Source organism: Flavobacterium praedii, assembly GCF_026810365.1.
GTDB lineage: Bacteria > Bacteroidota > Bacteroidia > Flavobacteriales > Flavobacteriaceae > Flavobacterium > Flavobacterium praedii.
The window spans coordinates 3,973,529-4,031,199 of the sequence record NZ_CP113948.1; the positions used below are offsets into that span (position 1 = coordinate 3,973,529).

At 32.4% G+C, this 57,671-nt stretch carries 58 protein-coding genes (2 of these 58 running past the window's edge); 51 read left to right on the plus strand and 7 right to left on the minus strand.

From position 1 onward, the window contains the following. The 45 genes from OYT91_RS16850 to OYT91_RS17070 all read left to right on the plus strand — a co-directional run. Positions 1-12, plus strand: the 3' end of a protein-coding gene (locus OYT91_RS16850) for a glycosyltransferase family protein (RefSeq protein WP_281238850.1). The gene continues 1,278 nt to the left of window position 1, outside the view; only the last 12 of its 1,290 coding nucleotides appear in the window; the start codon falls outside the window, past its left edge; its stop codon occupies positions 10-12. 262 nt (positions 13-274) lie between these two features. After that, complete coding sequence (locus tag OYT91_RS16855) at positions 275-1,066, plus strand: glycosyltransferase family 4 protein (protein ID WP_281238851.1); 792 nt, start codon at positions 275-277, stop codon at positions 1,064-1,066. Beyond that, positions 1,066-2,181, plus strand: a complete 1,116-nt coding sequence (locus tag OYT91_RS16860) for an EpsG family protein (RefSeq protein ID WP_281238852.1) — start codon at positions 1,066-1,068, stop codon at positions 2,179-2,181. The genes OYT91_RS16855 and OYT91_RS16860 overlap by 1 nt, the downstream gene beginning before the upstream one ends. A gap of 11 nt (positions 2,182-2,192) precedes the next feature. After that, positions 2,193-3,293: a glycosyltransferase family 4 protein gene (locus OYT91_RS16865; RefSeq protein ID WP_281238853.1), complete on the plus strand. Its 1,101-nt coding sequence runs from the start codon at positions 2,193-2,195 to the stop codon at positions 3,291-3,293. 2 nt (positions 3,294-3,295) lie between these two features. Continuing rightward, the gene (locus tag OYT91_RS16870) at positions 3,296-4,300 is read left to right on the plus strand and encodes an NAD-dependent epimerase/dehydratase family protein (RefSeq protein WP_281238854.1); all 1,005 of its coding nucleotides are present in this window, start codon (positions 3,296-3,298) and stop codon (positions 4,298-4,300) included. Positions 4,301-4,422: 122 nt separating this feature from the next. Further along, a complete protein-coding gene (locus OYT91_RS16875) occupies positions 4,423-5,646 on the plus strand; it encodes a glycosyltransferase family 4 protein (protein WP_281238855.1) in 1,224 nt (407 codons plus the stop codon). Positions 5,647-5,665: 19 nt separating this feature from the next. Beyond that, a complete protein-coding gene (locus OYT91_RS16880; RefSeq protein WP_281238856.1) occupies positions 5,666-6,559 on the plus strand; it encodes an NAD-dependent epimerase/dehydratase family protein in 894 nt (297 codons plus the stop codon). A gap of 20 nt (positions 6,560-6,579) precedes the next feature. Beyond that, positions 6,580-7,668, plus strand: a complete 1,089-nt coding sequence (locus OYT91_RS16885) for a mannose-1-phosphate guanylyltransferase (protein WP_281238857.1) — start codon at positions 6,580-6,582, stop codon at positions 7,666-7,668. 702 nt (positions 7,669-8,370) lie between these two features. Further along, entirely contained in the window at positions 8,371-8,820 is a 450-nt protein-coding gene (locus OYT91_RS16890) for a cupin domain-containing protein (protein WP_281238858.1), read from the plus strand. 67 nt (positions 8,821-8,887) lie between these two features. Further along, entirely contained in the window at positions 8,888-9,436 is a 549-nt protein-coding gene (rfbC, locus tag OYT91_RS16895) for a dTDP-4-dehydrorhamnose 3,5-epimerase (RefSeq protein WP_281238859.1), read from the plus strand. Between the two features lie 231 nt (positions 9,437-9,667). Then, positions 9,668-10,531, plus strand: coding sequence for a dTDP-4-dehydrorhamnose reductase (rfbD, locus tag OYT91_RS16900; RefSeq protein ID WP_281238860.1), 864 nt, complete (start codon positions 9,668-9,670; stop codon positions 10,529-10,531). A 24-nt stretch (positions 10,532-10,555) separates the two neighbouring features. Next, positions 10,556-10,945: a GxxExxY protein gene (locus OYT91_RS16905; RefSeq protein WP_281238861.1), complete on the plus strand. Its 390-nt coding sequence runs from the start codon at positions 10,556-10,558 to the stop codon at positions 10,943-10,945. Positions 10,946-10,965: 20 nt separating this feature from the next. Then, positions 10,966-11,835, plus strand: coding sequence for a glucose-1-phosphate thymidylyltransferase RfbA (gene rfbA, locus OYT91_RS16910; protein WP_281238862.1), 870 nt, complete (start codon positions 10,966-10,968; stop codon positions 11,833-11,835). 288 nt (positions 11,836-12,123) lie between these two features. Beyond that, entirely contained in the window at positions 12,124-13,071 is a 948-nt protein-coding gene (locus tag OYT91_RS16915) for an MraY family glycosyltransferase (RefSeq protein WP_281238863.1), read from the plus strand. Positions 13,072-13,130: 59 nt separating this feature from the next. After that, positions 13,131-13,715 (plus strand): sugar transferase, encoded by a 585-nt coding sequence (locus OYT91_RS16920; RefSeq protein WP_281238864.1) that lies wholly within the window; start codon positions 13,131-13,133, stop codon positions 13,713-13,715. Positions 13,716-13,935: 220 nt separating this feature from the next. After that, positions 13,936-15,885: a nucleoside-diphosphate sugar epimerase/dehydratase gene (locus OYT91_RS16925; protein ID WP_269223764.1), complete on the plus strand. Its 1,950-nt coding sequence runs from the start codon at positions 13,936-13,938 to the stop codon at positions 15,883-15,885. Between the two features lie 243 nt (positions 15,886-16,128). Beyond that, on the plus strand, positions 16,129-16,998 hold the full coding sequence (locus OYT91_RS16930; protein WP_281238865.1) for an ABC transporter permease: 870 nt from the start codon (positions 16,129-16,131) through the stop codon (positions 16,996-16,998). A 427-nt stretch (positions 16,999-17,425) separates the two neighbouring features. Further along, the gene (locus tag OYT91_RS16935; RefSeq protein ID WP_281238866.1) at positions 17,426-17,773 is read left to right on the plus strand and encodes a four helix bundle protein; all 348 of its coding nucleotides are present in this window, start codon (positions 17,426-17,428) and stop codon (positions 17,771-17,773) included. Between the two features lie 343 nt (positions 17,774-18,116). Then, positions 18,117-19,373, plus strand: coding sequence for an ABC transporter ATP-binding protein (locus OYT91_RS16940; RefSeq protein ID WP_281238867.1), 1,257 nt, complete (start codon positions 18,117-18,119; stop codon positions 19,371-19,373). A gap of 23 nt (positions 19,374-19,396) precedes the next feature. Continuing rightward, positions 19,397-20,107: a methyltransferase domain-containing protein gene (locus OYT91_RS16945; RefSeq protein ID WP_281238868.1), complete on the plus strand. Its 711-nt coding sequence runs from the start codon at positions 19,397-19,399 to the stop codon at positions 20,105-20,107. An 18-nt stretch (positions 20,108-20,125) separates the two neighbouring features. Further along, on the plus strand, positions 20,126-20,950 hold the full coding sequence (locus OYT91_RS16950) for a glycosyltransferase family 2 protein (protein WP_281238869.1): 825 nt from the start codon (positions 20,126-20,128) through the stop codon (positions 20,948-20,950). A gap of 219 nt (positions 20,951-21,169) precedes the next feature. Continuing rightward, the gene (locus OYT91_RS16955) at positions 21,170-22,045 is read left to right on the plus strand and encodes a glycosyltransferase family 2 protein (RefSeq protein ID WP_281238870.1); all 876 of its coding nucleotides are present in this window, start codon (positions 21,170-21,172) and stop codon (positions 22,043-22,045) included. Further along, the gene (locus OYT91_RS16960) at positions 22,042-22,953 is read left to right on the plus strand and encodes a glycosyltransferase family 2 protein (protein WP_281238871.1); all 912 of its coding nucleotides are present in this window, start codon (positions 22,042-22,044) and stop codon (positions 22,951-22,953) included. The genes OYT91_RS16955 and OYT91_RS16960 overlap by 4 nt, the downstream gene beginning before the upstream one ends. Before the next feature lie 27 nt (positions 22,954-22,980). After that, a complete protein-coding gene (locus tag OYT91_RS16965; RefSeq protein ID WP_281238872.1) occupies positions 22,981-24,054 on the plus strand; it encodes a glycosyltransferase family 2 protein in 1,074 nt (357 codons plus the stop codon). 6 nt (positions 24,055-24,060) lie between these two features. Continuing rightward, positions 24,061-24,885 carry a polysaccharide pyruvyl transferase family protein gene (locus OYT91_RS16970; RefSeq protein ID WP_281238873.1) on the plus strand — a complete coding sequence of 275 codons (825 nt, stop codon included), beginning with the start codon at positions 24,061-24,063 and terminating at the stop codon, positions 24,883-24,885. 6 nt (positions 24,886-24,891) lie between these two features. Then, positions 24,892-25,986 (plus strand): glycosyltransferase family 4 protein, encoded by a 1,095-nt coding sequence (locus tag OYT91_RS16975; RefSeq protein ID WP_281238874.1) that lies wholly within the window; start codon positions 24,892-24,894, stop codon positions 25,984-25,986. A 7-nt stretch (positions 25,987-25,993) separates the two neighbouring features. Continuing rightward, entirely contained in the window at positions 25,994-26,590 is a 597-nt protein-coding gene (locus OYT91_RS16980) for a hypothetical protein (protein ID WP_281238875.1), read from the plus strand. A 59-nt stretch (positions 26,591-26,649) separates the two neighbouring features. Then, the gene (locus tag OYT91_RS16985) at positions 26,650-27,300 is read left to right on the plus strand and encodes a hypothetical protein (protein ID WP_281238876.1); all 651 of its coding nucleotides are present in this window, start codon (positions 26,650-26,652) and stop codon (positions 27,298-27,300) included. Between the two features lie 206 nt (positions 27,301-27,506). Next, positions 27,507-28,199, plus strand: coding sequence for an acylneuraminate cytidylyltransferase family protein (locus tag OYT91_RS16990; protein WP_281238877.1), 693 nt, complete (start codon positions 27,507-27,509; stop codon positions 28,197-28,199). A gap of 127 nt (positions 28,200-28,326) precedes the next feature. After that, positions 28,327-29,367 carry an N-acetylneuraminate synthase family protein gene (locus tag OYT91_RS16995; protein WP_281238878.1) on the plus strand — a complete coding sequence of 347 codons (1,041 nt, stop codon included), beginning with the start codon at positions 28,327-28,329 and terminating at the stop codon, positions 29,365-29,367. 66 nt (positions 29,368-29,433) lie between these two features. Then, on the plus strand, positions 29,434-30,555 hold the full coding sequence (gene neuC, locus OYT91_RS17000) for a UDP-N-acetylglucosamine 2-epimerase (RefSeq protein WP_281238879.1): 1,122 nt from the start codon (positions 29,434-29,436) through the stop codon (positions 30,553-30,555). A gap of 89 nt (positions 30,556-30,644) precedes the next feature. Beyond that, complete coding sequence (locus OYT91_RS17005) at positions 30,645-31,274, plus strand: hypothetical protein (RefSeq protein ID WP_281238880.1); 630 nt, start codon at positions 30,645-30,647, stop codon at positions 31,272-31,274. Between the two features lie 93 nt (positions 31,275-31,367). Then, complete coding sequence (locus tag OYT91_RS17010; RefSeq protein WP_349293175.1) at positions 31,368-32,771, plus strand: glycosyltransferase family protein; 1,404 nt, start codon at positions 31,368-31,370, stop codon at positions 32,769-32,771. 47 nt (positions 32,772-32,818) lie between these two features. Beyond that, positions 32,819-34,252, plus strand: a complete 1,434-nt coding sequence (locus tag OYT91_RS17015; protein WP_281238881.1) for an MBOAT family O-acyltransferase — start codon at positions 32,819-32,821, stop codon at positions 34,250-34,252. Beyond that, the gene (locus OYT91_RS17020; protein WP_281238882.1) at positions 34,252-35,127 is read left to right on the plus strand and encodes a hypothetical protein; all 876 of its coding nucleotides are present in this window, start codon (positions 34,252-34,254) and stop codon (positions 35,125-35,127) included. The genes OYT91_RS17015 and OYT91_RS17020 overlap by 1 nt, the downstream gene beginning before the upstream one ends. 79 nt (positions 35,128-35,206) lie before the next feature. After that, the gene (locus OYT91_RS17025; protein ID WP_281238883.1) at positions 35,207-36,352 is read left to right on the plus strand and encodes a glycosyltransferase family 4 protein; all 1,146 of its coding nucleotides are present in this window, start codon (positions 35,207-35,209) and stop codon (positions 36,350-36,352) included. A 2-nt stretch (positions 36,353-36,354) separates the two neighbouring features. After that, on the plus strand, positions 36,355-37,896 hold the full coding sequence (locus tag OYT91_RS17030; RefSeq protein WP_281238884.1) for a glycosyltransferase family 2 protein: 1,542 nt from the start codon (positions 36,355-36,357) through the stop codon (positions 37,894-37,896). After that, a complete protein-coding gene (locus OYT91_RS17035; protein ID WP_281238885.1) occupies positions 37,893-38,903 on the plus strand; it encodes a glycosyltransferase family 2 protein in 1,011 nt (336 codons plus the stop codon). Before OYT91_RS17030 ends, OYT91_RS17035 begins: the two co-directional genes overlap by 4 nt. Further along, on the plus strand, positions 38,890-39,696 hold the full coding sequence (locus OYT91_RS17040) for a class I SAM-dependent methyltransferase (protein WP_281238886.1): 807 nt from the start codon (positions 38,890-38,892) through the stop codon (positions 39,694-39,696). Before OYT91_RS17035 ends, OYT91_RS17040 begins: the two co-directional genes overlap by 14 nt. A gap of 57 nt (positions 39,697-39,753) precedes the next feature. Next, positions 39,754-40,869, plus strand: a complete 1,116-nt coding sequence (locus OYT91_RS17045; protein ID WP_281238887.1) for a glycosyltransferase — start codon at positions 39,754-39,756, stop codon at positions 40,867-40,869. Between the two features lie 5 nt (positions 40,870-40,874). After that, a complete protein-coding gene (locus tag OYT91_RS17050) occupies positions 40,875-41,867 on the plus strand; it encodes a glucosamine inositolphosphorylceramide transferase family protein (protein ID WP_281238888.1) in 993 nt (330 codons plus the stop codon). Beyond that, positions 41,864-42,937, plus strand: coding sequence for a glycosyltransferase family 4 protein (locus OYT91_RS17055; protein WP_281238889.1), 1,074 nt, complete (start codon positions 41,864-41,866; stop codon positions 42,935-42,937). Before OYT91_RS17050 ends, OYT91_RS17055 begins: the two co-directional genes overlap by 4 nt. Before the next feature lies 1 nt (position 42,938). Further along, positions 42,939-44,282 (plus strand): O-antigen ligase family protein, encoded by a 1,344-nt coding sequence (locus OYT91_RS17060; RefSeq protein ID WP_281238890.1) that lies wholly within the window; start codon positions 42,939-42,941, stop codon positions 44,280-44,282. Then, a complete protein-coding gene (locus OYT91_RS17065; protein WP_281238891.1) occupies positions 44,254-45,261 on the plus strand; it encodes a glycosyltransferase family 4 protein in 1,008 nt (335 codons plus the stop codon). The genes OYT91_RS17060 and OYT91_RS17065 overlap by 29 nt, the downstream gene beginning before the upstream one ends. A 52-nt stretch (positions 45,262-45,313) precedes the next feature. Beyond that, positions 45,314-46,708 carry an exopolysaccharide biosynthesis polyprenyl glycosylphosphotransferase gene (locus tag OYT91_RS17070; protein WP_281238892.1) on the plus strand — a complete coding sequence of 465 codons (1,395 nt, stop codon included), beginning with the start codon at positions 45,314-45,316 and terminating at the stop codon, positions 46,706-46,708. A gap of 277 nt (positions 46,709-46,985) precedes the next feature. Here the strand turns inward: OYT91_RS17070 and OYT91_RS17075 are convergent, their stop codons facing one another. Continuing rightward, the gene (locus tag OYT91_RS17075) at positions 46,986-48,125 is read right to left on the minus strand and encodes a lipoprotein N-acyltransferase Lnb domain-containing protein (RefSeq protein WP_281238893.1); all 1,140 of its coding nucleotides are present in this window, start codon (positions 48,123-48,125) and stop codon (positions 46,986-46,988) included. A gap of 53 nt (positions 48,126-48,178) precedes the next feature. Further along, positions 48,179-49,249: a putative type IX sorting system protein PorV2 gene (locus tag OYT91_RS17080; RefSeq protein WP_489886105.1), complete on the minus strand. Its 1,071-nt coding sequence runs from the start codon at positions 49,247-49,249 to the stop codon at positions 48,179-48,181. Positions 49,250-49,438: 189 nt separating this feature from the next. Between OYT91_RS17080 and OYT91_RS17085 the strand changes: the two genes are divergently transcribed. Both OYT91_RS17085 and OYT91_RS17090 read left to right on the plus strand, forming a co-directional pair. Next, a complete protein-coding gene (locus OYT91_RS17085) occupies positions 49,439-50,161 on the plus strand; it encodes a CDP-alcohol phosphatidyltransferase family protein (protein ID WP_281238894.1) in 723 nt (240 codons plus the stop codon). A 9-nt stretch (positions 50,162-50,170) separates the two neighbouring features. Then, the gene (locus OYT91_RS17090; protein ID WP_281238895.1) at positions 50,171-51,016 is read left to right on the plus strand and encodes a glycoside hydrolase family 25 protein; all 846 of its coding nucleotides are present in this window, start codon (positions 50,171-50,173) and stop codon (positions 51,014-51,016) included. A gap of 135 nt (positions 51,017-51,151) precedes the next feature. On the opposite strand, the gene lptB is transcribed toward OYT91_RS17090, so the two are convergent. From lptB to OYT91_RS17110, 4 genes are all read right to left on the minus strand, one after another. Further along, positions 51,152-51,892: an LPS export ABC transporter ATP-binding protein gene (gene lptB / locus OYT91_RS17095; protein ID WP_281238896.1), complete on the minus strand. Its 741-nt coding sequence runs from the start codon at positions 51,890-51,892 to the stop codon at positions 51,152-51,154. Positions 51,893-52,062: 170 nt separating this feature from the next. Next, positions 52,063-52,410, minus strand: coding sequence for a carboxymuconolactone decarboxylase family protein (locus tag OYT91_RS17100; protein WP_116762053.1), 348 nt, complete (start codon positions 52,408-52,410; stop codon positions 52,063-52,065). Then, positions 52,403-53,218 (minus strand): twin-arginine translocase subunit TatC, encoded by an 816-nt coding sequence (gene tatC / locus OYT91_RS17105; protein ID WP_281238897.1) that lies wholly within the window; start codon positions 53,216-53,218, stop codon positions 52,403-52,405. The genes OYT91_RS17100 and tatC overlap by 8 nt, the downstream gene beginning before the upstream one ends. After that, a complete protein-coding gene (locus OYT91_RS17110) occupies positions 53,218-54,183 on the minus strand; it encodes a KpsF/GutQ family sugar-phosphate isomerase (RefSeq protein WP_269223738.1) in 966 nt (321 codons plus the stop codon). Before OYT91_RS17110 ends, tatC begins: the two co-directional genes overlap by 1 nt. Positions 54,184-54,268: 85 nt before the next feature. Between OYT91_RS17110 and recQ the strand changes: the two genes are divergently transcribed. After that, positions 54,269-56,464 (plus strand): DNA helicase RecQ, encoded by a 2,196-nt coding sequence (recQ, locus tag OYT91_RS17115; RefSeq protein WP_281238898.1) that lies wholly within the window; start codon positions 54,269-54,271, stop codon positions 56,462-56,464. A gap of 149 nt (positions 56,465-56,613) precedes the next feature. Here the strand turns inward: recQ and OYT91_RS17120 are convergent, their stop codons facing one another. Then, on the minus strand, positions 56,614-56,850 hold the full coding sequence (locus OYT91_RS17120) for a hypothetical protein (RefSeq protein ID WP_281238899.1): 237 nt from the start codon (positions 56,848-56,850) through the stop codon (positions 56,614-56,616). A 114-nt stretch (positions 56,851-56,964) separates the two neighbouring features. On the opposite strand from OYT91_RS17120, the gene OYT91_RS17125 reads away from it, so the two are divergent. The 3 genes in view from OYT91_RS17125 to OYT91_RS17135 are tightly spaced (at most 17 nt apart) and all read left to right on the plus strand, a layout consistent with a single transcriptional unit that may run on beyond the window. Continuing rightward, the gene (locus OYT91_RS17125) at positions 56,965-57,216 is read left to right on the plus strand and encodes a hypothetical protein (RefSeq protein ID WP_281238900.1); all 252 of its coding nucleotides are present in this window, start codon (positions 56,965-56,967) and stop codon (positions 57,214-57,216) included. After that, the gene (locus OYT91_RS17130; RefSeq protein WP_281238901.1) at positions 57,213-57,479 is read left to right on the plus strand and encodes a type II toxin-antitoxin system RelE family toxin; all 267 of its coding nucleotides are present in this window, start codon (positions 57,213-57,215) and stop codon (positions 57,477-57,479) included. Before OYT91_RS17125 ends, OYT91_RS17130 begins: the two co-directional genes overlap by 4 nt. A gap of 17 nt (positions 57,480-57,496) precedes the next feature. After that, positions 57,497-57,671, plus strand: the 5' end (the start) of a protein-coding gene (locus tag OYT91_RS17135; protein ID WP_281238902.1) for an NAD(P)/FAD-dependent oxidoreductase. The gene runs 1,385 nt beyond the window's last position; only the first 175 of its 1,560 coding nucleotides appear in the window; it begins with the start codon at positions 57,497-57,499; the stop codon falls past the right edge of the window.

A 57,671-nucleotide genomic window follows, 5' to 3' on the forward strand; every position in this document is an offset into this window, starting at 1 on the left:
ATTAGAAGTTAAATTGATTACATTTTTTGGTTACAATAGTATGTTTAAACACAAACGTGGGGTTGAGAATGTGATTCATTTTCAATCACTGGCAAGTCCTTTTCTAATAAATTATTATTTGCATTGGGACACTTGTTCTAGTGTAAGAAGATACAGAAATCTCGTTTGCATAGGTGTTAAGAAAAATTTTTTTTGGGTTATTAATCTAAATTTTCTCTTATTCAAAATTAAAAAAAGAAATAAAAAAATATTCATACACTCCCATAATCCGCTTATGAGTATAATGAGTGTGTATCAGAGCAATTTGTTTACAGTTCATGATGCTTTGTATTATCTCACACGAGTTACGAAACACAAATTGAACAAGATTTTTTGGTTGTTGGAAAAAATTCTTTATCGCCGTTGTGGTTACGTTCATTTTATTTCCAGTTATGCCAAAAAGATGAGTTTGTATAAAAGCAGTAATAACTATATTATAGTTCCTAATACTTCGCATTTTGAAACTTTTGAAATCGATAATCTTTATATAAATGATAATTTAAAAAAGTTTAATTCAGATGTTATAAAGGTTTTTACAGTTAGAAGCATTGAGGAAAGAGCATTAATTAACTTGATTGTTGCCGTAGCAGAAAAACTAAAAGCAAAAAAGATTGAATTTTTGATTGCAGGAAAAGGTCCTTTATTGGATTTTTACAAGATAGAAATAAAAAATTTAGGGTTGGAGAATATTTCGCTTTTGGGGTATGTTTCTGATGATGATTTGATACAATATTATAAAGATTGTGATTTGGTTCTTGTTCCTGCAGCCTATGGTGAAGGCTTTGGATTACCCATAATTGAAGGGTATTTGTTTGATAAACCTGTAATATCATCTAATGTTTGTGCTATTCCCGATGTTATTATTTCTGATGAGTTTCTTTTTGAGAATACTGTTGAGAGTATTATTTCTAAACTTTATTTTGCTAAGGAGCAAAAAAAATGTCAATTTAGGAATTATTATGAAGAACGCTTTTCAAACAAAGTAGTGATATCAAAAATGAATGACTTGTATAAAAATCTGCTTTAATGGAAGTTTACATAATTACGTTACTGTTCATTTTTGTTTTTGGTTTTGTTGATTTAAGGCTAAAATTAACTGACTCGCAAAGAAATTGGTTAGTGTCTTTTTTGTACGTCATAATTGTAATTCAAATAGGATTGCGATGGGAAACAGGGTCGGATTGGGTTCCTTATTTAGAGAATTTTCAAAACACAGATGATTACGGTACTGTTCTTATAAATGCTTTAATTGGTTATGAAATTGGTTATGGTTTTTTTGCTTTTTTGATAAAAAAGCTGTTCGATAATTATAGTTTTTTTTTGTTAATACATGCTCTAATATTTTATTGGGGTATTTTTAGGGCAGCTAAAAAATATAGTCCTTATTTCTTTGTAGCCTTGTTGTTTTTTTATGCAACAAATTTGGGAATGGTTGGCTCTAACCGTCAGTTGTTGGCTATTGTTATTTGTTTATATTCCTTAAGATTTGTTTTTGAACGAAAATTACTAAAATTTATTGGGGTTATTGGTGTTGCTTGTTTGTTTCATACCACTGCATTTTTGTTTGCAGTATATTATTTTTTAGATAGGAATTTCAAAACAGTTACAGTAGTTACGGTATTAATCATATCTTTAATCTTAGGAAAAACAGATTTACCATTTCAAGTATTTTCAAAATTTGGAGGACTATTTGGCGAATTAGCAGCTTCAAAAACTACTGCCTATTCAGAAGGAGCAAAAGATGTTTTGGCTGAGGCGAGTTTAAGTGTTTTTGGTTTGATAAAAAGATTATTTTTTATAGCTATTTTCACCTATAACTATTCTTTTTTATCGAAAAAACTGTCTTATTATAAAGTACTGTATAATGGATATGTTTTTGGAATGGTAATTTATTTTCTTTTTGCCAGTTCTTTATTAATTTTAGTGAATAGGGGTTCGTTGTATTTTAATATTATGGAGAGTCTTTTAATTTCATGCCAGTTTTTGATTTTTAGTAGACGATTAGATAAAGTGTATGTGTATTTTTTATTGCTGTTAATTTCAATTGTGTTTTTATTTCAATCCATTACAGCCTATCCAGAATTGTTTGCCCCCTATAAAGGTGTTTTTTATAACTCTGAATTTCAGAGAACTATGTTTTAAATTGTATAGATATGAATTTGATTATTGATAACATAATTTTTTCGCTACAAAAATCAGGTGGGATTTCGGTGTATTGGTTTGAAATTATGAGCAATATTTTGAAACAATTTTGCACAACTACTTTTTTTGTTGAAGAAAATAAACCATTAGGAAATTTATTTAGGGATCAATTAATAATTGACAATACTCAGATTGTAGAAAATAATAATGAATTACTTCATTATTTTTCAAGATATAGAACTATTAAAATTAAGAATAGGAATGAACAGTTTATTTTTCATTCTTCATACTATAGAACATTAAGTAAATCTGTTAAAAAGAATAATCAAGTTAGAGAAGTCGTTACAGTTCATGATTATACTTATGAACGCTTTAGTTCTGGCCCCAAAAAATGGCTACATTCTTGGCAAAAGAAAAAAGCAATAGCTGCAGCTGATGTAGTAATATGTATTTCTGAAAATACAAAGAAGGACTTATTGTATTTTTCGCCTGAATTTTCTATTAAAGATATTAAGGTTATTTACAATGGGGTATCCTCGGATTATTATAAAATACCAGAAGCGAGTAGTAACAGTAGTAATCCCTTTTTCTTATTTGTTGGTTCTAGAACTTCCTATAAGAATTTTGATTTTGCAGTTAAATCAGTGGCTTCACTTGATAACTATCATCTTAAAATTGTTGGGGGACAGTTATCTCAAAAAGAAATACAATTTTTGGATAACTATTTAAAAGGGAGATGGATCTATTTGGGTATAATAAGTAATACTGAATTGAATACTTCTTATAATGCCGCATTTGCTTTGTTATATCCGTCTTCTTATGAAGGTTTTGGTATTCCACTTGTAGAAGCGATGAAGGCAGGTTGTCCATTTATTGCTTTGCAATGCTCTTCAATTACAGAAGTTGCTGGCAATGCTGGTTTTTTGATGAATACTTTAAGTATAGATCAATTTAAAGAGGGTGTTGTATTTATTCAAACTAAAAGAGACGAAATTATTGAAAAGGGATTACAACAATCTCATTTGTATTCTTGGGATAAATGTTATGCTGAGGTTGTTGCAATCTATAAAGAATTGTATAAAGAATTAATTATTAATAAAGAAAATAAGTAAGCATGAAAAAAGTAATTGTATTAGGAGGCGGCGGTTTCATAGGAGGTCACTTGGCAAAAAGATTAAAGAATGAAGGATGTTATGTTCGAATAGCCGATATTAAGAATCATGAGTATTTTGATCATCAAGAAATTTGTCATGAATTTATTTTGGCAGATTTGCGTGATCCTAAGGCAGTTGAATTGGTAATTGGAGAAGGGTATGACGAGGTATATCAGTTGGCCGCAGATATGGGTGGAGCAGGTTATATTTTTACAGGAGATAACGATGCGAATGTTATGCATAATTCGGCACTTATAAATTTGAATGTGGTTCACGAGTGTGTGAAGAAAAATATTAAAAAAGTTTTTTATTCATCTTCTGCCTGTATGTATCCTGAACACAATCAATTGGATCCAGATAATCCTAATTGTGAAGAATCATCAGCTTATCCAGCAAATCCAGATTCAGAGTATGGATGGGAAAAATTATTTAGCGAGCGTTTGTATTTTGCTTTTAATAGGAATTACAAATTAGATGTAAGAGTAGCTAGATTTCATAATATTTTTGGTCCACAGGGGACTTGGATGGGTGGAAAAGAAAAGGCTCCAGCAGCAATGTCAAGAAAAGCAGCTGAAGCAGCTGTAGGAAGTTCTTTTGAAGTATGGGGTGATGGATTACAAACAAGAAGTTTTCTCTATGTTGATGAATGTGTTGAGGCAGTTCTGAGGATGATGGAAAGTGATTTCTTGGGTCCTGTAAATATTGGGTCAGATGAAATGGTTACGATTAATCAATTAGCTGAAATGGCAATAAAAATTAGCGGTAAAAATATTGCAATTAAAAACATAGCAGGTGAAGAGTTTATTCAGAAATATGGTTTTAAATGCCCTGAGGGTGTTAGAGGAAGAAATTCAGATAATAGACTTTATGAAGAAAAAATACAATGGAGAGTATCAGAACCACTTGAAAAAGGAATGATCAAAACATTTACTTGGATTAATGATCAAGTGAAAAAATCAATTTAATGTATTAGAAAAATGTTACACAGGAAATTACCGCTAATAATACAATGGTAATTTCCTGTTTTTATAAATTTAAAATTATTTAGAGTATTCCTTTTAAATATATTTAGTAATCAAAAAGTATTTTGAAATTATTATTAATTACACAGGTGTTTTATCCAGATACTGTTTCAGTTTCACAACATTTATGGGATTTAGCCGAGCATTTACAAAATAACGGACATGAAATTTCTGTTTTTACTAGTAAATATCCCTATGAAGAAAAAAACACAAAATATTCTGATTTTGAGGTTATAAATGGGATCAAGATATATCGAATTAGTCAGTCTAAACTAGGTAAAGGAAATCCTTTTTTTCGAATAATTGATTTCTTTACTTTTAGTTTTAATATAGGTATCAAATTATTATTTGTTAAGAAAAATAAATATGATGTTATATTGGGGACTACTGTTCCTCCTTTATTGTCTTTTTTAGGGGTTGTAATATCAAAATTTAATAAAATACCATTCTATTATTGGGTTATGGATTTACAGCCTGAATTGTCTATAGCTTCTCATTTGATCAAAAAAGATTCTTTGGCGGCTAAGTTTTTTACAACCATTGGGAATTATAGTATAAAAGAATCTAAAAAGATTATATCTCTCGATAAATTTATGACTGAATATTTGATTGGAAGAGGAGCTGAAAAAAAGGATGTTTTTACTATTCCTGTTTGGCCTGTAATTGATAAAATATATGAAGGAAAGAGAAATGAAAATCCTTTCAGAATTGAAAATGATTTCGGAGATAAAATTGTAATAATGTATTCAGGGAATCATGCTTATGTACATCCTTTAGACACTTTGTTAAATGTTACAAAATTATTAGAGAACGATAATCGTTTTTTGTTTGTTTTTGTAGGGGGAGGCGTTAGGAAAAAAGATGTTTCTGATTTTAAATTTAATAATAAATTAGAAAATATAATTCAACTCCCTTTTCAACCAAGAGAAAATATTCACAATTCATTAGGAGCATCTGATGTACAGGTTGTTATAATGGGAAATAATCAAGTAGGTTTTACTCATCCAAATAAAATTTATGGGGCAATGTTTGTTGGAAAACCTATTTTGTATATAGGTCCAAAGCAATCTCATGTGACTGAAATAATTTCAGATTTAGATGGAAATATAATGGCTGATCATAATGATGAAAACACTATTGTGAATGGTTTGTTAGAGTTTGCAAATTTAAATGACACCCAAAAAGAAGAGATTGGTTTGAATAATCTTAAATACGTTAATGACAACTTTTCTCCAACAATTCTAAAAAATAAAATGTTAGAAGCTATTGTAAATTTATTCAAACTATAAATATTGCATTTAAATTATTATGAAAATTATCATCACAGGAGCTAAAGGATTTGTTGGAACTAATCTTATGACCTATTTACAACATTCATATGTGATGCAATCATTGAGTGTTAGGTACATCCCCAATCAGCAAATTGAGATAAAAGGTGATGTAATTATTCATTTAGCTGGTAAAGCTCACGATTTAAAAAAAGTGTCCAATCCGCAGGATTATTACGAAGCTAATTTTGAGTTAACCAAGCAACTTTTTGATGCTTTTTTAGCTTCGGAGTCGGCTGTTTTTATTTTCATGAGTACAGTAAAAGCAGTGGCAGATGAAGTAAAGGGGATATTGAGCGAAGACGAAATACCAAATCCTAAAACCCATTATGGTATTGCCAAACATCAAGCAGAGCAATACATTTTGAACCAGAAATTACCGGAGGGAAAGCGCGTTTATATACTTAGACCCTGTATGATTCATGGTGCTGGAAACAAAGGGAACCTCAATTTATTGTACCAATTGGTTGTTAAAGGACTGCCTTGGCCTTTGGGAGCTTTTGAAAATCAGCGTTCTTTTTTGAGTATTGAAAATCTTTGTTTTGTGATTAAAGAATTACTAGGGAATACTTCTATTCCTTCGGGAGTGTATCAAGTAGCAGATGATGATGTCTTGTCTACAAACGAATTGATTCAATTAATAGGAAAGGTTTTGGATAAAAAAAGTAGAATACTCAATTTATCAAAAAATGCGATAAGCTTGCTGGCTAAATTAGGGGATTATCTGCATTTACCCTTAAATTCAGAACGTTTACAAAAGTTAACCGAGAATTATGTGGTAAGTAATCAAAAAATAATAAAGACTATTGGGAAAGAGTTGCCTATTTCTTGTGAAGAAGGCTTGATAATGACTTTTAGATCATTTAAGAAATAAAAGACAATAAAAATAAAATAATGACAGAAACTAAAAGTAACACCTATGTCCTCATTATGGCAGGTGGTGTGGGAAGTCGGTTTTGGCCAAAGAGTCGTAATCACTTTCCGAAACAGTTTATAGACATATTGGGAATTGGGAAATCGTTGTTGCAACTCACTTACGAACGATTTGAAAAAATCTGTCTTAAGGAAAATATCTATATACTGAGCAATCAGCAATATTTGGGTTTGATACAGGAACAACTGAGCGGTATAGCAGTAAGCAATATTTTACTGGAACCAAGTCGCAACAACACCGCACCTTGTATTGCCTATGCTTCCTATAAAATCCTAAAACAGAATCCGGATGCAAATATAGTAGTTGCACCATCAGATCATTTGATTTTGAAGGAAACGGAGTTTTTGAGTAAAATTGAGCAAGCCCTTGATTATACCGCAGCAAATGATGCTTTGGTTACTCTAGGGATTAGCCCTACACGACCAGATACCGGTTATGGGTATATTAATTTTCAAAAAGAGGGGATTGATGGGGTGCACCAAGTGGAGAAATTTTTAGAAAAACCTGTTTTAGAAAAAGCTCAAGAATATTTGGTAAGTGGTGATTATTTATGGAATGCAGGGATTTTTATTTGGCGCGCCCAAAGCATCCAAACTGCTTTTCAAAAATATGCCTCGGAAATAGACGTCTTGTTTTCCAAAGGGAATGAAGTTTATAACACTAGTGCCGAAGTTGATTTTATAAACGAGAATTATCCTAAAAGTCCGAATATTTCCATTGATTATGCGATATTGGAAAAAGCGGATAATGTCTTTACCCTTCCCGCCGATATCGGTTGGTCAGATTTGGGCACTTGGGCTTCTTTACATGACGTTGCAGAAAAAGACAATGATAATAATGCTTTGAGTGTAGATCATTTGCATCTAGAAGATACTCAAAATTGCATTATTCATTTGCCTAAAGGAAAAGCGGCCGTAATTAAAGGATTGGAAGATTTTATTGTGGTTGATGATGGTAAAGTATTGTTGATTTATCCAAAAGGGAATGAACAGGAGATAAAGGCAGTCGCAGGGAAGATGGTGGTTGAGTTTGGGGAGGAGTATTTGTAGAAGTGAATAGTGAATAGTGAATAGTGAATAGTGAATAGTGAATGGTGAATGGTGAATGGTGAATGGTGAATGGTGAATGGTGAGTTGTGAATGGTGAGTTGCGTTTTTAAAAGTTTAAAAGGTTGCACTATTTAATGTTGTTAAAAAATAGGTATTTGAGAAGTGGAGGTCTTTCCATGCAAAAGCTGAATTACGGGATTTGAATTAGCTTTTGGTGATGTTCCCTTTGGCAGTATAACAAGATTTTGGCTCTCGACTGTACTTCGACTTCGCTCCGTACAAATTTTTCTGGATCAATACCATTAAGATTAAGGATTTCTTGCTAGAATTATTCTAAATGCAGCTCTCGCAAAGGCGCAGAGACGCAAAGAAAACGGTTTTAGACTTTGCACCTTAATGGCTCTGCCAGAAAAATCAAAGTTTAACTTAATGAGTTTGCGCTCGAGGAGACAGGTGAGTTGTGAGATGAGAGAAGTGAGTTCTCGGTTGTCAGTTTAAAGGTTTAAAACTGTTTAATGGCTTCAGAGTTTAAAGTTGTTTAAGTTCCAGTATGGGATTGAATTATTTATATATTGAAGGTATTTCAATTCAAATGTTGTATTGCGGGATTTGATTATTGGAGCGGAGTTCGTTGTGAGGACGCTTCCTTTTTCAGTAGGACAAGATTCTGGAATGTTATATTTTATTAAATAAAAAACATGTATGTCAGAAAATAATAAGATCCCTAAATTAATCAAAGGCGGAATTCATACCGACCAAAGAGGGCAGATTTCCTATGTTAACGATATGAAATTTGATGCTATTGAGCGGTTTTATATCATTAGTAATTCGGCTGAGAATCCTTTGCGGGCTTGGCAGGGGCATAAAATAGACAATAAATATTTTTATTGCATTCAAGGTACTGTAAGAGTGCATTATGTAAAAATAGACCACTGGGAATCGCCTTCGAAAGATTTGAAAGTTGAAAGTATTGTTCTTAGTGCTGATCAAAGCAATGTTCTTCATATTCCGGAAGGTTATGCCAATGCCATTGAATCGCTGGAAGTGGGGTCTAAATTGATTTCGTTTTCTACTTTACCGCTAGACCGAACTTCGGAAGATGATGTGCGGTTTGATAGTGATATGTGGGAGTTAGTGAATAGTGAGAAGTGAGTGGTGAATAGTGAATAGTGAGTGTGAATAGTTAGAAGTTACTTTTAAAAAGATAAAAAATTATAATATGAACATAGAGCAAACTTATATTAAGGATTTAGTTATACTGACTCCTGATGTATTTGAGGACGAAAGGGGTTATTTTTTTGAGGCCTACAACAAAAATAAATTGAGTGGGTTGGGAATTGATATTGAATTTGTGCAGGACAATCAATCCTTTTCACAAAGGGGAACTTTGCGGGGTTTGCATTACCAGAATCCGCCTTTTGCTCAAACTAAATTAGTTCGAGTATTACAGGGAGAGATAATGGATGTTGCTGTCGATCTAAGGAAAGACTCCCCTACTTACGGGAAACATTTTGGAATCAAATTAACAGCCGAAAACAAAAAACAATTGTTAGTTCCACAAGGTTTTGCCCATGGATTTTCGGTATTGAGTGAAACCGCTGTAGTGCTTTATAAGTGCGATCAGTTTTATAATAAAGCCAGCGAAGGGGGTATCCGTTTTGATGATACAACTTTAAACATCGATTGGGGAATGGATTTAAAAGATGCTATTGTATCCGGAAAGGATTTGGTTTTACCTGATTTTGCAGGGTGTAATAGTGAGTTTTAAGTTGGTAGTGAATAGTTAGTAGTTAGTCGTGAATAGTTAGTCGTGAATAGTTAGTCGTGAATAGTTAGTCGTGAATAGATAGTCGTGAATAGATAGTCGTGAATAGTTAGTGGTGAATAGTTAGTAGTTAGTCGTGAATAGTTAGTAGTTAGTCGTGAATAGTTAGTGGTGAATAATGAAGAGTGAATATTGACTGTCTATTTGCTAAAATAAATTTTCTGTATATAAATTATGAAAAAAATATTAATTACCGGTGCCAATGGGCAATTGGGTTCTGAATTGAATGTTCTGTCAAAAATATATAACCAATTTGAATGGGTTTTTACGGATCGAGAAGAGTTGGATTTGTGTAATTTGGAGAATTTAGCTGCCGAATTAACAAATATAAAACCGGACTATATCGTTAATTGCGCAGCTCACACTGCTGTGGATCGAGCCGAATCAGAATATGAATTGTCTGATGTTTTGAATCATAAATCCGTTGCTGTACTGGCAAATTGGAGTAAAAACAACACTTGTAAATTGATTCATATTTCCACCGATTATGTTTTTGACGGTACTGCGGCAACTGCTCTAAGTGAGTCAGCTCCCACAGGTCCGATTAATGTGTATGGAGTGACCAAATTGGCTGGGGAAAAAGCGTGCATGGAGGAAAATCCATCAGCTATTATCATCAGAACTTCTTGGGTATATTCTAGTTTTGGAGCCAATTTTGTAAAAACAATGTCAAGATTAATGCAAGAAAGAGATTCTTTGAATGTTGTCAATGATCAAATAGGAAGCCCAACTTATGCGGCCGATTTGGCACAAGCTATAATGACAATTATTACGCATCCAAATTGGGAAGCTGGCATTTATCATTTTTCGAATGAGGGAGCAATTAGTTGGTATGAATTTGCTTTGGCCATTCAGGAAATTGGTGGTTTTGATTGTGCTGTCAGCGGTATTCCATCTTCGGCTTATCCAACACCAGCAAAACGCCCTCAATATTCATTATTGGACAAAACCAAAATTAAAGCTACTTTTGGGGTAGTTGTTCCGGGATATAGGGAGAGTTTGGTGAAGTGTATGGAGCAACTAATTAGTACGAATTAAAAACGAATTTAACGAATTCTACTAATGGATAAAATACTTTTTAAGGAAGAGAGTTTTAAAATTATTGGTGCTTGTATGAAAGTACATCGTTCATTAGGAGTAGGATTCTTGGAGGCGGTTTATGAAGAAGCATTAGAGAAAGAATTTTTGATTCAAAATATTCCTTTTAAAAGACAGCTGAAATTGGAATTATATTATGAAAATGTGAAATTGAGTAAGTATTATAGAGCAGATTTTGTTTGCTATGATGGAATTGTTTTAGAAATTAAAGCTGTAGTCCATATTCCAGATATATTCTACGCGCAGTTGAGAAATTATTTAAAATGTACCAATATGGAATTGAGTATGCTAATTAATTTTGGTATGCCATCATTGAATTATAAAAGAATAATTAATTTGAAAAATTCGGATTAATTCGTAAAATTAGAAGAACTATGAAAGGAATAATACTTGCTGGAGGATCGGGTACTCGTTTGCATCCGTTAACGCTTGCGATGAGTAAGCAAATGATGCCTGTTTATGATAAACCAATGATTTATTATCCATTGTCGACATTGATGATGGCTGGTATCAATGAAATATTGATTATTTCGACACCGCATGATTTGCCTAATTTCAAAAAATTATTAGGAGATGGATCGGCAATAGGATGTAAATTCAGTTATGCGGAACAAGCAATTCCAAATGGTTTGGCGCAAGCATTTGTGATTGGAGAAGACTTCATTGGTTCGGATTCTGTTGCTTTGGTATTAGGAGATAATATTTTCTTTGGAGCCAATATGCATGAATTATTGCAATCGAATACCAATCCTGAAGGGGGAGTTGTTTTTGCTTACCATGTTTCGGATCCAGAGCGATATGGTGTTGTAGAATTTGATAAAAATCTGAAAGCGCTATCTATCGAGGAAAAACCTTTAGTCCCAAAATCAAATTATGCGGTTCCAGGGTTGTATTTTTATGACAATTCAGTAGTGGAAATAGCAAAAAATATTCAACCTAGTGCCAGAGGAGAATATGAAATTACCGATGTGAATAAAGTGTATTTGGAACAAGGTAAATTGAAAGTTGGAATTTTGAGCCGTGGTACCGCTTGGTTGGATACCGGAACTTTTAACAGTTTGATGCAAGCAGGACAATTTGTACAGGTTTTGGAAGAACGTCAAGGATTGAAAGTAGGTTGTATTGAAGAAATTGCTTGGAGGCAAGGTTTTATAACTGAGGATCAACTAAGAGAATTGGCCGAGCCTTTGAAAAAGTCGGGGTATGGAGAGTATTTATTGGGGCTTTTGAAATATAAAATTTAGTTCAGGGAATAGCAGCAGACAGAATTTAGATTGCAGTATTTAATTCTATAAATAACAGTATTTGTTAAAATAAATTTTCAAACCATATTAGTCATGTAAGTTTTTAGGCTGAATAATGCTAAGTAAAAACTAAGTCCATTTAAGTAAATACAAAACTTTTTTTACTTTAACTAATATTTGGAAAGCTAGTTTTCTTTTTCTTTTATGACTTATATGTTTCAAAATTAATTGCTTTTTAAAATAGAATTTAGCGGAATGCAGAAAACGGATAACCGATAACCTCCTATAATGAATTACATTACCTTACTTTTTTTATTTATTGGTGTTGAATTGCTTTATTTCAAGATTGCCGATTTTTATAATATTATTGACAAACCCAATAGCCGTTCTTCGCATACATCAATAACATTGCGCGGGGGAGGAGTTATTTTTCCTATAGCGATTTTAACAGCTTGCATCCTGGGATATGTTTCTTGGACATTAACAGTTGCGGTACTTTTGGTGGCAATTGTTAGCTTTATTGACGATATAAAACCTTTATCTCAATTGCCCAGATTTGCTTCTCATGCTATAGCTATTGGCTTGGTTTTTTATGATTTGAATTTGTTTACTCAAGCACTTTGGCTTTTGCCTATTGTTTTTATCTTATTAATCGGATGGGTGAATGCGTTTAATTTTATGGATGGCATCAACGGGATAACTGTAATGTATGCCTTTGTAGTTATTGTTAGTTTTTCTTTTTTAGAAATAAATAAAGAGAGTCTTCCGTTATTATGGACTATGGGATTGTCTTGTTGTGCTTTTGGAATTTTTAATGTTCGGAAAAAAGCCAAAACATTTGCCGGTGATGTTGGAAGTATTAGTATGGCTTTGTTCTTGGGCTTTTTTATGATAAAAACGATTTTGGTTTCGGGTCAAGTTGGTTATCTCCTTTTTTTATCCGTGTATGGAATTGATGCCGTTATTACCATTTTTACACGAATAAAAAAGAAAGAAAATATTTTGGAACCCCACCGTTCTCATTTGTACCAATATTTGGCGAATGAATTAGGCTATTCCCATATTCTAGTTTCTTTTATGTATGCCTTTATCCAGCTACTGATTAATGTACTGTTGATTTTTTTAGATTCAAAAGGCAGTTTGTCTCTACCTATTGTGATTTGCTTATTGTTGTTTCAAATTACAATTTATGTATGGATTAGAAGCCGAGTGGTTCAGAAAATTAATTTGACATAGATTTACTGATTGTGGGACAAAAAGATCATTTTCTTACTTCTAGATTATATTTTAAGTCAATGTTAAAGCGTGTTTTTGATATTGGATTTTCTATTCTAATGCTTTTTGTGTTTTCGTGGTTGCTTTTGACTGCTTGGTTCTTGGCTGTTATCGATACTCAAACAAATGGGATTTTTACACATGATCGTATTGGCCAATTTGGGAGAAAGTTTAAAATTTACAAATTGAGAACAATACAAATTAATTCAGATGGTGAAGGGAAAGGTATAAAAATTTCAAAAATTGGTCAACTACTTCGAAATTACAAATTAGATGAGTTGCCTCAGTTTTTTAATGTTTTGAAAGGAGAAATGAGTGTTGTAGGTCCAAGGCCTGATATTGAGGGCTATTACGATTTATTAGAAGGCGAGAATCGGAAAATTTTGGATTTAAAACCAGGATTAACCAGCTTGGCTTCTTTAAAATATTACAATGAAGACAAACTTTTGGATATTCAAGAAAATCCTTTGCGATATAATGACGAAGTATTATTTCCGGATAAATTAAAACTGAATTTGGCTTATTACCATCACCAGAGTTTGTATGAAGATTTAAAGATTATTGTCGCAACTGGAAGATTTGTAGTTGTAAAAATTATAAGTTAAATCTTAATTTTGTAATTCTTTATTTTTTTATTGTTCAAAATAGGTCTAAAATTGATTTAATTAAGGCGTTGCATTTTTGTTAAATGGTTGTAGATAGTCATTTTATGTGTTTCGTCAGAAATGTAATATTCTATAGTGTAATTTTACTTCTAGATGTATTTTAATTTGTAATTTTGTATTCTTCCTTTGTTTCTTTTAAGAAAATAAAAAACGCTAAAAAATGAATGAAAATTCCCTTTATTCTGGATTTTTGTCAAGAGCCAATTTGAGATTAAGCATTCGTAATTTGAGTTACCTGCCAAGGTGGATTATCGTTATGATTGATTTTTCGGTATTGATAATTACCTTTTTCTTTACCCTCCTTATTTTTAGAGGAACAGGATTAAAATACATTAATACAACTCATGATGTCTTTTTTATTACTTGCTTTTTTGGAACCAATATTTTCTTTTTTTGGTTGTTTAGAACCTATTCGGGTATAATACGACATTCTTCCTATATAGATGCAGTGAAACTTTTGTTTTCGCAAATGTCGGTATTGGTTGTTTTTTTGGTGTTTAACTTTGCTTATGAGTTGCTAAATGATGAACGAATATTCTTGACTACAGCGCTTTTTATCAATGTGGTGTTGTCGTTTTGTGGTTTGTTTTTGTATCGTGTCGTGGTCAAGCAAACTTTCGAAATGTATTTGTCTGAGAAAAGCGCTACCAAATTAATACGAACTATAATTTACGGAACAGACGCCAACGCGATTTCGGTTGCGAATGCTTTGAAATTTGAAACGCCAACTCGTTTTAAGATTGTGGGTTTTGTGGATCGAAACAACCAAAATGCTTCAAAGCGTATGTTGGATTTACCCATTTTGGTTCAAAAGAAAAAACTACCTTCATTAATGCGTTCAGTAGGAGCTGAAGCAGTTATTATGGCCGATAAAAGTTTAGGGAAAGAAGAGCAATTGGTGATAGTAGATCAATGTTTGGAATTTAATTATAGAGTTTATACAGTGCCTTTGATTACGGACTGGGAAAATCAGAAAGAAATTTCACAAAAGGTAAAAAATATACAGATTGAAGATTTATTAGAGCGAAAACCAATTGTTTTAGACAATAAATCCATTTCGAAGCAACTCAAAGATAAAACGGTTTTAATTTCGGGAGCAGCAGGTTCTATTGGAAGTGAAATTGTAAGACAGGTTTTAACTTTTAATCCCAAAAGAGTAATTATATTAGATCAGGCTGAAACTCCTTTGCATCATTTGAGTCTTGAATTGGAAAAATTGCATTCGAAATCAAAGATTCATCATGTTATTGCCGATGTTCGAAATAAGGAGGCGATGAACAGGGTTTTTAAAACCTTTAAACCACAAGTTGTTTATCATGCTGCCGCTTATAAACACGTGCCATTGATGGAAGAAAATCCTTCACAAGCGATTTTGACCAATATAGAAGGAACCAAAAATCTAGCTGATTTATCCTGTGAATATGAAGTGATTAAGTTCGTTATGGTTTCTACTGATAAAGCGGTTAATCCGAGTAATGTTATGGGAGCCAGCAAACGAATTGCTGAAAAATACGTGCAATCTTTGCAGATTAAAAATATAAAAGAGAACAAACTCAATGCTACAAAATTCATTACCACTCGTTTTGGAAATGTTTTGGGATCAAATGGCTCCGTAGTTCCTTTGTTTACGAAACAAATTGCAAATGGAGGTCCAGTAACGATTACTCATCCTGATATTATTCGTTATTTTATGACCATCCCAGAAGCTTGTCAACTGGTATTGGAAGCTGGTGCCATGGGGAATGGAGGAGAGATTTATATTTTTGATATGGGGAAACCAGTTAAAATTTTGGATTTGGCCAAAAAAATGATCAAACTGGCCGGATTTATTCCTGATAGAGATATAAAAATTGATATTGTGGGATTGCGACCCGGAGAAAAATTATATGAAGAGTTGTTAAACGATACGGCAAAAACAATTCCTACTTATCATGAAAAAATAATGATTGCTGAAGAAATTCAAGATGAGTTTGAGAATTTGCATGTTGACATAAATGAACTGATAGGAATTGCTAATTACTTTGACAATGATGATATTGTTGCTAAAATGAAAGTTATCGTTCCAGAGTTTAAAAGCATGAATTCCACTTTTGAAATTTTAGATAAATAAAATTTTAAAATTAAGATATAGAAAAGGTTTACAAGGGATGTCCTTGTAAACCTTTTTTGATTATGAAAGTTTTTTTGTCTGGTGGGAGGTTTTGAGTTTTGGGGTGTTAGTTGTTAAAGGTTTAATGATTCTTCACTAATTGGGAGGGTCTGAATAGTTAAAAAAAGCAAACACTATTCTTTAATGATTACATTTGCGGTTTTATTTAAATCAGTGACAATTACCAATTTTAGTTCCAAAATAATGAGCAGTAGTAATACCCCAAATACGGAATGGCTGTTTGAGATAACGCCCAAGAATAAATTTTTCTCTTTGAATCTTAGAGAGGTTTGGCAATATCGCGATTTGCTTTTTCTTTTTGTAAAAAGAGATATTGTTACCGTATACAAACAAACGGTTTTGGGGCCATTATGGTACTTGATACAGCCGTTGTTTACTTCGATTACCTTTACCATAATTTTCAATACCGTTGCCGGAATTAATACGGGAACTGTGCCTCCATTTTTATTTAATTTGGCCGGGATTACGGTTTGGAATTATTTCACAGCCTGTCTCAACGGGACTTCCGATACGTTTAGAAGTAATGCAAACATCTTTGGTAAAGTTTATTTTCCTCGAATTATAGTTCCAATTTCTATTGTAATTTCCAATTTGCTAAAATTTGGAATTCAGTGTGGCATCTTTATTGTTTTTTATCTTTTTTATTATTTTAAAGGAGCCGATATCAGTTTGAATGCTACGGTTGTGTTTTTCCCTTTATTAATTCTATTAATGGGAGTTCTAGGGTTAGGATTAGGCATGTTGATTTCGTCTTTGGTTACCAAATATAGGGACTTTAATTATTTGATAGGTTTTGGGGTACAATTGTTGATGTATCTCTCGGCAGTAATGTATCCTATGGCTTTATTACAGGAAAAAATGCCAAATTATAGTTGGTTAATTCAATATAATCCGTTGGCTTATATTATAGAAACAGCGCGCTATATGTTACTCAATGTAGGGCAAATCTCTATCTTGGGATTGGTATATACTTTTTTGGTAACGGTTGGTGTATTTTTTGTAGGATTGTTAATTTTTAATAAGACTGAGAAGAGTTTTATAGATACGGTGTAGGTGAATGGTGAGTGGTGAATAGTGTGTGGTGAGAAGTGAGTGGTGAGAAGTGAATGGTGAGTGGTGAGAAGTGAATGGTGAATGGTGAATTGTGAATAGTGAGAAGTGAGTGGTGAGTGGTGAGAAGTGAATGGTGAGTGGTGAATGGTGAATGGTGAGAAGTGAATAGTTAGAAGTGAATGGTGAATAGTGAGTGGTGAGTGGTGAGAAGTGAGTGGTGAGAAGTGAATGGTGAATGGTGAGAAGTGAGAAGTGAGAAGTGAGAAGTGAGAAGTGAGAAGTGAGAAGTGAGAAGTGAGAAGTGAGAAGTGAGAAGTGAGTGGTGAGAAGTGAATAGTTAGAAGTTAGAAGTTAGAAGTTAGAAGTTAGAAGTGAATGGTGAGTAGTGGGAGGTGTATAGAAAATTATTAAGGTTAAAATAACTTGAATGGATCATAAAGAATTAGATGTTTGGAAAAAAAGTATGGACTTGGTTGAGTCAATTTATACTCTTACTCAGCGATTTCCAGATGTTGAAAAATATGGTTTAACGAGTCAAATGAGAAGGGCTGCGGTTTCGATTCCATCAAACATAGCTGAAGGTGCTGCTCGAAAAGGGAATAAAGAATTATTACAGTTTCTGTATATTGCTATTGGTTCGCTTTCTGAATTGGAGACGCAATATCTTATTGCAATACGATTGACTTTTATAGAAAAAGAGGAGGTTTTGGAAAAACAAATGATTGAAGTGAAAAAGCTTTTATTAGGATTTAAGAATTATATAAGTAAAGTGTAGTTAGAAGAGAGTAGTTAGAAGTGAATAGTGAGAGGTGAATAGTGAGGGGTGAATAGTGAGGGGTGAATAGTGAGGGGTGAATAGTGAGGGGTGAATAGTGAGGGGTGAATAGCGAGAGGTGAATAGCGAGAGGTGAATAGTGAGAGGTGAATAGCGAGAGGTGAATAGTGAGAGGTGAATAGTGAGGGGTGAATAGTGAGAAGAGAGAAGTAATCGCGGCTCTTACGGAGTATTAATGAAACGAGAATTATATTGTATATAAAAAAAGAGTAAGGTGAAGCGTAATTGTGAATAGTATGAAGGCAATCTCTATTCACTATTCACTATTCACGGCTCACGAATTATGAAAGATATTATATTAAAAGCTGAAAACATATCCAAACAATACCGCTTGGGTCAAGTAGGTACGGGAACTTTAAGCCATGACTTAAATCGTTGGTGGCATCAAGTACGTGGAAAGGAAAATCCCTACTTGAAAATTGGTGATACCAATGACCGCTCTACTAAGGGAACCAGTGAGTATGTTTGGGCTTTGCAGGACATTAATTTTGAAGTAGAGCGAGGTGAAGTTCTGGGAATCATTGGGAAAAATGGAGCAGGAAAATCTACCTTATTAAAAATATTATCTAAGGTGACTGCACCCACCACAGGAAGCATTAAATCTCGTGGGCGTATTGCCTCGCTGCTTGAAGTAGGTACGGGTTTTAATCCGGAGTTGACTGGTAAAGAAAACATATACTTGAACGGAGCCATTCTCGGAATGACCAAAAAAGAAATTGCCTCCAAGCTTGACGAGATTGTTGAATTCTCCGGTTGCGAACGCTACATAGACACTCCCGTAAAGAGGTATAGTAGTGGTATGACCGTACGTTTGGCTTTTGCCGTGGCTGCTTTTCTAGAGCCTGAAATTTTGGTGATAGATGAGGTATTGGCCGTTGGCGATGCCGAGTTCCAGAAAAAAGCCATTGGCAAAATGCAGGATATATCGAAAGGGGAAGGGAGAACGGTTTTGTTTGTGAGTCATGATTTAAGTGCAATAAGCACTCTTGCTACAAGAACTATTGTTTTGAAAAATGGTAATATTTTTGCCATTGAAGAAACTAATAAAGCAATATCAATTTATTCTTCGATGGAGCAAGATGATAAGGTTTTTGTTCAAAAGGAAGTTATTGGTAAACCTTCAGTAACTAAAGTAGAAGTAATCACTTCTGAAGGAGGAACATTACAAGCAAATGGAAAATCTTTAATGATTAATTTCGAGATATCAATGCCTAAGGAAAATTACGAAAATTTGTCTGTTTCATTTCAAATTTTTGATAGTTTAAATAAGGCTATTATATACAATTATATTTTTGATAAAGATATTCCTATATGTCGGAGAAAAGGGGTAAATAAAATATGTTTTGAATTTTCAAATTTAAGATTATATAAAGGGAATTATTATATTAAAGTACATTTAGCTAATTCTAAAACAAGGATAAAGTATCAAGAATTTGATTGTTGTGGTTTTCAAGTTGAAATGATTGACAAGAGAGAGCCGGAATGGGGTTGGCAAAATAATGTTTGTCAATATATAGATGAAGGAAAATGGAATTATTAAGAAGTATGTAAATTATTACTTAAATGATGGAAAAAAAACATATTGAAGATTGGTTTATAAATCTTAATTCAAATAAAATGCTTTTGTCATTTTATTTAATTAGGAAATCATTACTTAATGCTGTTATCGAATTAAAACCAATTATACATGGGCGTGTTCTAGATTTAGCATGTGGAGTAATGCCATATAAAGATTTTTTAAATAATAGTAATATTGAAACTTATATTGGTGTTGATTTGGAATCAACAGAATATCATAATACTATTAAACCTGATTATTATTGGGATGGAAAGAAAATCCCATTGGATGATGCTTCAGTAAACTTCGTCATTGCAACCGAATTTTTAGAGCATTATTTTGATACAAAGCATATCCTTCAAGAAATTAATAGAGTACTGAAACCTGGGGGGACATTCTTTTTTACAGTGCCTAATGTATGGCCGCTTCATGAATCTCCTTTTGATTACCATAGATTTACACCAAATGCATTAGACGAACATTTTAAAATGTCAAAATTTTCTTCATGGGAAATTAAACCACTAGGAGGATTTCATTATCATGTAGCTTTAACTTTAGCGTTATGGAATGATTTTCAATTGTCCAAAAAGTATAGAATAATAATTAAACCTTTTTTGTTTTTTTTTACTAATCTATTGATAAAGAAAGATAAAAGAAAATCCAATTTCAGTAATGGTGAAATGTATTCTGGTCTATATGGTTTTGTAATTAAATAGAAAAAGTAAATTAATACTATGCATCCAATTTTATCCATAATTATACCTTGTTATAATTCTGAAGCAACTTTAGAAAGCACTTTGGAGTCTGTTTTAAATCAAGATTTTCAAGAGTGGGAAGCTATAATTGTTAATGATGGCTCAATTGATTTAACCGAAGAGATTGCTTTAAAATGGGCAAATCGTGATAAGAGGTTTAAATATTTTTCAAAGCAAAATGAGGGTTTAGGTAAGACTAGAAATTTTGGCATTTTAAAAGCAAAAGGGAAATATATTTTACCTTTGGATTCAGATAACTTAGTAGCGAATGATTTTGCAAAGGAAGCGATAGCAATTTTAGAAAATAATAATGAAATTGGTGTGGTTCATGGTGATGCAGAATATTTTGGTGAAAAATCGGGCTTATGGAAAGTGGATGAATTTGAAATGTCAAAAATGCTTATCGGTAATTATATTGATGCTTGTGCAATTTACAGAAAAAAAAATTGGGTAGACGTTGGAGGTTATGACGAGAATATGCCATATCAAGGTCATGAAGACTGGGGTTTTTGGATAGCTTTAGGGGTTTTAAACGTTGAATTTTATCATTTAAATAAAATTACTTTTAAGTATAGAGTGACTAGAAATTCTATGATCCATTCATTTACTGAAAAAATGCTTGAACTTAATAATGAGTATGTTATAAAAAAATATTCTAAATTGTATCAATTACAACTTAAAGCCATTTATCATGATATGAAATCAAAAGAAAAATCTTTTAATATAAAATTAAGAAGTGAGAAATTTGTACTTAAATTGTTTTTAAACACCTTATTAAGATGTCAAATTTTTAGAATAAATTAATATTATACATTTTTGTCATTTGAAACCGTTAATCTCAATTATCATCCCAAACTACAACCATTCCAAATATTTGGAGCAGTGATTGGAGAGTGTTTTTAATCAAACCTATTCCAATTTTGAAGTGATATTATTGGATGATTTTTTAAATCGGTTTTTACTTGTAGAATTGACAAAACAGCTTTTTATGATATTAGATGAATTAATGAAAAAAGTATTATCATGATTAAAAAGAGTCCTCTTGTTTCTATTTGTATACCAACTTATAATGGGAGCAAGTTTATTTTAGCAGCAATTGAATCTGCAATACAACAAAGTTATAATAATATTGAAATTATTATTTCGGACGATAATTCAAAGGATGCCACTTTAGAAATTATAAAATTACGATTAGGAAAAGCTTCTATTCCATATTTTATTTTCCATCATATTCCTCAAGGTATTGGAGAAAATTGGAATAATTGTGTTAGAAATTCAAATGGAGAGTTTATAAAGTTTCTTTTTCAGGATGATGTTTTAGAAAAGGATTGTATACGAAAAATGATAGAATTAAGTTTGTTAGATAACAGAATTGGCTTGGTCTACTGTAAACGAAACATTATTTTTGATTCAGATAACATAGATCATAAGAATTGGATTGTAATAAATAAAAATCTTCATCAAAATTGGTCAAATTTGAAAATCAAAGAAGGATTTATTGAAGGGAATTTGTATTTGAAAGATCTTAATTTAATGCGAGAACCATTAAATAAAATTGGGGAACCTACAGCAGTTTTATTAAAAAAAGAATGCTTTGAAAAAGTTGGCTATTTTAGCAAAAACCTAAAACAAACACTCGATTTTGAATTTTGGTATAGAGTCATGAAATATTATAAAATAGGTTTTCTTGATGAAGAATTAGTTTGGTTTAGACTTCACCCAGAACAAGCTACTTTCAAAAATAAATTTTCATATAATGATGAAATAGCAATATTGAATAAAACATTATATAGTAAACTTTTTTGGCGATTACACCTAAATAGACAATGGAAATTATTTAAAAGTCAAAGTAAGTTAGGAGATTTCTATAGATTCATTAAAAACAAAATTAAAAGATGAAATTATTTTCTGTTGTTGTCACATTTAATGGGATGAAATGGATTGGTGATTGTTTGGCAAGCCTTTTTCAAAGCACAGTACCTATAGAAGTTATTGTGGTTGATAATAATAGTACAGATGAAACAGTTAAATACATAAAAAGTAATTTTCCAGAAGTAATCTTATTTGAGCAAAAGGAAAACCTAGGTTTTGGAAAAGCTAATAATATTGGTATGTCTTATGCTTTAAACCAAAATGCAGAATTTGTTTTTTTACTAAATCAAGATGCTAAAATTGAAAGAACAACCATTGAGGCATTAATTCAAGTTTCTAAAAAAAATAAAGATTTAGGAGTTTTGTCACCAATTCATTTAAATTGGGAAGGAGATGGTTTAGAGTTCGGTTTTTTTAATAATGAATTTTTTAAAGATTTTTTGTTATCCAATCAATTAAAAAAATTTTATATCGAGCCAAAGTTTATTAATGCGTCAGCATGGTTATTACCAATTAAGACATTGAAAATTGTAGGAGGATTTGATCCTATTTTTTTTCATTATGGAGAAGATGTCAATTACTGTCAAAGAGTAGTTTATCATAATCTCAAATTGGCAGTAGTTCCTAATGTTAAAATTTTTCATGATACCACTAATAATGGAGTTGTTAAATATAGTAGTAAGCAAATTAATGTTGCTATTTCAGATAGATATTTCAGAAATCAGGCTATAATCAAGTATGCAAATGTGAATACTGATGATGTTCTAAATTATTCAAAGTTCAAAAGGAAAATTTTATTTAGGGTAATATTTAATTTTTTAAATTTCAATATAGAAAAGGCTAAAACTGATTTAAGATATTATGGTATGCTAAAAAAAATGAATGTAAAAGAAAGTTATCAAATGAATAGAGAAGCAAAACAATCATATTTATAAAAAGTATATAATATTTAGTAAAGCAGAATGATTACTTTTCTATACCCATATCGCAACCGAGAAGTAGAACGTATTAAACGATCTTTAGATTCATTGGCACTGCAAACGGATCAGCGTTTTAAAGTGCTATTTGTGGATTATGGGTCTAAGCAAGAAATGGCCAATGATGTGGAATGTCTTTTACAATCGTATTCTTTTGTGAATTATTTTTATTTGTATACAAGATTTCAACCTTGGAATAAGAGTAAGGCTCTAAACTTTGCTATTAAAAAGTGTGACACGGATTATTGTTTTGTGGCAGATGTGGATATGATTTTTCATCCTGAGTTGGTTTCCTTACTAATTTCCAAATGTGAGGAAACGACGATTACTTATTTTAAAGTAGGATTTTTGTCAAAGTTAGAAAGCTCTAAGTCATTAGCGTTTAACAAATATCAGATAAAATTCTACACTAATCATGAGGCCACCGGGATATCTCTTTTGCCTGTTAAAAAGCTTAAAGAGGTTCAAGGATATGATGAGTTTTTTCATTTTTGGGGAGCCGAAGATACAGATTTGCATAATAGATTGCGTAGTTTAGGGTGTACTATTGCATATTTTGACACTGCGATTATGATGCTTCATCAATGGCATCCTAATTATAGAAAGAGAGAAACAAAAAGACTAAATTTAGAATTGCAACTTTCCGGTATTGTTGAACATAATCATTTGCATTTGGTTAATAATTTAGATAAAAGAGTGACTAAAGTAAACCATTGTGATTGGGGTAATTGTATTTCTTTAGAAGATTTTGATAACTTAAATAAAGTAGCAGTTATGAAGATGGATAATAATAAAACTAAAATTGATTATTTTTTGTTTCATCAATTGCCAAAGTCTAAAAATGAAATTCTTGCCATCGAGATCAAGGAAAATCAAGAGGTTAATTCATTAAAGCACAAAATAAAACAATTAATGAGGAAAAAGACAAATAGGTTTTATGATTTAAAAACTATAAATGATATGATTTTACAGCATGTAGTTTCTTTTTATCACACTCAACCTTATAGTTATCAAGTTGGTAGTGATTTGAAAACCTTGGTTTTTAAGATTAAAACATAAATGTAAATGTGGATATTTTCAGAGGAAAAAGTTTCGTTGTTTTGGTGGAGTGAAATTCATTTAACACAAAAGGCTAAAGAGAATTATGGTGATCTTATTGGGAAATATATTGTTGAAAAAATTTCCAATAGAAATGTAGTTTGGGTGCATCCTGGTAAAAGAAAACTAAAAAATACTTTTACGAAAATTTATTTTACAGTTGGTAGTATTTTAAGTCAAGTTAAGGGTAATTGTATAGTTTGGGGCAGCGGAATAATTTCTAGAGAACATAAAATTAATAAAGCTACTTTTTTGGCTGTTAGAGGACCTCAAACCAGAAAAGTATTGATTCAACAAGGGCACAATGTTCCTGAAATTTATGGAGATCCTGCATTATTGATGCCAGTTTTTTTTAAGCCCGTAGTAATTAAGAAATTTGAATTAGGAATTATTCCACACTATGTTGATTATGAAGTAGTATTATTACATTATCGAGATATAGAAAATGTTGTTGTAATCGACTTAATGACAAATGATGTAGAACAAGTTACACAATTAATTGCATCTTGTAATTCTGTAATTTCATCTTCTCTTCATGGTTTAATTGTTGCACATGCTTACAGAGTACCTGCTATTTGGGCTGAGTTTTCAAATAAAATTTATGGGGATGGTGTTAAATACCAGGATTATTTTGAATCGGTTAACTTGGTTACGCCTAAACCATTAAATTTAACAGCATTTTTTGCTTTAGATGAAATCTTGGTTAATTTTTACAAAGAGTTTACTTTGCCTAAAAAGGAAAAAATAGAAGCAATACAATCACAGTTAATGGCATGTTGTCCATTTATATAACCTAAAATGACTAAAGTTATCCTTATCTCACAAGTGCCTTTGCCATTTTCCAATATTGGAAGTTGGACCACTTTGTATAAAAATTATATAAGAGAAGAACATTTGATAGATTTCATTGTATGTCCCGAACCAAAAGTAAAATGGGATAACGTTGGCTATAGCTGTGTGGTCAATGATTTAATAACTAGGGTACAAGTAAAAGCTTCGAAGAATATTTATTTAGGATATTTTAAGGCATTGCGAAAGATTTTTAAAAAAGAAGAAAAATATATTATTCAAATCGTAGATAATTATGGCATAGTAGCACCATTGACCAATTTTTTAAATCAAACAGGAATGCGACAACAGGTGTATTTGCAATTTTTTTATCATGGTTTTTCTCCTTTTTATGGAGATCTTAGATACCGATTTTTTTTCGATACCATTGATGAGATGGTGGTGTTGACTAACGATTCTTATAAAGCACATAAGAGCTATTACACCGTTTTACCCACTCGTTTTTCGGTGTTGTATAACGGAATAGATACTACACGATTTTTTCCAGTTTCAGCTACAGAAAAATTAAAGTTAAAAACAAAAAAACAAGTAGCTGATAAAACGGTTTTTGTTTGGTGTTCACAAAATCGCCCTAAAAAAGGGCTCCATCTTATTTTAGATGCTTGGAAGAGAATTTATAAAAACCGCCGAGATATTGTGTTGTGGGTGATAGGTTGTGAGATCAAAGCGACTCAAGACGGAGTGGAATATTTAGGTAGGATTCCTAACGATGCATTACCACAATATTTTCAAGCTTCCGATTGTTATTTGTTTCCTACGCTTTGTCACGAAGGATTTGGGTTGAGTTTAATTGAAGCTTTGCATTGTGGGAATTACTGTATAGTTTCTGCTATTGGAGGTGTTCCTGAAGTAATGCAGTATGGTAAACTGGGTAGATTGATTGAAAATCCTCATTTTGTAACAGCATGGGAAAAGGCTATTTTAGATTTTATAGAAAATCGGAGAGAGGATATTAGAATTGATTCAGATCTATATTCCTCTAAAAGTTGGAATATTGGCATGAATGAAATTATTACCAATGCTAAAATTACATTGAATTCATAAAATAGACATGATAAAAATAATTAAAACTTTTATTCTTTCAGGAATTAATCTAGTAAAAGATAAAATTAAAGCGTTTCGAATTTACAATTTGAGATCAAAAAAAGAGTCAGATGTTAAACGTTGGAAAGAAAACGATCAATTATTCAACGACTGGAATGAAAGAACCTTGCTGTTAGGTTCATTTATTCAAATAGATAGTAAAGTGATTGAGTTTGGAGCCGGTAATATGATTTTGGAAACCTTACACTTTAAAAGATATACCCCAACTGATATTGTAAAACGGAATCCAAAAATGCTAGTTTGTAATTTAAACGAACCTATCACTATTGACTTATCGGGTTATACTGCAGCAGTTTTCAGTGGAGTTTTAGAATATGTTTATGATATTGATGCTGTGTTTTCTGAAATTTCAAATAACATTGATCAAATTGTGCTGTCATATTGTTGCTCGGATAATCTAAACATTTCAAGAATTAAAAATGGTTGGTTAAGTGATTATTCCAAAAATGAACTGGAAACAATTTTTGAAAAATACAATTATAGAATTTGTGATGAAACACAATGGAGAGGACAAACGATTTATCATCTAAAAAGGAAGGGGTAGTTTTATTAATTTCTTCGAACTAGTTTGAAAAAAGATTAAAAGAAAATACATTATATATAATGAGATTAGAAATTAAATCGCTTGCAAAAAGTAATTATAAAAAATTTTGTGAATTAGAGGGTTGTGATTATATCGCTAGTGAGTTTGCATTAGAATCCTTATTAAGGATAATGGAGTGTTTTAAAATAAAAAGTATTCTTGAAGTAGGAATGGGTATAGGTTCAGTCTCTGATACTATTTTGAAATATGTAGCTAGCAGAAATTTAAGTGTTTGTTATCATGGAACAGAAAACAATGGTTTTTGTTTGAAAGCTTTGCCTCAAAATGTTACATTATATAATCAAGTTAATGTTTTTTTTGGCTTGAATTCTTTGACTGATAGAAAATATGATTTAATAATAATAGATGGTTCAGATGAAAGTTTAATTAAGTTACTAGATATTTGTAGCGAGAATGCTATTGTTTTTATTGAAGGAGGAAGGCAAGAACAAACCAAGATGGTTTTGAATTTGTTTCCAAAATCTTTACATGTTAATGTTATTACTTTGAAGAAGAATCCTTCTTATGCTCATGAAGGTAGAAGTAGTAAAAGTTATATAGGCGGAGGGCAATTGATTTTTGTAAATCCAACATACAAAATGAGACTATATTGGTTTAATAAAAAAGTACTCACTTTTTTTAAAATAAGAATTAGGAAGATAAATAGATAATTATCTTGAATATGTTGAAAACACTGATCTTCAAATTACGATATCACCCGAATTGTATTCTACTAAAAGTTGGTTGAAAGGAATGAATTCCATCATAAATAGAGCCAAAAAGGCTATTGCTATTTAAATCCATCTACATAGCATAATCAAATTTTCAATTTATATTATAGTTTGATATAAGTTGTTTGTTATAAAAAATAAAACAGATGAAAAACATAGCCATCATTCCTGCCCGTGGCGGATCGAAGCGCATCCCAGAAAAGAACATTCAATTGTTTGGGGGATTGCCTTTATTGGTGCATTCCATTCAATATGCTTTGGCTAATAGTACTATTATAGATGATATTTATGTTTCTACAGATGATTCTACCATCAAAAGGGTAGCTTTGGCTAATGGAGCTAAAGTTATTGATAGGCCAGAAGCGCTCTCGGGTGATTTGGAGCCTACAATTACTGCAGTGAAACATGTTTTAGAATCTATTGAATCTGATGTTGAAAATGTGATTTTACTACAACCGACAAATCCTCTTCGACCACAAAATTTGTTAAAGGAAGCTTTTGATATTTATAAAAAAGGGAAATACGACAGTCTTTTTACCGTTACCAGAAACCATCAAAAATTCGGAAAAATAACTGAAAATAAATTTCAACCCTTTAATTATACTATTGGGCAACGCAGTCAGGATCTGGAACCTTTGTTTTTCGAAAATGGACTGTTATATATATCTAAAGCATCTTTGATTTTGCCTCCCGACTGTACTCTAGCCGATAGCAAAATTATTTCTGAAAACGCTTTTCCATTCGAAGTAAATCATATTTTTGCCAATATAGACATTGATACGCCAGAGGACTTGGAATATTCGGAGTATTTACTTAAGAAACACACTCTCTCCCGATAGGAGTTGGTAGTGAAAAAAAACGAATTAAACTTTAGATAAAATGGTAGCAGAATCGTATTCCCTTCTTGGGAGGGGCTAATGGTGATTTTTTTCAAAGTAAATTGAACTTCAAAGCAAAAAATAAAAAATGAATCCATTTATAGAAATAGCCGGTAGAAAAATCGGTCCCGATTATCCTCCTTTAGTTATTGCCGAAATTGGTATCAATCACGAAGGGTCATTAGAAGTAGCCAAAGAAATGGTTGATGCAGCCCAACGAGCAGGAGCTGAGGTAGTAAAACATCAAACTCATATTGTGGAAGATGAAATGTCTGGAGCTGCCAAAAAAGTTATTCCAGGAAATGCAGATGTTTCCATATATGAAATCATGGAGCGCTGTTCGTTGAATGAAGCAGATGAATTGGAATTGAAAATGTACGTGGAGCGTAAAGGGATGATTTTTATTTCTACCCCCTTTTCCCGTGCCGCTGCGGAACGATTGAAAAAGTTTGATATTCCCGCTTATAAAATTGGATCTGGCGAATGCAATAACTATCCATTATTGGAGCATATCGCCTCCTTTGGTAAGCCCGTTATTTTGAGTACCGGAATGAATACCATAGAAAGTATCCGAAAAGCGGTTGCTATTTTTGACCGTCATGAAGTGCCGGTGGCTTTGTTGCATACGACTAATTTATATCCAACCCCAATACATTTAGTTCGGTTTGGGGCGATGATGGAAATGCACCATGCTTTCCCCGATAAAGTATTTGGATTGAGTGACCATACGTTGAATAACAATGCCTGTTTGGGAGCAGTGGCTTTGGGTGCCAGTATTTTGGAACGTCATTTTACGGATCACATGCAACGTACCGGACCAGATATTGTGTGCAGTATGGATGAGCGAGCCACAAATGAGTTAATTGAAAATTCTAATGAGATTTGGCAAATGCGCGGGGGAGTCAAGGAACCTGCAAAAGAAGAACAAGTAACTATTGATTTTGCTTTTGCCACAGTTTGTGCTATCGCTGATATAAAAAAAGGAGAAGTATTTACCAAAGAAAATATTTGGGTGAAACGTCCTGGAACAGGGAAGATTTTAGCTGAGCATTTTGATTCTATTTTGGGTAAAAAAGCGACTCAGGAAATTGTTAATGATGTTCAGTTGACTTGGGAAGATATTGAATAATTCATGTCTAGTTAATCCTTTCAGAGTTCAAAACGCTGAAAGGGTTGGTTGATTATAAAAAAATAAATGAAAAAAATCGTATTTCTAACTGGTACTCGTGCCGATTTTGGTAAAATAAAATCATTGATTTCAATTTTGGAACAACAACCCGAATTTGAAGTTTTTGTGGCGGTAACGGGTATGCATTTACAGGAAGAATATGGTTATACTTTGTTGGAAATTCAGCGTTGTGGGTATAAAAATATACACACTTTTCAGAATCACACTCATGAGACCACTATGGATTTGACCTTGGCCAAAACCATCGAAGGACTTTCTAGTTATGTAAAAACGGTGAAGCCAGATTTAATTCTCGTGCATGGGGATCGTGTAGAGACTTTGGCAGGAGCCATAGTTGGGTCTTTGAATAATATTTTGGTAGCGCATATTGAAGGTGGCGAAGTATCGGGAACGGTAGATGAACTGATTCGCCATAGCGTGAGTAAACTGAGTCATATCCATTTTGTTTCAAACTCGGAAGCGGCCAAAAGGCTGAAACAAATGGGAGAAATTAAAGATTCTATTTTTACTATTGGTTCACCGGATATAGATGTGATGTTTTCAGATCAACTTCCTGACTTAAAGGTTGCAAAGAAATATTATCAAATTGATTTTGATTTGTTTGGAATTGTAATGTTTCATCCTGTTACCACTGAAATAAAGGAAATGGAACAGTATGCAACTCATTTTGTCAATGCTTTATTGGCGGACAGACATAATTATATTGTTGTTTTTCCCAATAATGATTTAGGAAGCAAAACGATCTTGGCAGCTTATGAGCGATTAAAAGGCAATTCGAGATTCCGAATTTTTCCTTCCCTGAGATTCGAATATTTTTTAACATTATTAAAAAACAGTCAATTCATTTTAGGGAACAGTAGTGCCGGAATTCGCGAAGCACCTTATTACGGAATTCCGATTATCAATATTGGCACTCGGCAACAAAACAGAGCCGTTCATGCGGATATTATTAATGTCGATTATAATGAAAGGAATATTTCTGAAGCCTTAAGAATAATCGATTCCCATAAAGTAATACAATCAGATGATGATTTTGGGCAAGGCAATAGTGCCGAACTATTTCTAGAATCCCTCCAAAAAGAGACCTTTTGGCAAATGAATCATCAAAAACAATTTAGAGATCGATAATAGTCTTTTCTAACCCTTTCAGAGTTTTGAACTCTGAAAGGGTTAGGAAGATAGGGTTGAAATAAAGCAGAAAAATTTAAAAGTAGTTTATGCAAAACGAAAAATACAAAAAAGAGCCTTTGGTTTCAGGGAATTATTACCACATTTATAATCGGGGTAATAATGGAATTGATATTTTTTTTGAAAATAGCAACTATGAATATTTTTTAAAGCTATATCATCAGTATGTACATCCTTTTGCCGAGACTTTTGCTTGGTGCTTAATGAAAAATCATTTTCATTTTTTGGTGTATATTCGGGATGAAAATGAAGTTTTGCTTGATTCACTGGAATATTCAACCGTAGAAAAGCCAAAAGTTTTAGATGCTTCAAAACAATTCGGACATTTGTTTAATGCCTATACACAAGCCATCAATAAACGATATTCTAGGACAGGAAGCTTATTCGAAAAACCCTTTGAACGAAAGAAAGTGAGTTCCGAAAAGTATTTGCAAAATTTAATTTACTACATTCATAATAATCCTGTTCATCACGGTTTTACTAAAACAGCCAATGAGTATCCTTGGTCTTCTTATGAGAGTATTCTTTCAGAGATGCCGACTAAACTAAGAAGAGAGGATGTTATTAGGATTTATGGATCTAAAGAAAATTTTATTGTCTACCATAATGGAGAACAAGATTTGAAAAATATTTTCGATATAAGTATTGATAAACGATAATAAGTACCCTTTTGGAGTTTCAACCCTTTCAGAGTTCAAAACTCTGAAAGGGTTCAGAAAGGGTTAGGGAAAAAAACATAAATAAAATTAAAATTGACACCAAATAATAAAATAGTCATCCTTTTACCCGACGGAATTGGTCTTCGTAATTTTGCGTATTCCGATTTTCAGGCTATTGGAGTACAAGAAAATTTCGAAGTAGTTTTTTGGAACAATACTCCTTTTGATTTAACCCAATTGGGTTTTAAAGAGATTAAAATTCAAAACTCCAAATCACACCCACTTACGGAGACCTATAAAAATGCCCGTAAACAGATTGAGTTGAATCTTAATATACGAAGAACAAAAGACCGAGTTTATGATACCTATAGATTCCCTTTTTCGTATGCCACCACTCTAAAAGCACTAAAAAGTGGAGTAACGCAATTTTTGTCAATTACCCATTCTTCGACTTTTGGATTAAAACGCATTCGACATAAAATCAAGCAAGAGGAACGCAAAACCTTGTACTACCATCAATGTTTAGAAACTTTACAAAAGGAACAGCCAGCGATGGTTTTTTGTACCAATCAGCGACCAATGACGGCAATTGCACCAATACTAGGAGCACAAGAATTGGGAATCCCTACGGCTACATTCATTTTTTCTTGGGATAATTTGCCCAAGGCGACTATGGTGGTAGAAACTGATTATTATTTTGTTTGGAGTGATTTAATGAAAAAAGAATTACTCTTTTATTATCCGTATATCAAGGAAGAACAAATTTTTGTTACAGGGACTCCTCAATTTGAATCCCATTTTGACACAAATAAGTTGCTCTCAAAAGAAGTTTTTTTTGAGCAGAACGATTTAGATTTGAATAAAAAATACATTTGTTATTCGGGTGACGATGTAACGACTTGTCCGGATGATCCGAAATATCTCGAAGATGTTGCAAAGGCTATTCGTGAATTAAACCAAAAAGGGCATTCATTGGGTATTATTTTTCGACGCTGTCCTGTTGATTTTTCAAATCGATATGGTGAGGTTTTAGAAAACTATAAAGATGTAATCACGCCAATTGCTCCACTTTGGAAAAAAATAGGTGATGGTTGGAATACTGTTTTACCTACTCAAGCTGATATTGATATACAAATGAATACCATAGCACATACTGAGTTAGTGGTTAATTTAGGTTCTTCGATGGTCTTTGACTATGTAGCTCATAATAAGCCTTGTGCTTTTGTGAATTATGATGTTGTTCCGAAAAAAATATCGGATTGGTCGGTAAAAAAAATATACGATTATGTTCATTTTCGCTCTATGCCTAATAAAGATACTGTTTTATGGATAGACAGTCCAGAATCGATTACTGGAATAATAGAAAACGCTATTGTAACAAATTCTTTGGTTATAGAAAACGCACAAAAATGGTTCGAAATTATCAATCAACATCCTCCACAAGAAGCTTCGAAACGTATTTGGGAAGGAATTAAAACCATCATTTCTAAAGAATAATCCTTTTCTTTGCATCTAAATTAGAATACAATTTTTTACAATCAATTATGTTTTTCAATTCCCTGGCTTTTGCCATTTTTTTGCCCATAGTGTTTTTCTTGTATTGGTTTGTTTTTAATAAAACGAAGAATACCCAAAATGCACTCCTTATCGTCGCCAGTTATTATTTTTATTCCTGTTGGGATTGGCGGTTTTTGTTTCTGTTGGTTTTCTCTACATTTCTGGATTATTATACCGGGATTCAAATTGAGAAAAGCACCAAAGATAAAGGACGCAAATTTTGGTTTTGGTTGAGTATTGGTGTCAATTTGGGATTCTTAGGAATTTTTAAATACTATAATTTTTTCTCCGCTTCGTTTGCACAAATGCTGACTTCTGTTGGGTTCAAGGCGAGTCCTATTTTACTGGATGTCATTTTACCGGTTGGGATTTCATTTTATACCTTTCATGGATTATCCTACGTGATCGATATTTATTACAAACGCATCAAAGCCGAATATAATTTTGTCGATTACTCTTTGTTTGTGAGTTATTTTCCGTTATTGGTGGCGGGTCCTATTGAAAGAGCCACTCATTTATTACCTCAGGTTAAAGTTAAAAGAGAATTTAATTTGGCTCAAGCCAAAGAAGGAATCTGTCAAATCATTTGGGGATTGGTCAAAAAAGTGGTTATTGCCGATACTTGTGCTACGTATGCTAATGCTATTTTTGATAATTACACCTCTATGAATTCATTGTCGTTGATTTTGGGAGGGGTTTATTTTGCGTTCCAAATTTATGGTGATTTTTCAGGATATTCGGATATGGCCTTGGGAATGTCAAAATTGTTTGGGTTGGATTTATTGCGCAATTTTAATTACCCTTATTTTTCAAGGGATATAGCAGAGTTTTGGCGTCGTTGGCACATTTCACTTTCCTCTTGGTTTCGGGATTATTTATATATTCCGCTGGGTGGTAGCAAAGGATCGAAAGCGATGCAAGTCCGTAATGTCTTCATTATATTTGTGGTAAGTGGTTTTTGGCATGGTGCCAATTGGACCTATCTGGCTTGGGGATTTATCAATGCGGTTTATTTTCTACCTCTTTTATTGTTGAATAGAAATCGGAGTAATGTCGATGAAATTCAATTGAAATGGAATTGGGATTCGGTTAGAACAATCGTAAGTATTGTTACAACATTTATTTTAAGCACTATTGCCTGGGTATTTTTTAGAGCCAAGACCATAACAGATGCCTGTTTGTATCTGAAACGAATAGTAATAAACAGAGAGTTTACTAGTCAGTATCTTGTAAATGAGCGTTACAACTATGAATTAGTATTGATGGTCGGTTTGTTTGTTCTAGTCGAATGGAACAATAGAACCAAAGTCGAGCCTCTATCAGGGAAATACAATACGGTAAAGTTGGTTTTGGCGATAGCTGCCATTCTCGCTTTTGGAACCTATTCGGATTACAAAGAATTTATATATTTTCAATTCTAATGCAAAAGTTTTTACTATTCACTTTAAAAATACTTATCTTGACAATAGCTGTGGCCGTTGTTTTAGATTTTGTATACACCGCTATTTACCTTCAGTCTAGTAATCGCGGTAAAATAGATCATGTTTACAACTCCAAAAATGAAAATTTTGATGTTGTTATTTTAGGATCTTCCAGAGCCAATAACCATTTTGTTGCCCAAATGTTTGAAGACAAAGGATTAAAAACCTTTAATTATGGGATGAGCGGAGGTCATTTGTTTGAAGCAGATTTGTTATTGAAATTAATGGTAGAGCGACATTACAAAATTAAAAATGTAATACTAGAAGCCGATTTGAATTTGTCTAATGAGCATAGAGATTTTGGTATTTCAAGTAAATTTTTGCCCTATTTACATCAATCGGAATTGATTAAAGAACATTTTTTTAATGAATTAGATTTTAAAGAGTTGTATTATATTCCTTTTTATCGATATATAAAATTTGATGAACGTATTGGTTTTCGGGAATTTCACGAAGTTGCTTTAAAAAAACCTACGAACACTTTGGATAATAAAGGATATTACCCTTTGGGCATGAAACCAAATGCCAATATGAAAAACAATATTGCCAATTTGAAGCCTTTGAGACATAATAAATACTACGATCAAATCAAGCAAATTTGTAAAGCCAATAATATCAATTTCATAGCAGTAATGACGCCTATGTGCGAAAACACAAAAGGAATTAATTATTTTGATAAAGTGCAACAACTCTATCCCGAAATTCATAATTATGAGAATGTTGTTATCGGGGATCAATACTTTTCGTCTTGCGGACATATGAATGATACTGGTGCGAGAATGTTTACTGCCCGAATTTTAAAAGATTTTTTTTGATAAACCTACGGGTAACCCTGTCAGAGTTCCAAACTCTGAAAGGGTTAAACTCTGAAAGGGTAAATTGACAAGTAAAAAAATGAAAATAGCTTTTTTAACCCCCGAATATCCTCATGAGCGCATACAGTATGCAGCAGGAATAGGTACAAGTATCAAGAACTTGGCGGTGGCTTTGGCTAAAAATGGTGTGAGAGTATCCGTTTTTGTTTATGGTCAAAATGAAGCAGTTGATATTGAGGAGGAAGGAGTTAAAATTCATTTGATAAAAGCCCGAAAATTTAAAATATTGGGTTGGTATTTGCATCGAAAATACATTCAAAACTATATTAATACCTATATTGTTTCTGAAGGAATCGATTTAATTGAAGCACCCGATTGGACCGGAATTACTGCTTTTATGAATCTAAAAGCGCCATTAGTGATTCGTTTTCACGGGAGTGATACTTATTTTTGTCATTTGGAAGAAAGAAAGCAAAAACTTAAGAATTTTTGGTTTGAAAAACTAGCCATCAATAATGCTCAAGCTTTTATTGCACCTACCCGTTTTGCAGGAGAATTGTCGAAAAAGCTTTTTGGCATCAAAAAGAAAAGGATTGAAACCATTCATCATGGATTGGAGTTGAATCAATTTCAAAATGATAATGCTTTGGTTTACGAGAAAGGGATGATTTTATACATTGGTACGATAATCCGAAAAAAGGGAGTATTGGAATTACCTGCAATTTTTACTAAAGTAAGAAGAAAATATCCCATTGCACGTTTGGTTTTAATAGGAAGTGATTCGTATGATATTCAGACAAAATCTGATTCGACTTGGGAATTATTGCAAAAAGAGTTTGAAAGGAAGGATTTAAACAACGTTACTTACTTAGGCAAAATTCCGTATCAAGAAATACAGGAATATATAAAAAAAGCCCATGTTTGTGTTTTCCCAACCTTTGCTGAAACTTTAGGGATGGTTACTATTGAATCTATGGCGTTGCAAAAGCCGGTAGTCAATAGTAATATTGGTTGGGCACAAGAATTGATTGTTGAGGGCGAAAGCGGGTATTTGGTGCATCCAAAAAAGCACAGTGAATTTGCTAATAAAATAGTTGATTTGCTGCAAGATGAAAATTTATGTGTTAACATTGGGAGTGCAGCAAGAATGAGAGTAGAGACTGTTTTTGATATTGAAAAAACGGTAAAGCAAAATATTGATTTTTATAAAACGTTAATAGATTAATTTTGATTGTAGTTTTCCATAATAACAAGTCCATTACTAGAGTTGAATCTATTGGAAATAAAACAATACTCTTTGATCGAAAAAAGACTATTGCTTGTGGACTGATGCAATTAGCGATTCAGTTTCCAGAGGAAACTTTGGTTTGGTGTCATGAAGATTTTCAGAATCAAATTAATCTGAATGCCATTCCTGATATACTACATCATCAAAAAATGATGCTTTCCTATCACCCGAGTGAATCCAATTATTTGGGAAGAGAAATAGGTTATGTAGAAGAATCACCTTTTATAAATGTAAACAAAAAAGTGACCTACCCTACTTGGCAAATGAGTAGTTTGGCGGGAGCGATTTATTCGTCGGTTTTATTGGTTTTTAAAGATAAAATAAAGTTAGATTCTGATTTTGATTATTATCTGAGCTCTATTGCCAAAGTGGGTATGCCATTAGGCTTGTTATGCTATTCGGAACCAAAATTATTGAAAGAGGAAGCAATTGAAATAAGTTCGAAAGCATCTGTATTTGTACTTTTTAAATTTGTTAAGCAACATTATAAAACACGATGGTTGTTTTTATTGCTATTGAATTTTTTAGTGTATGAATTTCGATTTCCATTTGTAGCTTTTATTTTTGCTTTGTTTTTTAGAAATAGGAATAATCTAAATATTTCTTTAGAAAGCATTCCCGTTCAATCCAATAGAGAAGTGGTGCAACAAGCTACAATTGATGTAATTATTCCCACTATTGGAAGGAAAAACTATCTGTATGATGTGTTACAAGATTTGGCTAAGCAGACCCATTTACCAACAAATGTGATTATTGTAGAGCAGAATCCACAAGAAGGAAGTATTTCAGAATTGAATTATTTGCATACTGTGAAATGGCCCTTTATAATTAAACATACCTTTACTCATCAGGCAGGAGCTTGTAACGCCAGAAATTTGGCATTACGTCAAGTAGAAAGTGAGTGGGTTTTTATGAATGATGATGATAATCGATTTGAATCGGATTTAATAGAAAGGGTGTTTGGAAATATTAGAATATACGGTATTAAAAGTCTTTCTACATCTTATTTGCAAGATGGAGAAAAACTTCGATATTCTATAATTTCACAATCAGGTATTTTTGGTTCAGGGAACAGTTTCTTGGAGGCGGAATTATTAGAGTATGTTTCTTTTGATAAATCTTTGGAGTTTGGTTATGGAGAAGACACTGATTTTGGTTTGCAATTGAGAAATTTAGGTATTGATATAATATATTTTCCAGAGCCTGCTATTTTGCATTTAAAGGCACCTATGGGAGGATTTAGAATAAAACCGGTTTTTGAATGGTCGAATAAAGTAATTCAACCCAAACCTTCTCCTACTATTATGTATGTGAAGAAAAAACACAATACAAAAGAGCAAATATTAGGTTATAAAATGACTTTGTTTTTTAAATTCTACCAACATCAAAGTATTAAAAATCCATTTCGATATTTTGTAAATTACAAAAAGCAATGGAAACAAAGTGAATTTTGGGCTAATAAATTAAAAATGCAAACATGACGTTTTCGCTAATTATCTGCACCTATATGCGCCCTAAGCCCTTGCTGAAATTGTTGCAATCGGTACAGGAGCAAACACTATATCCTGATGAAATTCTCATAGTCGATGGTTCTGTTAATGATCAAACACAACTTGTCATAAAAGATCATCATTTTCAAAATTTAAATTCTTTTTTGGTTTCTAGTGAAGATCGAGGTTTGACTAAACAACGCAATTTTGGGATTACCCGCGTTGGAAACGATATGGAAGTGGTTTGTTTTTTAGACGATGACACCATTTTAGAAAAAGATTATTTTGAGCAATTGATTAATACCTACAAATTGCATCCACTTGCATTAGGAGTAGGGGGTTATATTTGCAATGAGACAAAATGGGAGTTTGTTGGGGGAAAATATCATCCAAAAATAAACGAATTTTATTTTGATGGATGGAAAAGAAAAGACGGAAGTCGATTCGTTTTAAGAAAAAAATTAAGATTGGATAGTGATTGTCCCCCAGGATTTTCATCTCTGTTTTCACACGGAAGAAGTGTTGGTTTTCTACCTCCAAGTGACAAAATCTATGAAGTCGAACAGTTAATGGGAGGAGTTTCCTCCTTTAAGAAAATCGTATTCGAAAGGTTTCAGTTTTCTACTTATTTTGAGGGCTATGGTTTGTATGAAGATGCCGATTTTTGCTTGAGAGTTGCCAAAACGGGTAAGCTGTATCTCAATACGAAAGCGAAATTGAATCATTACCATGAAGCTTCGGGAAGACCTAATCAATACCAATACGGTAAAATGGTGGTTCGAAATGGATGGTATGTGTGGAGGGTTAAAAATCCAAGTCCCAATGCAGCGGATTTCTTAAAATGGCATGCTATTACTTTACTTTTGACAATCATACGATTTAGCAATACCTTTACCACTACAAAACCAAAGGAACCTTTTACCGAAGCAATAGGAAGAACTATTGGTTGGTGGAGTTTGATTTTTAGTAAACCAAATAAAAAAAATGAAAACAACTGAATCAATTTTAGAAACAAATATTAAGCAAGCCGAATTTTATAATACCAAAAAGAAAAATTATGCAACGCGTATTTGGTCCAATTTCAGAAATGGAATTTTGAATAAGATAAAAAAAGCAGTTGGAGTTCAAGATCAAGCTTACTTGTTACATAAAGAATGGTTTGGGGATTTAAGTTCCAAGAAAGTATTGGATTTAGGTTGTTTTTCTGGGAATTATTGGTCCATGTATTTAGCAGAACATTCTAAGGAATATTTAGGAATTGACTTGAGCGATATAGCTATTTCAAAACTGAATGAACGATTAGTTTGTTATCCAAATGCAAGCGCTAAAACTATTGATTTTCTTTCTGCAGCGTTTCTAGAGAAAGATTACGATTTGATTTATGCTTATGGAGTTTTGCATCATTTTGAAAACACACAAATTCTGATCAATAAGCTCAACGAAAAATTAGCTCCAAAGGGTCAGATAATTAGTTATGATCCTTTAGAAACTAGTTTGCCTATAAAAATAATACGAACATTGTATCGTCCATTTCAGTCGGATGCCGCATGGGAGTGGCCTTTTAGTAAAAAAACATTTTATCAATTTCAGTCTGCTTTTACAATTGTTGAAAAGAGGGGGCTTCTAGGTAAATCAAAATGGATGGCGTTAATTTCAATACTTCCAATTTCAGATTTAAGCAAAAATAAAATTGGACAGAAATGGCATAAAGAGGATTGGGAAAATTCTAAGACTTCAGAATCTGTTTTGTTTAGCTGTATGCATTTAACTATGTTAATGCAGAAAAAATAATGTTAGCTCTATAAATTATTAAATAATGATGTTTCCAAAATATAATAGAAGCTTCAAATGAAATTTACCATAATTACCCATGTACCGCATATAAAGTATAAAAACAATTATTTTGCTTATGCTCCTTATGTGCGTGAAATGAATATTTGGTCAAAATATTGTGATGAATTCATTATTGTGGCTCCATTACAAAAAGGACATGTGACAGCCATTGATTGCTCTTATGCTCAAAGCAATATTAAGTTTTTGAAGATTGAAGCAATAAATATACTTGGATTTAAATCTATATGTAAAACAATTTTAAAAAGTCCTAAAATAATTTGGCAAATTTTCAAAGCCATGCAACAAGCTGATCATATTCATTTGCGTTGTCCTGGCAATATTGGTTTATTGGGTTGTATTATACAAATTTTATTTCCTAAAAAACCCAAAACTGCAAAATACGCCGGTAATTGGGATCCGAAAGCAAAACAACCTTGGAGTTACCGTTTGCAGAAATGGATTTTGAGCAACACTTTTTTGACCAAAAACATGCAGGTTTTGGTTTATGGCGAATGGGATGGTAGTACGAAGAATATCAAACCTTTTTTTACCGCTACCTATTCGGTAGTAGATAAAGAGCCGTTAAAAGAATTGGATTTAAAAGAAACCATACATTTTGTTTTTGTGGGAGCATTGGTTTCAGGGAAAAATCCTTTATATGCGATACAATTAGTCGAAGGATTATATAGAAAAGGGTATGATGTGTCTTTGGATTTATTTGGGGAAGGGATAGAACGTGAAGTTTTGGAAAAGTATATTGCTTCAAATCGTTTGGATAATTTTATAAAACTAAACGGAAATCAGAATCAAGAAACCTTAAAAAAAGCATATCAAGAGAGTCATTTTGTGTTATTAGCATCCAAAAGCGAAGGTTGGCCAAAAGCACTGGCAGAGGGAATGTTTTGGGGCTGTGTTCCTGTGGCTACTCCAGTTTCTTGCGTTCCTTATATGCTTGATTTTGGAGAAAGAGGTTTGTTGTTGCGCGTGAACTTGGAACAAGATATTCAACAATTGGAAGCACTATTTACGAATGAAAGTGATTTTAAATCTAAAAGAGAAAAAGCATCCCATTGGTCACGCCACTATACCTTGGATGTTTTTGAAGGAGAAATAAAAAAAATATTAAAATAATATAAATGAAGAAGTATTTAGTTGGGATTTTGGTTTTTGGAATTTTAGTAGTGTTATTGATAAACTACAGGACACCATTTTTTCAACAAGATGGAGGAGGTTGGTCCATAGGATATGGACAGTCTACTGTTTATCCCAAAGAAATAAATGTGAAAGAAAATGCTATTTATTCTATCGAGAAATTAAAAAAACAAAATGACAGTACCGTTTTTCTTGCGGATCCTTTTTTTGTAAAAGAAAAAGGAGTTTTTTATTTGTTTTTTGAACATAAAAAAACAAAATCAAATGGAGATGTAGGTGTAATGACTTCAATTGATGGTAAAAATTACAAGTATAGTGGCACGGTTCTGACACAAAAGTTCCATTTATCCTATCCACAGGTTTTTAAATATCGAAATGATTTTTATATGGTGCCAGAATCCAAGCAGGCCAATGCAGTTTTGTTATACAAAGCCTATCGATTCCCTTATGATTGGAGGGTTTGTGACACTTTGATTGCTAATGTTCAATATAAGGATCCTTCCATTTATGTATCGGATTCCTTGAATATAATGGTGGCATCTGACGGTAAATTAAATATGTATGTATATCAAGCCGATTCCCTTTTTGGAAAATGGAAATTGCATAAACAACCAATAGCCTTAATGGGAACTGAGGCTCGAGCAGGAGGACGATTTTTTGCGGATAAAAAAGGATTAATTTTACCCATACAAAATTGCACCAATGGGTATGGATTTGGCTTGTCTTTGTATCGATTTTCTTTCAAAAACGGATCGTATACCACTAAAAGAGTTTCTCCCTATTTCTTAAAAGGCAACACGGAAATAAAAGAATTTAATGCTGGAATGCATCAGTTGGATATACAACAATTAGGACCAAATGAGTTTTATTATGTATATGATGGGAACCGATTGAATAGTGATTCTAAAAAAATAAATATTTGGGGTCCGTTAAAATGGACTTATATCGATTTTAAAAATTGGATTGTAAATCAATGAGAATTCTCCAAATCATAGATTCCCTGGAAGCTGGTGGTGCTGAACGTATGGCAGTAAATTATGCCAATACACTAGCTGCTGAAGTTGAGTTTTCGGGTTTGATTGCCACTAGAAAAGAAGGTGCTTTACTAAATCAGATTCATCCAAGTGTTTCCTATTTGTTTTTGAACAAAAAAAGGCAGCTTGATTTTGGAGCACTTTATAGATTACATTATTTTGTTAAAAAAAATAAAGTAACTCATGTTCATGCGCATAGTACTTCCTTTTTTATGGCTTTTTTATTAAAAATGATTCGTCCGTCTATTAGTATTATTCGACATGATCATTATGGGAATAATGAATTTTTAGCCGTTAGACCTCATTTTGTATTGAAGCTGACAGCTTCTTTTTTTTGTGGAATTATCGCAGTTAATCAAAAATTAAAATCGTGGTCTGAGTTAAAACTTAAAGCTCGAAATGTTATTTATTTGCCTAACTTTCCAGTGAACGAAGCAGGTATCGTTGCAGAAACAAAACTAAAAGGAATTGAAGGAAAACGAGTTGTATCTTTGGCCAATTTAAGGGAACAAAAAAATCATTTTTTAGTATTGGAAGTAGCCAAAAAACTCAAAAAATCTCGTCCAGACTGGACTTTTCATTTGGTTGGAAAAGATTTTGAAGATGAATATTCCTTTCAAATTAAAAATCAAATTATTGAGTTTGATTTAGTAAATAATGTATTTCTGTATGGTTCCAAATTAGATATAGAAAGCATACTTAATCAAGCTTCAATAGCCATTTTGACCTCTCAATCAGAAGGTTTACCTGTAGCGCTATTGGAATATGGATTGAATAAAAAAGCGGTCGTGGTAACGAATGTAGGCGAAATTGGTTCTATTGTTGAAAATAACAAAAATGGATTTATAGTAGATTCCAATAATTCAGATTTGTTTTATAACGCTATTCTAAAACTTGTGGAAGATAAAAAGTTAAGACTTGAGTTTGGGAATGCACTTTATAATACGATACAAGGTAATTATACAGCTGAAAGTGTACTTAAAAAATATTTAAATTGGTTGCAAACTATTTAAAATGAAGAAAGAAGAATTATCCTATGTTTATTTGGTGCTATTTCATGCTTTTATGGGAGTATTGATTTTTGCATTGCCTTTTCTTTCAAAAATATACACTTTAGGAATATTGGTGTTTGGTGTTTTTTATATTGTTAAAACGAAGAACAAGAATAATGAAGTTCTAATGCTATCAGCTTATATAGTTAGTGTTGAGGTGCTTTTAAGAATGACTGATGGAATGATTCTAAATGAGTTTGGGAAATATTCTGTTATGTTTTTTATGTTTTTGGGTCTGATTTATTCTGGATTTTCAAAGAATGCATTGATGTATTGGATCTTTTTAGTATTACTGGTTCCAAGTATTGTTTTGTCAACAGTTTCCTTAAATTTTGATACGGATATTAGAAAAGCAATTGCTTTTAATATTTCAGGTCCCGTATGTTTGGGAATTAGTGCTATATATTGTTTTCAAAGAAAAATAACTTTTGATCGATTAAAAGGAGTTATTTCAGCTTTTTCAATGCCCTTAATTAGTATTGTGGTGTATCTGTATTTATACACGCCTAGTGTAAAAGATGTAGTTACAGGAACGCAATCCAATTTTGAGACCTCAGGAGGATTTGGACCCAATCAAGTATCAACAATATTGGGATTGGGTATATTTGTGTTTTTTGTACAATTACTATTGAATTCTAAAAACACATTGCTGCAACTTTTAAATGGTGGTTTGGTACTCGTTTTTGCTTTTAGAGGAATCGTAACTTTTTCAAGAGGTGGAGTGTTTACTGCAATAGTTATGATTATTTTATTTATGGCAGTGCTCTATTTTCAAGCTAATTTCAATACGAAACCCAAGATAGGTTTGATTATTATACTCGCTTTAGTGGCTGGATTGGGAGTTTGGGGATACAGTTCCATACAAACTGGTGGTTTAATCGATAAGCGATATGCTAATGAAGATGCTTTAGGTCGAAAAAAACAAAGTCAACTGAGCGGTAGAGAAGTGCTTATTGCATCTGAATTTCAAATGTTTCTGGATAATCCTTTTTTAGGAGTTGGAGTGGGTAAAAATAAGGAATTGCGAAAACAACAAACAGGAATTGATTTGGCGACACACAATGAAATTACCAGAATGTTAGCAGAGCATGGTTCTCTTGGTTTAATAGATTTGATGATTCTTTTTTTTACACCATTATTTTTATTTGTAAATAATCGCCAAAATTTATTGGCGTTATCTTTTTTGGCTTTTTGGTTATTTACAATTAATCATGCTGCTATGCGTCTTGCTGCCCCTGCATTTGTTTATGCATTATCATTATTAAAAGTTTATACTATTGAAGAACCTACTCTACATAGGGAATAAATTGTCCAACCATGGAGTTACTCCAACGACTATTGAAACTCTTGGGCCTCTTTTGGAGCAAGAAGGGTTCAATATATGCTACAGTTCTTCCAAAAATAATAAATCATTACGCTTAGTCGCCATGTTGTACACTGTGTTTCGATATAGAAAAGCAGATGCAGTATTGATTGACACCTATAGTACGACCAATTTTTGGTATGCTTTTGGCACTTCTCAGTTGTGTAGGGTTTTAAGAATAAAATATATTCCTATTTTGCATGGAGGCAATTTAGCTTTTAGGTTGCATCAGAATCCTAGAATTTGTAAAATGATATTCAATAATTCTTATCATAATGTATCTCCTTCTCTTTTTTTAAAGGAACAATTCAATACTTTGGGGTGTAAAAATGTAATTTATATTCCAAATGCAATTGAGCTTCATAATTATCCTTTTTTGGCACGAATAAAAGCCTCGCCAAATTTATTATGGGTGCGTTCCTTCGCAAGAATATATAATCCTATGATGGCGGTTCAGGTATATTACGAATTAAAAAAGACATATCCATTAGCAACCTTGCGAATGGTTGGGCCTGAAAAGGATGGGAGTTTAGTAGAAGCCAAACAAAAAGCCAAGGATTTGGATTTAGATATTCATTTTACAGGAAAATTATCTAAACAGGATTGGATCAAAATTTCAAAAGAATCTGATATTTTTATAAATACAACCCATTTTGACAATATGCCAGTCAGTATAATTGAAGCGATGTCATTGGGATTGGCAGTGGTTTCAACTAATGTTGGTGGAATTCCCTATATGTTAGAGGAGCAAAAAGAAGCATTATTAATTCCAGATAATGATGTAGAAAAAATGGTTGATGCTCTAAAAAGTTTGATAGAAAGCCAGGTTTTGTTTACTGAACTGGTTTTGAATTCTAGGCAAAAAGCGGAACAGTTTGAATGGGTAAAGGTTAAACTCAGTTGGATGAATATTTTAAAATAAAAGTTTAATTTTTTATAGATTATGATTAATATACAATCTTTAATTAAAGAGTATGAGTAAAAAGAAAAAAATGCACTTCGAAATTTCAGAACGTAAAATACTTTTACGGTTTTTTGATGTGGTTTTTGTTTTGTTAAGTTTGTATGGAATTGGACTTTTTTTTGAATTTAATTACTTTGAATTTTCAACTTCAAATTTCTATTGGACAATTGTGTTAGCATTTTATTTAAATGCTTTTGGCGCTATTTTTGAAATGTATAATTTGCAAGTGGCAAGCAATCATTTTCAAGTATTGAGAAGCGCTATTTTGACAACTTCTACAACCGTAATATTCTATTTATTAACGCCTGTTTTTTCTCCTCAATTGCCCAAAAATAGGTGGCAATTGCTTGTTTTTTATGGTACAATTTTTATTGCATTGTATGCTTGGAGAATGATTTATGTTCGGTTTTTAGCGTCACATCGTTTTGTTCAAAAAGCGATTTTAATATGTGATAGGGAGCAAGTACAGGAATTGGTATTGGGATTGGAACAAGTGGATCCACATTATAAAATAATTGGATATGTGAATTCCGATTTTTATTCTAAAACTGAGTTTGAGTATCAATATGTAAAACATATAAGAAGAGATGATTTGAAGTCGTTTGTTTCTGAAAATGGAATTTCGGAAATAGTGGTGGCTTGTCAAAAAACCGATGGAATTACTCCTGAATTATACCAACAATTACTTCATTTTTTAGAATCAGGAAAGAGTATTCGGGAATATACACAAGTATATGAAAGCAAAACACAGCGTATTCCTGTTCAGTATATTTCTCGGGACTTTTATCGATTTTTTCCTTTCAGTCGCTCCAATCAAAATAAATTATACATTTATTTAATACGATTATTTGAAGTTGTTTTTTCAATAATTGGATTGGGTGTTGGATTGTTATTGTTGCCTTTACTGTTGGTTGGGAACCTGTTTTGGAATAAAGGGAAATTATTATATACTCAAAAAAGAGTAGGTAAAGATGGTGTAGTGTTTAAAATCATAAAGTTTCGTACCATGGTTAAAAATGCCGAAAAATCAGGAGCTGTTTTTACGAAAACAAATGATACCAGAATTACTAAATTTGGAAAATTTTTGAGAAAAACCAGAATTGATGAAATTCCACAATTTATAAATATTTTAAAAGGAGAAATGGCTGTAATTGGACCAAGGCCTGAGAGACCAGTATTTGTTAGGGAAATTGCTCAAATTATGCCATTTTATGAAACACGCCATATCATAAAACCGGGTCTTACGGGATGGGCTCAAGTCAATTATTCCTATGGGGAAAAATTAGAAGACAGCTTGGTAAAACTACAATACGACTTGTATTATATTAAGCATCGAAGCATTTACTTGGATTTAAGTATAGCTTTTAAAACTATTTCTACCGTTTTGTTTTATAGAGGACAATAATAAGTTATTGTTTTAATTGTCGGGAACATACAATCTAAAGATAAGGCATTAAAGTTCATTGGAAATAGAAATGAATTTTAATGCCTTGTCTGTTTTTAATAGGTTGTAGAATACTATACCATTAGCACATATAAAATAGCCCAATCTATTCATTCTTTTTCTCCAATACGTCCTCAGAAAATAATTCCACAGCGAAGGCTATGCAATGATTTTTATCGTTGTCTTGAAAAAAAATAACTTCGCATCTTTGTGGACTATTTTACATCCACTAATGGTATTATATGATAATTGGAATTCGCTTTTTATGTTTTATAGCTACGCGAATTAAGATTGTAAAATTGGTAATCAATATTGGTAAAACAATCATTAAATGTACTTTAGGAATGATTATAAAGAAATATAAAAGCATCATTATTATATTTATTATACAAAGTTTGTAAGTCCATTTGGGATTTTTAGTACTCCAAAAATAGAGCAATACAAATAGTGCTGGATTAAACAACAAAATATTATAGTTATATTCCAGTTCGTGATGAAAAGAATAAAAACCTAAAAAGGTAAATAGCAAACCCAATAAAGCGATGCTAAATAAATACACAAAATCGATGCTTTTTTTGTTAATCAAAATGACAAACCCTAAGAATAATAAATAGGTGTAAGCATTATTCCACCAAGAAGTTGGGATTTCTTTTTCAAAAGTAAGTATGGTTATGGGTTCTTTGGAAAAGGGTTGATTGTTATATTTAATTTGTTTTAAACTTTCCAGTAATTCAAATGGTAAAAATATTTTAGTTCCCATTTGGTCTACTTTTGTTCCAAAAACAATACTAGTCCCTAGTTTTTCATAAAAATGATTGTCAAAATAAGGGTATAAAATTGTTCGATATGTTTTGTCGGTGTCTACTTTCTTTTTGATTACCGTTGATTGCAGCGTTTTGTTGATTACATCTACTACTTTTGAAGTGCAATTGTTATCTATGAATTTATATTTGTACAATCGCTCATCAGAAAGCATAGATTGAGCTAAGTTGTCAAATAATTTTTGTTTTAGTTCAAACGGAATGTTTAATTCTTGCTCAAAAACAGCTCTGTTTTCATAGTTGTATTGATTAATAAAATCGATATACCTGTCGTTGACAATGAAATAGTCTAAATCTCCTTTAGCAAATTTTGGAACAAAATTGGGCGTTTGAAAATCAAAAGCACCATAATTATAAACGACGTCTATATTGTTTATTGAATCACTTACTCGTATGGCTGTGTGACCAAATAAGGAATACGATTCATTCCCAGTTCCGCATGTTAAAACACTAATTTTTGCATTTTTTGACAAAGAAACACTTTGGGCAAGTGTGCTATACGCTGAACTCAATACAATAATGCTAATTAAAATTTTTCTAAAAAGGTGCGATTTCATAATCATGAGATTTTTTCTTCGAGTATTATTTAAAGTGGTATAAAAATAGCCATTTAGTTGGTGAATAACGATAAGTCAATTTTTAGAGAAAAAACATTCGAATACAGAGCAGTGCTTTGGTTGCCCAATGCCGTCAATGCATAATCAACAGCAATACCTTTGTATTTGAAACCCAAACCAATATTGGGTTGAAAGCCTATTTTTTTTGAATTGTCTAATTGGGTTACCTGTTGGAAATTTCCGACTCCTGCTCTCAAAAACGCTAAATCGGAATACCCAAATTCCAAACCAATGGCAGGGTCAATACTTACAAAAGAGGTAGAAATTAAATCATTGGTTTGTGTGAATTGCATGTTCATGTTGGCGGTCGTCAATAGACTATAATCATCATGAAATTCAAATTTTTTAGCTACACCCAGTTGTGCTTTTGGTGGAGTGATTTCGGTACTTTCTGGAATTTCTTGGTTTTCACCAGGAATAGCATCGGCTATTTTTTGATAGGCTTCTTCATTAATATTCCAAATGTTGTAGGTAGTGGTAATGTCGCGAAGCATGAAACCAAATTGCCAGTTATTTTTTTCAAATTGCAGTCCAAGATCAAAACCGAAACCCCAAGAAGTTGCAAAATCTCCAATTATTCGGCGAATAATTTTGGCATTTACGCCATATTGAAACCCTTCAACAGGTAATTTTACAGCGTATGAAAAAGTGAATCCATAGTCGGCAGTTGAAAACAGTTTAATTCGGTTGTAATCGATATTGCCTTCATTGTCTATTAATTCAGTTGTATTCAAAATATCATCAACTCCAAAACGAATTAATGATAACCCCCATGCACTTCTGTCATCAATAGGACTGGCATAAGCAGCATAATCGTATTTGGCAATATTGGCGAAGTAATTGGAATGCATTAACGAAATTTGATTCTCTTTCAAATGAATTAGTCCTGCTGGATTCCAATAGCAGGAATTGACATCTGCTGAGGATGCTACAACTGCATTTGACATTCCCAAAGCTGCAGCATCTACACCTATATTCATAAACTCATTCGAGTATTTTCGAACAGTTTGACTGTAGGTAGCGTTTACAACGAAAAGAAGTAAGAAAAGGATTTTTTTTTTCAAAGGTTTTTGTTTGTAGACTTGATGCGTTTTAAATTTTTGTCAAAAATAAAGTTTTTTAATGATGTAGCTGCTTCAATTCAATTAATTAATGCTTTTTGATAGTTCAAAATAAAAATCTCTCATATAAAACGAGCATCGCTTTCACATATTGTATTAAATTTGTCACGTATATCAAACAAATTATAACTTATGAACATTAAAAAACACATTCCGAATACCATTACATTGCTTAATCTTTTCTGTGGCTGTATTGCAGTAGTATTTGTAAGTAAAAATCAATTTGAAATGGCTTTCTTTTTTGTTTCACTTGGAATATTTTTTGATTTCTTTGATGGGTTTTTTGCTCGCTTGTTTAAAGTTACCGGTGAATTGGGGCTGCAATTGGATTCTTTGGCAGATATGGTTACCAGTGGCGTAGTTCCTGGTTTTGTAATGTTCAAAATGATGCAAAGCAGTTCAGTTGCAATGAGTGAAGGTTACCTGCAATTTTTTCCATATTTAGGATTTATTATTACTTTGGGATCATGTTATCGCTTGGCTAAGTTCAATATAGATACTCGTCAAACCGATTCGTTTATCGGTTTGCCCACTCCTGCCAATGCTCTTTTTATATTGAGTCTTCCATTGGTGTTGCAGTATTATTCAAACGACTCATTAGCAGTACTTGAAATCTTTACAGAGAAATGGGTTTTATTGGTAATTACGTTGTTTAGTGCTTATGTTTTAAATGCCGAAATTCCTTTGTTTTCTTTAAAAATCAAAAAATTTAATTTCAAGGATAATGCGCTTCAAATTATTTTTTTAGCAATCTCTGTTTTGTTGTTGTTTTTTCTACAGTATTTTGGAGTTGCATTGGTTATTATTTTCTATGTGTTGCTTTCGGTAATCAATAATATGTTGAAAAAAAAGTAATTTTTTTGAATGAAAAGAAAGAATACACGAACGACCTACAGTAGGAAGATCAAAAAGAAAAACTCCATTTTGCCTGCTCAATTAATAAGGTATTTTGTGTTTGGATTTTTACTTTTTGTTGTTCTGTCTTTAGGGTATCATTACCGCTCTAGTTTTGCTTATTATTTAGGTTTTAAATCTCATTTTAATAAGGAAACCAATGTTTTTTCTGAAGCCCGTAATTTAAAGGTTTTGGAGAAAAGCGAGGGGAAGGTTATAGGTTTGGATGTTTCCGAATATCAAGGAAAAATCCGATGGTCTTACGTAGATACTATAGAAGAAAAATATCCATTACATTATGTTTTTGTTAGAGCAACAGTAGGAAAAGATAGGGTTGATCATCAATTTAAGAGAAATTGGCTTGGTGCCAAAGAAAATAAAATGATTCGTGGCGCTTATCATTATTATCGTCCAAATGAGAATTCCCTCGAGCAAGCCGAACTTTTTATAAAAACAGTAAAGCTTAAAAAAGGGGATTTACCACCCGTTTTGGATATTGAAAAGCTACCAAAAGAACAATCTTTAGATCGTTTAAAAATTGGTTTACACCGTTGGTTGAAAGCAGTAGAATTGCATTATGGAGTGCGGCCGATAATTTATACAGGCGAAAAATATTATGACGATTTCTTGAAAGAGGAGTTTAGTGATTATCTTTTTTGGATAGCCAATTATAATTTTTATAGGGAAGAAATTCAGGACGATTGGCTCTTTTGGCAATTTACAGAAAAAGCAAAAGTACCCGGAATCGATTATAAAGTTGATGTCAATATTTACAATGGCGATTTACAACAATTGCAATATATTACAGTAGAGTAGTGTTCAGGTTTCAGATTTCAGAAAACAGATTTCAGAAAACAGATTTCAGATTTCAGGTTTGAGATTTAGACTATTAAGCAGCTCTTATTGATGTTGTTTCTTTTTCTCTGAATCTGAAATCGGCTAACTATTTTTCTAAAATTCTAACTTCTTTTTTCTTAATTCAAAATTCTGACCTAGGTATACACGACGCACCATCTCGTCTTCAACCAATTCTTCAGGGACACCAGCTTTTAAGATGCCTCCTTCAAACATAAGATATGTTTTATCCGTGATGGCTAATGTTTCCTGTACGTTGTGATCAGTGATTAGAATTCCAATATTCTTATTTTTCAATTGAGCAACAATTCTTTGAATGTCTTCAACGGCTACTGGGTCAACACCGGCAAAAGGTTCGTCAAGCAAAATGAATTTAGGGTCAGTGGCTAAGCAACGGGCAATCTCAGTACGACGACGTTCTCCTCCTGAAAGCAAATCGCCTCTGTTGGTACGAATGTGTTCCAAACTAAATTCCGCAATTAGGCTTTCCATTTTGGCAATTTGATCTTCTTTGGATAATTTGGTCAATTGCAATACACTTAAAATGTTGTCTTCAATGCTTAGTTTTCTAAAAACAGAAGCTTCTTGCGCCAAATACCCAATTCCTTGTTGGGCTCTTTTGTACATTGGGTAATCCGTGATATTTAAATCTTCCAGATAAATATTTCCGGAATTTGGTTTTACCAATCCCACAATCATATAAAAAGAGGTCGTTTTTCCAGCACCATTTGGTCCCAAAAGCCCCACAATTTCACCTTGGTTTACTTCTACCGAAATGCCTTTTACAACAGAACGCCCCTTGTATGTTTTTATTAAATTCTCTGCTCTTAATTTCATGTTTTAAAGTTGCTAAGTAGCATAGTTACTGAGTAACTAAGTTTATATTGTTGCAAAGAAACGAATTTCGTTTATTTGGTTTTAGGTTTTAACTTCAATTTTAGTTTTTTAATCGTGCAACTAGAATTTGAAAAAGGATGAACTCTTATCTGATTTCTGACTCCTGCTACCTATTTTTGCTCCTCCAATGCTTCCCAGAATTCATAAGCTCTTCGCAAATGAGGTACTACAATTGTACCACCTACAAGGGTTGCAATTCCCATGGCTTCCATCATTTCTTCTTTAGTAACACCTTCTTTATGGCTGGTTTCCAAATGGTATTTTACGCAATCATCACAACGTAATACCGCCGATGCCACTAATCCCAGTAATTCTTTGGTTTTTACATCCAAAGCTCCTGCCGCATAAGCATTCGTATCTAGATTGAAAATGCGTTTTACAATTTTATTATTGTCCGCCAATAATTTTTCGTTCATTTTAGAACGGTAATCGTTAAATTCTTGAATGATATCAGACATTTTCTTTCTTTTTGTTATATACTACAATTTTTGAAATCAATATACTTACTTCATAAATAAGTAACATTGGGATCGCCACAATGGTTTGACTCACCACATCGGGAGGTGTAACAATTGCTGCCACAATTAAAATTATTACTACTGCATATTTCCAATATTTCCTTAAAAAAACGGGCGTGACTAAGCCTAATTTTGTTAAAAAATAAATAATTATAGGTAACTCAAAAAATAATCCACTGGCCAAAATACTTGTTTTTACCATACCTATATATGATTCTAGTGTAAATTGGTTTTTTACAACATCACTAACGGTAAAGGTAGCCACAAAATTAACAGACATTGGAATAACCACATAATATCCAAAAAGGACACCCATAAAAAAAAGCAATGAAGAGGTGAATATAAAAACTCTTGCATTTTTTTTCTCTTTTTCATAAAGAGCTGGGCTAATGAATTTCCATACTTCCCACAAAATATATGGAAAACTTAGTATAAAACCAGCCAAGATACACATCCAAACAAAGATGTTTACCTGTCCTTCCATTTCGGTGTTTTGAATGATAAAAGGCATTTCAGTGATACAAATACTATCAGCAAAACCCAATTGATGCGATAAATCACAAAAAAAAGTGTAAGTGAAAAAAGAGGGTCTTGTTGGACCGAAAATAATCACATCAAATAAATAATCACTAATAAAATAAGTGACACATGCCATAATAATAACAGCTGTGGTACTTCGAACTAAAAGCCATCTTAATTCTTCAAGATGGTCTAAAAAGGACATTTCGCCTAGGTTTTTCTTTGCCATTATACGATTCCTTCTTTTAAAATATCATGTAAATGCAATACACCTTTATATTCACCATTATCTACAACTACTAATTGAGTTATAGAGAAGTCTTCCATGATATTAAAAGCATCAATTACCATTTCATTTGAGTTTGTCATTTTTGGGCTTTTTGTCATAATATCTTTTGCCGTCAATTCCGTAAAAGTATCTCTGTCGTTTAGCATTCTACGAATATCACCATCAGTAATTATCCCGATCACTTTGTTGTTTTCTACTACAGCTGTAACTCCAAGTCTTTTTTCTGAAATTTCAAAAATAACTTTTTTGATAGGAGTGTCAGGTCCTACTTCGGGTTTCAGTGAGTTCTCAAGCATGTCTTTTACACGAAGTAATAATTTTTTCCCTAAAGCTCCTCCAGGATGATATTTAGCAAAATCTTCGGCTTTAAAATCACGCATTTCCATCAAGCAAACCACCAATGCATCTCCCATAACTAATTGAGCAGTAGTGCTATTTGTTGGAGCCAAATTTAATGGACAGGATTCTGTGTCTACTGTTGTATTTAATACAAAATGAGATCCTTTGGCCAAAAAGGAAGTCATGTTTCCAGTCATTCCAATTAAGGTATTGCCAAAACGAGTCAATAGAGGGACCAAGGATTTAATTTCGGGACTATTGCCGCTTTTTGAAATACAAATGATAACATCTTCATTTTGGATCATTCCTAAATCTCCATGAATTGCTTCCGAGGCATGTAAAAATAAAGAAGGAGTGCCGGTAGAATTGAATGAGGCTACCATTTTTTGAGCAATAATAGCACTTTTTCCAATGCCGGTCACAACTAATCTTCCTTTGGAATTATAAATGCATTGTACCGCTTCCGCAAAAGTATCGTCAATGAAATCAATTAGTTTAGCAATTGATTTGCTTTCCGATTCAATTGTTTTCTTGGCATTTGCCAATATATTTTCTTTTGTAATCAAAACAGATAATTTTAAATTTGTATGTGTAAAAGAAAGTTGTATCTTTATGTGCCGCAAATTTATACAAAATACCACATATTAAAGAATGAATTCAAACGAAATTGACATACATAAAGAATTAAAGAAATATTTTGGCTTTAGCCAATTTAAAGGCTTGCAAGAAAAAGTCATAACAAGTTTACTCAATAAACAGAATACGTTTGTTATAATGCCAACTGGCGGGGGAAAATCTCTTTGTTACCAACTGCCTGCTTTAATTCAGGAAGGGACAGCAATAGTTGTATCTCCTTTAATTGCATTAATGAAAAACCAAGTAGATGCCATTCGAAGTCTATCTTCCGAAAATGGAATTGCCCATGTTTTAAATTCTTCTCTGAATAAAACTGAAATTACTCAAGTTAAATCGGATATTACCGCAGGTATAACGAAATTGTTATATGTAGCACCAGAATCCTTAACTAAAGAAGAATATGTAGCTTTTCTTCAAACGGTACCTATTTCATTTGTTGCAATAGATGAAGCCCATTGTATCTCAGAATGGGGTCATGATTTCAGACCGGAGTATCGTAATTTAAAAAATATTATTAAGCAATTGGGCGAAGTTCCCATAATAGGTCTTACTGCAACTGCTACTCCAAAAGTACAAGAAGATATCTTGAAAAATTTGGATATGGCAAATGCTACCACATTTAAGGCATCCTTTAACAGGCCTAATTTATATTATGAAGTTCGTACCAAAACCAAAAATATTGAATCGGATATTATTCGGTTTATCAAACAACATAAAGGAAAATCGGGAATTATTTACTGTTTAAGCCGCAAAAAAGTAGAGGCAATTGCCGAAGTTTTACAAGTAAACGGTATAAGTGCCGTGCCTTATCATGCTGGATTAGATGCTAAAACAAGAGCCAAACATCAAGATATGTTTTTGATGGAAGATGTAGAAGTTGTTGTAGCGACTATTGCCTTTGGTATGGGCATTGATAAACCTGATGTTCGTTTTGTAATTCATCATGACATTCCAAAATCTTTAGAAAGTTACTACCAAGAAACTGGACGTGCAGGTAGAGATGGAGGGGAAGGACATTGCTTAGCGTATTATTCATACAAAGATGTTGAAAAATTAGAAAAATTTCTATCTGGAAAACCTATTGCAGAGCAAGAAATTGGTTTTGCATTATTGCAAGAAGTTGTAGCTTATGCTGAAACATCAATGTCTAGGCGTAAATTTTTATTGCATTATTTTGGTGAAGAATTTGATAGTGAAACAGGAGAAGGAGCAGATATGGATGATAATGTTCGCAATCCAAAATCAAAAGTGGAAGCCAAAGACGAAGTGCTGAAATTATTAGAAGTAGTCAAGAAAACTAAACATATTTATAAATCCAAAGAAATTGTTTTCACCTTAATTGGGCGTGTGAATGCAGTTATAAATGCTCATAAAACAGATTCCCAATCTTTTTTTGGTTCAGGATCTGATCATGACGAGAAATATTGGATGGCCTTATTGCGACAAGTTCTTGTGTCTGGTTTGTTGTCTAAGGATATAGAAACTTATGGTATTATAGAAATTACAAAAGATGGATTGGCATTTTTAAAAAGCCCACAATCTTTTATGATGTCGGAAGACCATGAATATAATGAATCCGAAGATGAAGCTATTGTGACTGCGGCAAAATCATCAGGAACTTCTGATGAATTATTGATGTCAATGTTGCGTGAATTGCGAAAAAAAGTAGCTAAAAAATTAGGTGTTCCTCCTTTCGTGGTTTTTCAAGATCCTTCTCTGGAAGATATGGCTTTGAAATACCCAATTTCTCAAGCTGAATTGATTAATATTCATGGTGTTGGAGAAGGAAAAGCTAAAAAATATGGTAAAGAATTTATTGAATTAATTAACCGTTACGTAGAAGAGAACGATATAATTCGTCCCGATGATTTGGTAGTAAAATCAACGGGTGTCAATTCCATTAACAAGTTATATATCATTCAAAATATAGACAGAAAGTTGGCACTGACTGATATCGCTTCCGCAAAAGGGTTGAAAATGGATGATTTGATCAAAGAAATGGAGCAAATTGTATATTCTGGAACCAAATTAAATATCAAATATTGGATAGATGAAATGTTGGATGATGACCAACAAGAAGAAATTCATGAATATTTTATGGAGTCTGAATCTGACAGTATTGAAAAAGCACTCAAAGAATTTGATGGAGACTATGATCTAGATGAATTGCGCTTAATGCGAATAAAATTCATTAGTGAAGTTGCGAATTAGTTTACAGAATATAGAACTCAGATTTCAGGAAAAAAGTCTCAAAGTAAAAAATTTTCTCATAAATCAAAAAGCCGATTTTCATTTGAAAATCGGCTTTTTGATTTATAGACCGATAAAGTGCAGACTGAAAACTGCTTTCTGCTGCCTGATTACTGATATACTTCCCCGCGATGTGGTTTCAAAGCATCGCGTACCTGAATCATATTTTCTTCAGCCACTACCATATAAGCTATCGCATACATTTCATCCAAGATTTGGAAACCAGTACTATTTATTGATAGTTTTTCAATGAGTATGTATTCTTTCAAATGAATCTCGTGGTGTTCGGCTGTTTTTGCCGAAGCGGGGCCTCTAAAATCCCATATTAGTTTTATTTTTCTGGACATTATATTTTTCTAAATTTCATTTGATTTTAAAAATGTAAAGTTACAAAGTTTAGTATAATTAATTTTTTGTATATATCGTATATATCGTATATATTTGTGTAAAATTTATTCCCAATGAGAAAATTAATAGACATAGATGAAGCTACTTTGACGAAATTGAAAGTAATTTCGATATTTGAAAAAACAAGTGTCAAGGGATTGATAGAAAATGCAGTGCAAACGTACGTTAAAAATAAGCAATCTAATCAATTTAATAACTTATCTGATGAAGAAAAAGAGGATATGGGAATGCTTCTTTTAATGCAAGAAGCCGATAGAAATGAAAAAGTTAGTGAGGAAGAAATCTTCAAAATGTTAGGTAAATGAAAGTTGAATACTTGAAGCAATTTTCTAAAGATGTATCCAAAATTAATGATGAATCGTTGAAAACTAATTTATTTGATGTTATTATAGTTTTAAAAAACACAGAAAATTTAAATTTGATATCTAATCTAAGAAAGATGAAAGGTCATTCAGAAGCTTACAGAATAAGAATTGGAAAATATAGATTAGGATTTTACTTTGATGGAGAAGTGATAGAATTAGCTAGATTTGCCAAAAGAGAAGATATTTACAAGCTTTTTCCATAATTTCAGAATATAAAAACATGCCACAAGAACTCCTATTACAAGTTTCACCAGAAATCGCTTCCAATGAGTCGTTACTCAAAGATTATTTGTCCAAACAAATAAAAGTTTCGGCCAAAGATATTCAGCATGTTGCTATTTTGAAACGATCCATTGATGCCCGTCAAAAGGCAATCAAAATCAATTTGAAGGTTT

Excerpts from the sequence above, each read along its gene's own strand:
- OYT91_RS16855 (WP_281238851.1), top strand. The coding sequence starts at position 275 with ATGAGTATAATGAGTGTGTATCAGAGCAATTTGTTTACAGTTCATGAT.
- OYT91_RS16860 (WP_281238852.1), top strand. The coding sequence starts at position 1,066 with ATGGAAGTTTACATAATTACGTTACTGTTCATTTTTGTTTTTGGTTTT.
- OYT91_RS16865 (WP_281238853.1), top strand. The coding sequence starts at position 2,193 with ATGAATTTGATTATTGATAACATAATTTTTTCGCTACAAAAATCAGGT.
- OYT91_RS16870 (WP_281238854.1), top strand. The coding sequence starts at position 3,296 with ATGAAAAAAGTAATTGTATTAGGAGGCGGCGGTTTCATAGGAGGTCAC.
- OYT91_RS16880 (WP_281238856.1), top strand. The coding sequence starts at position 5,666 with ATGAAAATTATCATCACAGGAGCTAAAGGATTTGTTGGAACTAATCTT.
- OYT91_RS16885 (WP_281238857.1), top strand. The coding sequence starts at position 6,580 with ATGACAGAAACTAAAAGTAACACCTATGTCCTCATTATGGCAGGTGGT.
- OYT91_RS16890 (WP_281238858.1), top strand. The coding sequence starts at position 8,371 with ATGTCAGAAAATAATAAGATCCCTAAATTAATCAAAGGCGGAATTCAT.
- rfbC (WP_281238859.1), top strand. The coding sequence starts at position 8,888 with ATGAACATAGAGCAAACTTATATTAAGGATTTAGTTATACTGACTCCT.
- rfbD (WP_281238860.1), top strand. The coding sequence starts at position 9,668 with ATGAAAAAAATATTAATTACCGGTGCCAATGGGCAATTGGGTTCTGAA.
- OYT91_RS16905 (WP_281238861.1), top strand. The coding sequence starts at position 10,556 with ATGGATAAAATACTTTTTAAGGAAGAGAGTTTTAAAATTATTGGTGCT.
- rfbA (WP_281238862.1), top strand. The coding sequence starts at position 10,966 with ATGAAAGGAATAATACTTGCTGGAGGATCGGGTACTCGTTTGCATCCG.
- OYT91_RS16915 (WP_281238863.1), top strand. The coding sequence starts at position 12,124 with ATGAATTACATTACCTTACTTTTTTTATTTATTGGTGTTGAATTGCTT.
- OYT91_RS16920 (WP_281238864.1), top strand. The coding sequence starts at position 13,131 with ATGTTAAAGCGTGTTTTTGATATTGGATTTTCTATTCTAATGCTTTTT.
- OYT91_RS16925 (WP_269223764.1), top strand. The coding sequence starts at position 13,936 with ATGAATGAAAATTCCCTTTATTCTGGATTTTTGTCAAGAGCCAATTTG.
- OYT91_RS16930 (WP_281238865.1), top strand. The coding sequence starts at position 16,129 with ATGAGCAGTAGTAATACCCCAAATACGGAATGGCTGTTTGAGATAACG.
- OYT91_RS16935 (WP_281238866.1), top strand. The coding sequence starts at position 17,426 with ATGGATCATAAAGAATTAGATGTTTGGAAAAAAAGTATGGACTTGGTT.
- OYT91_RS16940 (WP_281238867.1), top strand. The coding sequence starts at position 18,117 with ATGAAAGATATTATATTAAAAGCTGAAAACATATCCAAACAATACCGC.
- OYT91_RS16945 (WP_281238868.1), top strand. The coding sequence starts at position 19,397 with ATGATGGAAAAAAAACATATTGAAGATTGGTTTATAAATCTTAATTCA.
- OYT91_RS16950 (WP_281238869.1), top strand. The coding sequence starts at position 20,126 with ATGCATCCAATTTTATCCATAATTATACCTTGTTATAATTCTGAAGCA.
- OYT91_RS16955 (WP_281238870.1), top strand. The coding sequence starts at position 21,170 with ATGATTAAAAAGAGTCCTCTTGTTTCTATTTGTATACCAACTTATAAT.
- OYT91_RS16960 (WP_281238871.1), top strand. The coding sequence starts at position 22,042 with ATGAAATTATTTTCTGTTGTTGTCACATTTAATGGGATGAAATGGATT.
- OYT91_RS16965 (WP_281238872.1), top strand. The coding sequence starts at position 22,981 with ATGATTACTTTTCTATACCCATATCGCAACCGAGAAGTAGAACGTATT.
- OYT91_RS16970 (WP_281238873.1), top strand. The coding sequence starts at position 24,061 with ATGTGGATATTTTCAGAGGAAAAAGTTTCGTTGTTTTGGTGGAGTGAA.
- OYT91_RS16975 (WP_281238874.1), top strand. The coding sequence starts at position 24,892 with ATGACTAAAGTTATCCTTATCTCACAAGTGCCTTTGCCATTTTCCAAT.
- OYT91_RS16980 (WP_281238875.1), top strand. The coding sequence starts at position 25,994 with ATGATAAAAATAATTAAAACTTTTATTCTTTCAGGAATTAATCTAGTA.
- OYT91_RS16985 (WP_281238876.1), top strand. The coding sequence starts at position 26,650 with ATGAGATTAGAAATTAAATCGCTTGCAAAAAGTAATTATAAAAAATTT.
- OYT91_RS16990 (WP_281238877.1), top strand. The coding sequence starts at position 27,507 with ATGAAAAACATAGCCATCATTCCTGCCCGTGGCGGATCGAAGCGCATC.
- OYT91_RS16995 (WP_281238878.1), top strand. The coding sequence starts at position 28,327 with ATGAATCCATTTATAGAAATAGCCGGTAGAAAAATCGGTCCCGATTAT.
- neuC (WP_281238879.1), top strand. The coding sequence starts at position 29,434 with ATGAAAAAAATCGTATTTCTAACTGGTACTCGTGCCGATTTTGGTAAA.
- OYT91_RS17005 (WP_281238880.1), top strand. The coding sequence starts at position 30,645 with ATGCAAAACGAAAAATACAAAAAAGAGCCTTTGGTTTCAGGGAATTAT.
- OYT91_RS17015 (WP_281238881.1), top strand. The coding sequence starts at position 32,819 with ATGTTTTTCAATTCCCTGGCTTTTGCCATTTTTTTGCCCATAGTGTTT.
- OYT91_RS17020 (WP_281238882.1), top strand. The coding sequence starts at position 34,252 with ATGCAAAAGTTTTTACTATTCACTTTAAAAATACTTATCTTGACAATA.
- OYT91_RS17025 (WP_281238883.1), top strand. The coding sequence starts at position 35,207 with ATGAAAATAGCTTTTTTAACCCCCGAATATCCTCATGAGCGCATACAG.
- OYT91_RS17035 (WP_281238885.1), top strand. The coding sequence starts at position 37,893 with ATGACGTTTTCGCTAATTATCTGCACCTATATGCGCCCTAAGCCCTTG.
- OYT91_RS17040 (WP_281238886.1), top strand. The coding sequence starts at position 38,890 with ATGAAAACAACTGAATCAATTTTAGAAACAAATATTAAGCAAGCCGAA.
- OYT91_RS17045 (WP_281238887.1), top strand. The coding sequence starts at position 39,754 with ATGAAATTTACCATAATTACCCATGTACCGCATATAAAGTATAAAAAC.
- OYT91_RS17050 (WP_281238888.1), top strand. The coding sequence starts at position 40,875 with ATGAAGAAGTATTTAGTTGGGATTTTGGTTTTTGGAATTTTAGTAGTG.
- OYT91_RS17055 (WP_281238889.1), top strand. The coding sequence starts at position 41,864 with ATGAGAATTCTCCAAATCATAGATTCCCTGGAAGCTGGTGGTGCTGAA.
- OYT91_RS17060 (WP_281238890.1), top strand. The coding sequence starts at position 42,939 with ATGAAGAAAGAAGAATTATCCTATGTTTATTTGGTGCTATTTCATGCT.
- OYT91_RS17070 (WP_281238892.1), top strand. The coding sequence starts at position 45,314 with ATGAGTAAAAAGAAAAAAATGCACTTCGAAATTTCAGAACGTAAAATA.
- OYT91_RS17075 (WP_281238893.1), bottom strand. The coding sequence starts at position 48,125 with ATGAAATCGCACCTTTTTAGAAAAATTTTAATTAGCATTATTGTATTG.
- OYT91_RS17085 (WP_281238894.1), top strand. The coding sequence starts at position 49,439 with ATGAACATTAAAAAACACATTCCGAATACCATTACATTGCTTAATCTT.
- OYT91_RS17090 (WP_281238895.1), top strand. The coding sequence starts at position 50,171 with ATGAAAAGAAAGAATACACGAACGACCTACAGTAGGAAGATCAAAAAG.
- lptB (WP_281238896.1), bottom strand. The coding sequence starts at position 51,892 with ATGAAATTAAGAGCAGAGAATTTAATAAAAACATACAAGGGGCGTTCT.
- OYT91_RS17100 (WP_116762053.1), bottom strand. The coding sequence starts at position 52,410 with ATGTCTGATATCATTCAAGAATTTAACGATTACCGTTCTAAAATGAAC.
- tatC (WP_281238897.1), bottom strand. The coding sequence starts at position 53,218 with ATGGCAAAGAAAAACCTAGGCGAAATGTCCTTTTTAGACCATCTTGAA.
- recQ (WP_281238898.1), top strand. The coding sequence starts at position 54,269 with ATGAATTCAAACGAAATTGACATACATAAAGAATTAAAGAAATATTTT.
- OYT91_RS17120 (WP_281238899.1), bottom strand. The coding sequence starts at position 56,850 with ATGTCCAGAAAAATAAAACTAATATGGGATTTTAGAGGCCCCGCTTCG.
- OYT91_RS17125 (WP_281238900.1), top strand. The coding sequence starts at position 56,965 with ATGAGAAAATTAATAGACATAGATGAAGCTACTTTGACGAAATTGAAA.
- OYT91_RS17130 (WP_281238901.1), top strand. The coding sequence starts at position 57,213 with ATGAAAGTTGAATACTTGAAGCAATTTTCTAAAGATGTATCCAAAATT.